General features: G+C 68.2%; 60 protein-coding genes, 1 tRNA gene and 1 riboswitch (2 of these 62 cut by a window edge). Of the genes, 18 read left to right on the top strand and 43 right to left on the bottom strand.

The window, feature by feature from the left end; genetic code table 11:
- The 14 genes from ACFVWL_RS13555 to ACFVWL_RS13490 form a co-directional block, all read right to left on the bottom strand.
- A protein-coding gene (locus tag ACFVWL_RS13555; protein ID WP_387183538.1) for a bifunctional hydroxymethylpyrimidine kinase/phosphomethylpyrimidine kinase crosses the window boundary here: on the bottom strand, positions 1-615 show its start. The gene continues 1536 nt to the left of window position 1, outside the view; the window shows 615 of its 2151 coding nt (coding positions 1-615); it begins with the start codon at positions 613-615; its stop codon lies off the left edge, out of view.
- Entirely contained in the window at positions 612-1460 is an 849-nt protein-coding gene (gene thiM / locus ACFVWL_RS13550; RefSeq protein WP_387183536.1) for a hydroxyethylthiazole kinase, read from the bottom strand. The genes ACFVWL_RS13555 and thiM overlap by 4 nt, the downstream gene beginning before the upstream one ends.
- Positions 1451-1545: riboswitch (TPP riboswitch) on the bottom strand. Its footprint overlaps the gene before it by 10 nt.
- A 6-nt stretch (positions 1546-1551) precedes the next feature.
- Positions 1552-2514 carry an NAD-dependent epimerase/dehydratase family protein gene (locus ACFVWL_RS13545; RefSeq protein WP_387183533.1) on the bottom strand — a complete coding sequence of 321 codons (963 nt, stop codon included), beginning with the start codon at positions 2512-2514 and terminating at the stop codon, positions 1552-1554.
- The gene (locus ACFVWL_RS13540; RefSeq protein WP_387183530.1) at positions 2511-3224 is read right to left on the bottom strand and encodes a DUF402 domain-containing protein; all 714 of its coding nucleotides are present in this window, start codon (positions 3222-3224) and stop codon (positions 2511-2513) included. The genes ACFVWL_RS13545 and ACFVWL_RS13540 overlap by 4 nt, the downstream gene beginning before the upstream one ends.
- An 89-nt stretch (positions 3225-3313) precedes the next feature.
- Positions 3314-5824, bottom strand: coding sequence for a phenylalanine--tRNA ligase subunit beta (gene pheT / locus ACFVWL_RS13535; RefSeq protein WP_387183527.1), 2511 nt, complete (start codon positions 5822-5824; stop codon positions 3314-3316).
- Positions 5824-6864, bottom strand: a complete 1041-nt coding sequence (gene pheS / locus ACFVWL_RS13530; RefSeq protein ID WP_387183524.1) for a phenylalanine--tRNA ligase subunit alpha — start codon at positions 6862-6864, stop codon at positions 5824-5826. Before pheS ends, pheT begins: the two co-directional genes overlap by 1 nt.
- Before the next feature lie 42 nt (positions 6865-6906).
- Positions 6907-7809 carry an amino acid ABC transporter permease gene (locus ACFVWL_RS13525; RefSeq protein ID WP_387183521.1) on the bottom strand — a complete coding sequence of 301 codons (903 nt, stop codon included), beginning with the start codon at positions 7807-7809 and terminating at the stop codon, positions 6907-6909.
- Positions 7806-8453: an amino acid ABC transporter permease gene (locus tag ACFVWL_RS13520; RefSeq protein WP_387183518.1), complete on the bottom strand. Its 648-nt coding sequence runs from the start codon at positions 8451-8453 to the stop codon at positions 7806-7808. The genes ACFVWL_RS13525 and ACFVWL_RS13520 overlap by 4 nt, the downstream gene beginning before the upstream one ends.
- Positions 8454-8534: 81 nt before the next feature.
- A complete protein-coding gene (locus ACFVWL_RS13515) occupies positions 8535-9452 on the bottom strand; it encodes a glutamate ABC transporter substrate-binding protein (protein WP_387183515.1) in 918 nt (305 codons plus the stop codon).
- Between the two features lie 55 nt (positions 9453-9507).
- Positions 9508-10254, bottom strand: coding sequence for an amino acid ABC transporter ATP-binding protein (locus ACFVWL_RS13510; protein WP_387183512.1), 747 nt, complete (start codon positions 10252-10254; stop codon positions 9508-9510).
- A 254-nt stretch (positions 10255-10508) separates the two neighbouring features.
- Positions 10509-11471 carry a TAXI family TRAP transporter solute-binding subunit gene (locus ACFVWL_RS13505; protein WP_387183509.1) on the bottom strand — a complete coding sequence of 321 codons (963 nt, stop codon included), beginning with the start codon at positions 11469-11471 and terminating at the stop codon, positions 10509-10511.
- Positions 11468-12844 (bottom strand): sensor histidine kinase, encoded by a 1377-nt coding sequence (locus ACFVWL_RS13500; protein ID WP_387183507.1) that lies wholly within the window; start codon positions 12842-12844, stop codon positions 11468-11470. Before ACFVWL_RS13500 ends, ACFVWL_RS13505 begins: the two co-directional genes overlap by 4 nt.
- Before the next feature lie 3 nt (positions 12845-12847).
- Entirely contained in the window at positions 12848-13519 is a 672-nt protein-coding gene (locus ACFVWL_RS13495; RefSeq protein WP_387183504.1) for a response regulator transcription factor, read from the bottom strand.
- A gap of 36 nt (positions 13520-13555) precedes the next feature.
- A complete protein-coding gene (locus ACFVWL_RS13490) occupies positions 13556-14368 on the bottom strand; it encodes a TrmH family RNA methyltransferase (protein ID WP_387183501.1) in 813 nt (270 codons plus the stop codon).
- A gap of 57 nt (positions 14369-14425) precedes the next feature.
- Here ACFVWL_RS13490 and ACFVWL_RS13485 point away from each other — a divergent pair, with 57 nt between their 5' ends.
- The gene (locus ACFVWL_RS13485; RefSeq protein WP_387183499.1) at positions 14426-14878 is read left to right on the top strand and encodes a DUF2809 domain-containing protein; all 453 of its coding nucleotides are present in this window, start codon (positions 14426-14428) and stop codon (positions 14876-14878) included.
- An 8-nt stretch (positions 14879-14886) separates the two neighbouring features.
- Here ACFVWL_RS13485 and rplT read toward each other — a convergent pair whose 3' ends face one another.
- From rplT to infC, 3 genes are all read right to left on the bottom strand, one after another.
- Positions 14887-15273 (bottom strand): 50S ribosomal protein L20, encoded by a 387-nt coding sequence (gene rplT, locus ACFVWL_RS13480; protein ID WP_021199772.1) that lies wholly within the window; start codon positions 15271-15273, stop codon positions 14887-14889.
- A 34-nt stretch (positions 15274-15307) separates the two neighbouring features.
- Positions 15308-15502 (bottom strand): 50S ribosomal protein L35, encoded by a 195-nt coding sequence (rpmI, locus tag ACFVWL_RS13475; protein ID WP_017828564.1) that lies wholly within the window; start codon positions 15500-15502, stop codon positions 15308-15310.
- A 73-nt stretch (positions 15503-15575) separates the two neighbouring features.
- Positions 15576-16202, bottom strand: a complete 627-nt coding sequence (gene infC, locus ACFVWL_RS13470) for a translation initiation factor IF-3 (RefSeq protein WP_387183640.1) — start codon at positions 16200-16202, stop codon at positions 15576-15578.
- A 255-nt stretch (positions 16203-16457) separates the two neighbouring features.
- Here infC and ACFVWL_RS13465 point away from each other — a divergent pair, with 255 nt between their 5' ends.
- Positions 16458-16856 (top strand): DUF1844 domain-containing protein, encoded by a 399-nt coding sequence (locus tag ACFVWL_RS13465; protein WP_387183496.1) that lies wholly within the window; start codon positions 16458-16460, stop codon positions 16854-16856.
- Between the two features lie 144 nt (positions 16857-17000).
- On the opposite strand, the gene ACFVWL_RS13460 is transcribed toward ACFVWL_RS13465, so the two are convergent.
- The 7 genes from ACFVWL_RS13460 to ACFVWL_RS13430 all read right to left on the bottom strand — a co-directional run bounded on the left by ACFVWL_RS13460 (position 17001) and on the right by ACFVWL_RS13430 (position 21850).
- Positions 17001-17414: a hypothetical protein gene (locus ACFVWL_RS13460; protein WP_387183494.1), complete on the bottom strand. Its 414-nt coding sequence runs from the start codon at positions 17412-17414 to the stop codon at positions 17001-17003.
- A gap of 22 nt (positions 17415-17436) precedes the next feature.
- On the bottom strand, positions 17437-18234 hold the full coding sequence (locus ACFVWL_RS13455) for an SseB family protein (RefSeq protein WP_387183491.1): 798 nt from the start codon (positions 18232-18234) through the stop codon (positions 17437-17439).
- Positions 18218-18964, bottom strand: a complete 747-nt coding sequence (priA, locus tag ACFVWL_RS13450; protein ID WP_387183489.1) for a bifunctional 1-(5-phosphoribosyl)-5-((5-phosphoribosylamino)methylideneamino)imidazole-4-carboxamide isomerase/phosphoribosylanthranilate isomerase PriA — start codon at positions 18962-18964, stop codon at positions 18218-18220. Before priA ends, ACFVWL_RS13455 begins: the two co-directional genes overlap by 17 nt.
- A 103-nt stretch (positions 18965-19067) precedes the next feature.
- A complete protein-coding gene (gene hisH, locus ACFVWL_RS13445; RefSeq protein ID WP_387183486.1) occupies positions 19068-19703 on the bottom strand; it encodes an imidazole glycerol phosphate synthase subunit HisH in 636 nt (211 codons plus the stop codon).
- Positions 19700-20317, bottom strand: coding sequence for an imidazoleglycerol-phosphate dehydratase HisB (gene hisB / locus ACFVWL_RS13440; protein ID WP_387183483.1), 618 nt, complete (start codon positions 20315-20317; stop codon positions 19700-19702). Before hisB ends, hisH begins: the two co-directional genes overlap by 4 nt.
- Positions 20314-21399 (bottom strand): histidinol-phosphate transaminase, encoded by a 1086-nt coding sequence (locus ACFVWL_RS13435; protein WP_387183481.1) that lies wholly within the window; start codon positions 21397-21399, stop codon positions 20314-20316. Before ACFVWL_RS13435 ends, hisB begins: the two co-directional genes overlap by 4 nt.
- Before the next feature lie 82 nt (positions 21400-21481).
- The gene (locus ACFVWL_RS13430) at positions 21482-21850 is read right to left on the bottom strand and encodes a LysM peptidoglycan-binding domain-containing protein (protein WP_387183478.1); all 369 of its coding nucleotides are present in this window, start codon (positions 21848-21850) and stop codon (positions 21482-21484) included.
- 289 nt (positions 21851-22139) lie between these two features.
- On the opposite strand from ACFVWL_RS13430, the gene lexA reads away from it, so the two are divergent.
- Together lexA and ACFVWL_RS13420 are read left to right on the top strand one after the other, a co-directional pair.
- Positions 22140-22826: a transcriptional repressor LexA gene (gene lexA / locus ACFVWL_RS13425; protein ID WP_387183475.1), complete on the top strand. Its 687-nt coding sequence runs from the start codon at positions 22140-22142 to the stop codon at positions 22824-22826.
- A gap of 89 nt (positions 22827-22915) precedes the next feature.
- Positions 22916-24781, top strand: a complete 1866-nt coding sequence (locus tag ACFVWL_RS13420; RefSeq protein WP_387183473.1) for a S9 family peptidase — start codon at positions 22916-22918, stop codon at positions 24779-24781.
- A gap of 55 nt (positions 24782-24836) precedes the next feature.
- Here ACFVWL_RS13420 and smpB read toward each other — a convergent pair whose 3' ends face one another.
- From smpB to ftsE, 3 genes are all read right to left on the bottom strand, one after another.
- Complete coding sequence (smpB, locus tag ACFVWL_RS13415; RefSeq protein ID WP_021199784.1) at positions 24837-25313, bottom strand: SsrA-binding protein SmpB; 477 nt, start codon at positions 25311-25313, stop codon at positions 24837-24839.
- A 63-nt stretch (positions 25314-25376) separates the two neighbouring features.
- Positions 25377-26291 (bottom strand): permease-like cell division protein FtsX, encoded by a 915-nt coding sequence (gene ftsX, locus ACFVWL_RS13410; protein WP_017828551.1) that lies wholly within the window; start codon positions 26289-26291, stop codon positions 25377-25379.
- Positions 26288-27382, bottom strand: a complete 1095-nt coding sequence (ftsE, locus tag ACFVWL_RS13405) for a cell division ATP-binding protein FtsE (protein ID WP_387183469.1) — start codon at positions 27380-27382, stop codon at positions 26288-26290. Before ftsE ends, ftsX begins: the two co-directional genes overlap by 4 nt.
- Positions 27383-27564: 182 nt before the next feature.
- On the opposite strand from ftsE, the gene ACFVWL_RS13400 reads away from it, so the two are divergent.
- On the top strand, positions 27565-28674 hold the full coding sequence (locus ACFVWL_RS13400; protein ID WP_387183466.1) for a DUF2510 domain-containing protein: 1110 nt from the start codon (positions 27565-27567) through the stop codon (positions 28672-28674).
- A 199-nt stretch (positions 28675-28873) separates the two neighbouring features.
- Positions 28874-30004 (top strand): DUF2510 domain-containing protein, encoded by a 1131-nt coding sequence (locus ACFVWL_RS13395; protein ID WP_387183463.1) that lies wholly within the window; start codon positions 28874-28876, stop codon positions 30002-30004.
- A 54-nt stretch (positions 30005-30058) separates the two neighbouring features.
- Here the strand turns inward: ACFVWL_RS13395 and prfB are convergent, their stop codons facing one another.
- Positions 30059-31168 (bottom strand): peptide chain release factor 2, encoded by a 1110-nt coding sequence (gene prfB / locus ACFVWL_RS13390; protein ID WP_029260598.1) that lies wholly within the window; start codon positions 31166-31168, stop codon positions 30059-30061.
- Between the two features lie 133 nt (positions 31169-31301).
- Here prfB and ACFVWL_RS13385 point away from each other — a divergent pair, with 133 nt between their 5' ends.
- From ACFVWL_RS13385 to ACFVWL_RS13370, 4 genes are all read left to right on the top strand, one after another.
- A complete protein-coding gene (locus tag ACFVWL_RS13385; protein WP_387183638.1) occupies positions 31302-32561 on the top strand; it encodes an MFS transporter in 1260 nt (419 codons plus the stop codon).
- Entirely contained in the window at positions 32558-33118 is a 561-nt protein-coding gene (locus ACFVWL_RS13380) for an NUDIX hydrolase (RefSeq protein ID WP_387183460.1), read from the top strand. The genes ACFVWL_RS13385 and ACFVWL_RS13380 overlap by 4 nt, the downstream gene beginning before the upstream one ends.
- A 51-nt stretch (positions 33119-33169) precedes the next feature.
- Positions 33170-33505, top strand: a complete 336-nt coding sequence (locus ACFVWL_RS13375; RefSeq protein WP_387183457.1) for an ArsR/SmtB family transcription factor — start codon at positions 33170-33172, stop codon at positions 33503-33505.
- A 72-nt stretch (positions 33506-33577) separates the two neighbouring features.
- Positions 33578-34756: an MFS transporter gene (locus ACFVWL_RS13370; RefSeq protein WP_387183454.1), complete on the top strand. Its 1179-nt coding sequence runs from the start codon at positions 33578-33580 to the stop codon at positions 34754-34756.
- A gap of 248 nt (positions 34757-35004) precedes the next feature.
- Here the strand turns inward: ACFVWL_RS13370 and ACFVWL_RS13365 are convergent, their stop codons facing one another.
- Genes ACFVWL_RS13365 through ACFVWL_RS13335 form a run of 7 tightly spaced genes read right to left on the bottom strand, consistent with a single transcriptional unit; the run spans position 35005 to position 39506 of the window.
- Entirely contained in the window at positions 35005-35445 is a 441-nt protein-coding gene (locus tag ACFVWL_RS13365; protein ID WP_387183451.1) for a pilus assembly protein TadG-related protein, read from the bottom strand.
- 14 nt (positions 35446-35459) lie between these two features.
- On the bottom strand, positions 35460-35915 hold the full coding sequence (locus ACFVWL_RS13360) for a TadE family protein (protein WP_387183448.1): 456 nt from the start codon (positions 35913-35915) through the stop codon (positions 35460-35462).
- On the bottom strand, positions 35884-36240 hold the full coding sequence (locus ACFVWL_RS13355) for a TadE/TadG family type IV pilus assembly protein (RefSeq protein WP_387183445.1): 357 nt from the start codon (positions 36238-36240) through the stop codon (positions 35884-35886). Before ACFVWL_RS13355 ends, ACFVWL_RS13360 begins: the two co-directional genes overlap by 32 nt.
- Positions 36241-36286: 46 nt before the next feature.
- Positions 36287-36499, bottom strand: a complete 213-nt coding sequence (locus ACFVWL_RS13350) for a hypothetical protein (protein ID WP_387183442.1) — start codon at positions 36497-36499, stop codon at positions 36287-36289.
- A gap of 21 nt (positions 36500-36520) precedes the next feature.
- The gene (locus ACFVWL_RS13345) at positions 36521-37459 is read right to left on the bottom strand and encodes a type II secretion system F family protein (RefSeq protein ID WP_387183439.1); all 939 of its coding nucleotides are present in this window, start codon (positions 37457-37459) and stop codon (positions 36521-36523) included.
- A complete protein-coding gene (locus ACFVWL_RS13340; RefSeq protein ID WP_387183436.1) occupies positions 37456-38313 on the bottom strand; it encodes a type II secretion system F family protein in 858 nt (285 codons plus the stop codon). The genes ACFVWL_RS13345 and ACFVWL_RS13340 overlap by 4 nt, the downstream gene beginning before the upstream one ends.
- Complete coding sequence (locus ACFVWL_RS13335) at positions 38310-39506, bottom strand: CpaF family protein (RefSeq protein ID WP_387183434.1); 1197 nt, start codon at positions 39504-39506, stop codon at positions 38310-38312. The genes ACFVWL_RS13340 and ACFVWL_RS13335 overlap by 4 nt, the downstream gene beginning before the upstream one ends.
- 176 nt (positions 39507-39682) lie before the next feature.
- Between ACFVWL_RS13335 and ACFVWL_RS13330 the strand changes: the two genes are divergently transcribed.
- From ACFVWL_RS13330 to ACFVWL_RS13320, 3 genes are all read left to right on the top strand, one after another.
- Entirely contained in the window at positions 39683-39967 is a 285-nt protein-coding gene (locus ACFVWL_RS13330) for a hypothetical protein (RefSeq protein WP_387183432.1), read from the top strand.
- 45 nt (positions 39968-40012) lie between these two features.
- Positions 40013-40094: transfer RNA gene (locus ACFVWL_RS13325), tRNA-Leu, on the top strand.
- Between the two features lie 96 nt (positions 40095-40190).
- Positions 40191-40970, top strand: a complete 780-nt coding sequence (locus ACFVWL_RS13320; RefSeq protein ID WP_387183635.1) for a DedA family protein — start codon at positions 40191-40193, stop codon at positions 40968-40970.
- Positions 40971-41023: 53 nt separating this feature from the next.
- On the opposite strand, the gene ACFVWL_RS13315 is transcribed toward ACFVWL_RS13320, so the two are convergent.
- Positions 41024-41833 (bottom strand): Ku protein, encoded by an 810-nt coding sequence (locus ACFVWL_RS13315; RefSeq protein WP_028503543.1) that lies wholly within the window; start codon positions 41831-41833, stop codon positions 41024-41026.
- 74 nt (positions 41834-41907) lie between these two features.
- Between ACFVWL_RS13315 and ligD the strand changes: the two genes are divergently transcribed.
- Positions 41908-43860, top strand: coding sequence for a non-homologous end-joining DNA ligase (gene ligD, locus ACFVWL_RS13310; protein ID WP_387183428.1), 1953 nt, complete (start codon positions 41908-41910; stop codon positions 43858-43860).
- A gap of 29 nt (positions 43861-43889) precedes the next feature.
- Here ligD and ACFVWL_RS13305 read toward each other — a convergent pair whose 3' ends face one another.
- The 4 genes from ACFVWL_RS13305 to murI all read right to left on the bottom strand — a co-directional run bounded on the left by ACFVWL_RS13305 (position 43890) and on the right by murI (position 47131).
- The gene (locus tag ACFVWL_RS13305; RefSeq protein WP_387183425.1) at positions 43890-44810 is read right to left on the bottom strand and encodes a cation diffusion facilitator family transporter; all 921 of its coding nucleotides are present in this window, start codon (positions 44808-44810) and stop codon (positions 43890-43892) included.
- Between the two features lie 104 nt (positions 44811-44914).
- A complete protein-coding gene (gene rdgB / locus ACFVWL_RS13300) occupies positions 44915-45508 on the bottom strand; it encodes an RdgB/HAM1 family non-canonical purine NTP pyrophosphatase (RefSeq protein ID WP_387183422.1) in 594 nt (197 codons plus the stop codon).
- Positions 45509-45510: 2 nt separating this feature from the next.
- Positions 45511-46248, bottom strand: a complete 738-nt coding sequence (rph, locus tag ACFVWL_RS13295; RefSeq protein ID WP_387183419.1) for a ribonuclease PH — start codon at positions 46246-46248, stop codon at positions 45511-45513.
- Between the two features lie 52 nt (positions 46249-46300).
- Positions 46301-47131 (bottom strand): glutamate racemase, encoded by an 831-nt coding sequence (gene murI, locus ACFVWL_RS13290; protein ID WP_387183416.1) that lies wholly within the window; start codon positions 47129-47131, stop codon positions 46301-46303.
- Positions 47132-47194: 63 nt separating this feature from the next.
- Here murI and ACFVWL_RS13285 point away from each other — a divergent pair, with 63 nt between their 5' ends.
- Positions 47195-48520 (top strand): nicotinate phosphoribosyltransferase, encoded by a 1326-nt coding sequence (locus ACFVWL_RS13285; RefSeq protein ID WP_387183413.1) that lies wholly within the window; start codon positions 47195-47197, stop codon positions 48518-48520.
- A gap of 2 nt (positions 48521-48522) precedes the next feature.
- Here the strand turns inward: ACFVWL_RS13285 and ACFVWL_RS13280 are convergent, their stop codons facing one another.
- From ACFVWL_RS13280 to ACFVWL_RS13270, 3 genes are read right to left on the bottom strand one after another with little or no spacing between them, the layout of a single operon-like run.
- Entirely contained in the window at positions 48523-48789 is a 267-nt protein-coding gene (locus ACFVWL_RS13280; protein ID WP_026049764.1) for a DUF3039 domain-containing protein, read from the bottom strand.
- Between the two features lie 40 nt (positions 48790-48829).
- The gene (locus tag ACFVWL_RS13275) at positions 48830-50395 is read right to left on the bottom strand and encodes a hypothetical protein (RefSeq protein WP_387183410.1); all 1566 of its coding nucleotides are present in this window, start codon (positions 50393-50395) and stop codon (positions 48830-48832) included.
- On the bottom strand, positions 50371-52200 hold the full coding sequence (locus ACFVWL_RS13270) for an ATP-binding cassette domain-containing protein (RefSeq protein ID WP_387183407.1): 1830 nt from the start codon (positions 52198-52200) through the stop codon (positions 50371-50373). Before ACFVWL_RS13270 ends, ACFVWL_RS13275 begins: the two co-directional genes overlap by 25 nt.
- Positions 52201-52449: 249 nt before the next feature.
- Here ACFVWL_RS13270 and ACFVWL_RS13265 point away from each other — a divergent pair, with 249 nt between their 5' ends.
- The 3 genes from ACFVWL_RS13265 to ACFVWL_RS13255 form a co-directional block, all read left to right on the top strand.
- Positions 52450-53142, top strand: a complete 693-nt coding sequence (locus ACFVWL_RS13265; protein WP_017828502.1) for an NTP transferase domain-containing protein — start codon at positions 52450-52452, stop codon at positions 53140-53142.
- A gap of 78 nt (positions 53143-53220) precedes the next feature.
- Complete coding sequence (locus ACFVWL_RS13260; RefSeq protein WP_387183404.1) at positions 53221-54159, top strand: hypothetical protein; 939 nt, start codon at positions 53221-53223, stop codon at positions 54157-54159.
- An 81-nt stretch (positions 54160-54240) separates the two neighbouring features.
- Positions 54241-54839 carry the 5' end (the start) of an acyl-CoA carboxylase subunit beta gene (locus ACFVWL_RS13255; protein WP_387183403.1) on the top strand. Its footprint extends 991 nt past the window's final position, so 599 of the gene's 1590 nt are visible here — the first part of the coding sequence; it begins with the start codon at positions 54241-54243; the stop codon falls past the right edge of the window.

Below are 54839 nucleotides of genomic sequence, written 5' to 3'. Positions count from 1 at the left end.
GGCGGCGGCGGTGGGGTCTTCGGCGGCACACAGCGCCGAGACCACGGCGAGTCCCGCCGCGCCGGCATCGCGGAGGGACTCGGTGTCGTCGATGCCCACGCCGCCGATCGCCACGCACGGCAGCGGGCTGCTCGCCGCGAAGTCACGGAAGCCGTCAACGCCGAGAGGAGCTGGGTGATCCGGCTTGGTGGCGGTGGGGCGGATCACCCCCACGCCCAGGTAATCGACCGTGCCGGCGGGCAATGCGCTGACCGCATCGAGGTGCGCGGCGCTGTTCGCGGTGAGGCCGATGAGCGCATCGGGTCCGAGAGCCTCACGTGCGCGCAGCACCGAAGCGTCACCCTGTCCGAGATGTACCCCGTCGACCCGTGCGCCGCGTTCGCGAGCAGCCAGGGCGGCATCCAGCCGGTCGTTGACCACGAGCAGCGCCCGTCCGTCGATCGCCTGCGACAGCGCCAGCAGCTGGTCGACCGTCTCGGCATCGGTCGCGTCCTTGTCGCGCAGCTGCACGATGCGCACACCGCCGTCGACCGCGCGCCGGACGGTCTCGACGACGCCGAGGTCTCCGCACAGTGCCGCGTCGGTGACGAGATAGAGCGAGAGATCGGCGTTCACATCGCACCGCCTTCGACACGGGCCTGGGCACCGATGTCGTCGGCACCCACCGCGGCGAGCGCATCCAGCAGGGCGACGGCGAAGCTGCCCGGACCTCCGGATGTCGCAGCGGCCTGCTCCGCCGCGATCGTGTAGACGAGGCTGGCGGAGGCGACGGCGGTGAGCGTGTCGTATTCCGTCGCCCTGGCAGCCCCGAGGAAGGCGGCCATCACCGCCCCGAGGGCACAGCCACCACCGGTCACACGGGTCAGCAGCTCGTGACCGTTGGCCAGGCGCAACACCCGCTCCCCGTCGGTGATGAGGTCGATAGGCCCCGAGACCGCGACCACACCGCCCGTGGCCCGCGCGAGCGCCGAGGCCGCATCGGCCGCGGCGTCCGTGCTGTCCGTGGAATCCACACCGCGGCCGCCCGCACTGAGCCCCGCGAGGGCGAGGATCTCGGAGGCGTTGCCGCGGATCGCGGTCGGTCGCTGCTCGACGAGCTGGTGGGCGAGCGCCGTGCGCACCGGGAGCATGCCGATCGCCACGGGATCGAGCACCCAAGGCGTGCCGGACGCGGTGGCACCCACGACGGCCTCGAGCGTCGCCGCACGTTGCTCGGGCGTCGGAGTTCCCAGATTGATCAGCATGCCGGAGGCGACTCCGGCGAACATCCCCGCCTCGTCGACGATGTCGACCATCGCGGGAGCGGCCCCGAGAGCCAGAAGCACGTTGGCGGTGAAGCCGGTGACGACCGCGTTGGTGATGCAGTGCGTCAGCGGAGGCGTCGCGCGCAGCACCTCCAGCAGGGTCGCGGCGGAACCCGCGAGGTCATGGGTGGAATCAGGACGCAGAAGATCGCTCATCGCGACATCCCTTCGCTAGTACGAACTAGATCAGGTTCGACGGGTCTGTTCTCAGCCGCGGATCGCGGCACCCCGTGTCACTGCTCGAAGTCTAGCGATCGGCCAGCAGCGCCTCTTCCTCCGCCCGTGTGAGTCCGGCGCGACGTTCGCGGTCGACGCCGCGCTCTCGCTCGTCGGCGATGACGCGCTCGATCGTGTCCGCGAGCGGACGGAGCTGTCCGCCGCTCGCGTGGAATGCGCTGTTCGAGCGGGTCATGAAGCCCGTCATCGTGGGCGGAAGCCACAGCGGCAGGGATCGCGGCCCGGCCCAGTGCTCGACATCGTGCGCCAGAAGCCATTCCTCCTCCGCGACGACCGTTGCACCGGCGTGCCCCGCCGCGGCGCGCACCGCATCCAGCACATCGGCGAGCGGATGTTCATCGCCGACCGCGTTGACGGCGCCGCTGCACGTGGCCCCGACGATGAAGGCCGCAAGATCGTCGACGTCGATGACTTGAACGTGCTTCCCCTCGACGGGCGGCAGCAGCACGGGCTCAGCGCCGGCGCGCGCGAACGCCGCTCCCCAGTAGCCGAAACGGTCGCTCGGGTCGCCGTCGCCAACGATGAGTCCTGGACGCACGATGAGAGCCCGCTTCCCCAGGAGCCCGACAGCATCTTCGGCGGCAGCCTTGTGCGCCCCGTACTCGTACTCGTCGCCGGGCCGGGCGGACGGATGACGCGGAGCCGACTCGTCGACGCCGACCGTCGCGTCATCGGAGTACACCGATACGGAGGAGACGTAGGTCCAGCGTCCGGCCCGATCTCCGAGGGCGTCGATCGCGCGCTCGACGTGCTCCGCCTGGGAAGAGATGTCCACGATGTGATCCCAGTCCTGCCGCGCGAGGTCGGCGTAGGCATCGGGAGCGTCGCGATCACCGTGCACCAGGGCGGTGCCCTCCGGTGCGGGACGTGTGCCGCGGGCGAGGCAGGTCACCGTGGCGCCCTCGTCGAGCCATCGCTGGGCGATCCGCCCGGAGAGCCAGCCGGTGCCTCCGAGGATCAGAACATCCGTCATGACTCCAGCTGATCCAGTCCCGCGAGCACCGGGACGGTCCATGCGGGGTCGGGCCGCCAGCGCACCCACTCCGAGTCGAACGGCCAGTCGTCGGCCTCGAACGAGGCGATCGCCGCGTCCGCGTGCCGCTCGATCTGCGCGGCCTGCTCGGGGCTGAGCCGTCCCTGTTCGATCGCGGCGACGACCTCGTCTTCGTCCTTGAGGTGGACGCCGCCCTCCGGATCGATCTCGACGTCGAGGATGTGGTCGGACGAGAAGGTGTCATGGTCGGTGCGCAGATGCGCGTTCTCGAGGTTCACATACCACCCGGCGAACGCCCGCTCCTCCCCCGTGGTGTCGCTCCAGAACAGCCAGACCGACCACGGCAGCCCTGCGGGGGCGATGCACAGCACCCCGTTCCCTCGCCACGGCTCGACGATGCGCGTCCGGGGTTCGAGCCAACGCCGGGCGAGCGGTACCTCGCGCACACGCTGTCCGTCGAGAGCCCCCGGGGCCTCCTGGAGCGTTCCGGGGGCGAGCCATGCCACGAGCCCTCGTTCATCGTCGCGCACGACGCGCATCGGGGAGATCCTGGAGGGCTCACCCGGCTGCCACCCCGGCTTCCGGTAGTGCCAGTCGATCTGTGCACCCGACTCGAGGAACGGCCCCTCACCGAGCGGGCGTGCTCCGTCCGGGACGGCGGCCGGAGTGCCCTGGGGGAGGATTCTCATCCCGCCACGGTACTCCGGCGTCCACCCGAATCATCTGAGCGACCGCACGCGTCGTCTGATGCCGCGCTCACCGCTCCGTCGCTCGGTACTCAGTCCCGCAGTGCGGCTCCGAAGCGCTGCCCGGCGACCTCGACACCGGCGAGCTTGGCCGCGGTGGCCTCGGCAGCCGTGAGCGTGCGATCGTCGGCGCGGAAGCGCAGGGCGAAAGTCAGGCTCTTGGAACCCTCCGGCACACCTTCTCCGCGGTAGTCGTCCACGAGGCGCACAGACTCCAGCAGCGCCCCGGCACCCTCGGCGAGGGCCGCCTGCACGTCTGCGGCGGGAACCTCTGCCGGCAGAGTGAGCGAGACATCCTGCGTGGCCGCGGGGAACGTCGACAGCGAGGCCGCGACGACCCTCCCACCGGCGAGCGTCAGAATGCGGTCGAGATCGAGCTCGAACACGGTCGCACGACCGGGAAGATCGGCCCCTTCGGCAACGGCGGGGTGCAACTCGCCGACGTAGCCGACCTCTTCACCGGCGACCAGGAGCGATCCGGTGCGTCCGGGGTGCAGGGCCGCACGCTCGGCCTGGACCACGTCGATGTCGACGCCGGCCGCTGCCGCGATGACACGGACGGCATCCAGCGCCTCGACGAGACCCGCGGCTTCAGCAGGACGACCGGGCTGACGTGGTGCCACGTGGCCGGTCAGCAGCGCCGAGATGAACCGCTGCTGCGGGGGGATCGAGGCGTTCAGCGCCGCGAGCGTCTCGTCCGACGGTCGCTCGCCCAGCGGCGGTACCTCATCCGTTCCGTACTCGACGCCGGGCTCCGGCAGGAAGACCGCGCCGGTCTCGAAGATCGCGAGATCGGTGAGCCCCCGCGAGATGTTGCGGTGCGCGGTCTGCAGGAGGCCAGGGATGAGCGATCGCCGCAGGTACGGAGCCTGTCCGTCGAGCGGGTTCACCAGGCGGATGCTCGGCAGGTGCTCGCCCGATGCCGAGCCGTGGAGGTCGTTCTGCACGTCCGTCGTGAACGGGAACGACGGCGTCTCGACGAGTCCCGCAGCGGCCAGTGCGTCGGCCACGCGGCGGCGCCCCTGCTGGTGCGCGGTGAGTCCTCGGCCGGACGGAGGCGTCGGCAGCACCGAGGGGATGCGGTCGAGTCCGTGGATGCGGGCGACCTCCTCGGCGAGCGTCCACTTGTCGGTGAGATCGGGGCGCCAGGTCGGCGGGATCACAGTCCAGCCGGAACCCTCATCGGACGCGGTGACATCGGCGCCGATGGTGGTCAGAGCGCCGGTGATCTCGTCGTCGGTGTAGTCGACGCCGATGAGCCCCTGCACGAAGCCGGCCGGCAGCTCGATCTCGCCGACGAAGACCTCGGCGAACAGCGCGCCGCCCTCCTCCGTGAGCGTGCCGCCCGCGAGCTCGACCATGAGGTCGGCAGCGCGACGGGCGGCCACGAACGGGACCAGGGGGTCGACGCCGCGCTCGAAGCGCTTGGACGCCTCGCTGGGCAACTTGTGTCGGCGAGCCGAACGGGCGATGGTCGTCGGATCGAAGCTCGCGGCCTCGATCAGCACGTTCCGCGTGGTGTCGCTCATCTCGGTCGTGCCGCCGCCCATGACGCCGGCGAGGCCGATCGGACCGGACTCGTCGGTGATGAGGAGGTCTTCCACGTGCAGCGAGCGCTCGACACCATCGAGGGTGGTCATCTTCTCGCCGGGGGTGGCCCGACGCACCGTGATGCCACCCGTGAGCTTGTCGAGGTCGTAGCCGTGCAGCGGCTGGCCGAGCTCGAGCATCACGTAGTTGGTGATGTCGATGAGCACGCCCAGCGAGCGCATGCCCGCGAGGCTGAGTCGGGCGACCATCCACGGCGGCGTCGGACGCGAGGGGTCGACACCGCGGACGACGCGGGTCACGAACTCCCTCGCACCGACGTTGCCGCGCACCGGGGCGACGTCGTCGACCACCGTCGTGTGCCCCGTGCCCGGCTGCAGCTCGGCGAAGTCGCGCTCGGCGGGGTCGCGGAACTCCGCCCCCGTGGCGTGTGCGTACTCGCGGGCCACCCCTCGCAAGGAGAAGGCGTAGCCGCGGTCGGGTGTGACGTTGATCTCCACCGCGACGTCGTCGAGGCCGAGCAGCGCGATCGCATCGGTGCCGACGGGCGCATCGATGCCGAGATCCGACAGCACGACGATGCCGTTGTGCTCGTCGCCCAGCCCCAGCTCGCGTGCCGAGGCGATCATGCCGTCCGAGACGTGACCGTAGGTCTTGCGGGCGGCGATCGGGAACGGACCGGGCAGCACGGCGCCGGGCAACGTCACGACGACCTTGTCGCCGACGACGAAGTTGTGCGCACCACAGACGATCCCGCGGATGCCACCGTTCGCCTCGCCGACGTCGACCTGGCACCAGTTGATGGTCTTGCCGTTGGACTGCGGCTCGGCCTCGAGCGAGACGACCTGCCCGACGACCACGGGACCCGTGATGTCGAAGCGGTGCACGTCCTCCTCTTCGAAGCCGACGGTCACCAGTGCCGCGAGGACGTCCTCGGGCGTGGCATCCGCTGCCAGATCGACGTACTCACGCAGCCACGAAAGCGGGACGCGCATCACACCACCATCCCGTACTGCTCGCTGAATCGGACATCGCCCTCGGCCATGTCGCGCATGTCCTGGACGTCGCTGCGGAACATCAGTCCCCGTTCGATGCCCATGCCGAACGCGAAGCCGCTGTACACCTCGGGGTCGATCCCGGCCGCGCGCAGCACGTTCGGGTTGACCATGCCGCAGCCGCCCCACTCGATCCAGCGCGCGCCGCCCTTGAAGGTCGGGTGCCACAGGTCGAGCTCGGCGGAGGGCTCGGTGAAGGGGAAGTAGTTGGTGCGGAAGCGCGTCTTGGCCTCGGGGCCGAAGAGCTGCTTGGCGAAGTGATCCAGTGTGCCCTTGAGGTGCGCCATCGTGATGCCCTTGTCGATCACGAGGCCCTCGAACTGGGTGAACACCGGAAGGTGCGTGGCATCGAACTCGTCGGTGCGGTACACGCGACCCGGGCACAGCACGTAGATCGGCACCTCGCGGTCGAGCATCGAGCGCACCTGCACCGGGCTCGTGTGCGTGCGCATCACGAGATGGCGCGAGGTCGGATCGACGTAGAACGTGTCCTGCTCCTGGCGGGCGGGATGGTCGACGTCGAAGTTCAGGGCGTCGAAGTTGAACCACTCGTGCTCGAGCTCCGGGCCCTCCGCGATCTCCCAGCCCATGCCGACGAAGATGTCGCAGACCTGGTCCTGCAGGAGGGTGAGGGGATGCCGGGCGCCGACACGCGTGCGCGACGGCACGGCGGTGATGTCCACCCGCTCGGACTCGAGGCGCGCGGCGACCTCGGCCTCAGCCAGCTCGACTTCCTTCGCGGCGAGTGCCTTGGTCACCTGCCCCCGGCCCTGCCCCACGAGCTTGCCGAACGCGGCCTTGTTCTCGGGGGCGACCTGTCGCATCGAGGCGTTCAGGACCGCGAGCGGCGATCCGTCGGCGACGTGGGCGGCACGGGCCGCTTTCAGCTCGGCGGTGTCGGCGGCTGCGGCGATCGCCGCGAGGGCGTCGGCGACAGCGGCTTCGACCGCTTCCGGGGTGATTTCAGGAGACTCTGACACGAGAATCGAGTCTACCGGGGGCACGTGGGTCGCTTTCGCGGATCAGCGCTGCGCCTCGGATCCGTCTCCCTGCAGGACGATGAGCGAGGTGTTCGTCTCGCCTCCGTGCTGACGGGGATCCGGCACCGCGGGTCCTGCCTTCGGCGAGCGCTTGGCCCGACGCTGCAGGCGGTACGCGATGTAGGAGAGGAGGAGACACACGGCCACGTACATCGAACCGCCGACGATCGCCGCGGGGATCAGCGGGGAGCCGTAGGGCGCCTGGTTGCCGATCTGATTGATGACGTAGAGAAGCTCCTGGTACGTGATGATGAACCCGAGCGCAGTGTCCTTCAACGCGACGACGAGCTGCGCGATGATCACCGGCATCATGGCCCGCACGGCCTGCGGGATCAGGATGAAGTACATCACCCCGGTCTTTCGCAGTCCGATCGCGTAGCCGGCTTCCTGCTGCCCGCGGGGCAGCGACTCGATGCCGGCGCGCAGCACCTCGGCGAGCACGGAGCCGTTGTAGACGATCAGTGCGATCACGACGGCCCAGTACGGCGGCATCTTCACGCCGATCACGGGAAGGCCGTAGTACAGGAGCATCATCAGGATGAGCACGGGGACCGCTCGCAGCACCTCGATGATCCACCGGACGGGCTCACGCACCCAGGCGTGCTCCGACAGGCGGCCGATGCCGAGCAGGAAGCCGAGGACGATGGAACCGACGCCGGCGGCGGCGAACGCGGCCAGCGTGGCCATCAGGCCTTCGCCGAAACGGACCCAGACGGCGGAGAACGTGAAGATGTTCCACTTCTCCGCAGAGAACTGCCCGGTGGCGAACAGCCTCCACACGACCCAGCCGAGGACGGCGAGGACGACGAGGACCGTGGCGGCTCCGATGAGCCGGTTGCGGGCGATGGCACGGGGGCCGGGGACGTCGAAAAGGACGGAACTCATCGCGCGATCCTCCACTTGTTCTCGAGAACGCGCTGCACCCAGGCGAGCAGCAGCACCAGCACCACGAAGATGACCATGACCCACAGCAGAACGACCAACGCGTTCTCACCGCGCTCGCTCAGCGCAGCCCGGATCGTGCCGAGGTTGACGACGGAGAAGCCCGCAGCCACCGTGGTGTTCTTCATGAGGGCGATGAGGACGCTCATCATCGGCGGGACGACCGAGCGCGTCGCCTGCGGCAGCACCACGTAGCGCATGACCTGACCGAAGTTCAGACCGATCGCACGGGCGGCCTCTGCCTGCCCGACCGGCACGGTGTTGATGCCGGCCCGCAGCGCCTCGGCGACGTAGGTCGCCGTGTAGAGCCCGAGGGCGATGACCGCCAGCAGCAGCGAGTTCACCCGCTCCCCCAGCAGGATCGGCAAGCAGAACGCAAAGAAGAACATGACCAGGGTCAGCGGGGTGTTGCGGATCCAGTTCACATAGATGCCGCCGACGGCGCGGGCGATCGGAACCGGGGACACTCTCGCTGCCCCGACGATGAGTCCGAGGACGAGCGCGATGATGCCACCGCCCAGGAACAGCACGATGGTTCCCCACAGTGCCTCTCCCCAGAGGTCGACGTGGTCGGTGATGACTCCCACTGCTGCTCCTGTCGATTCGAGTTCTCGGATGGTGTCTGCCGATGAGCGGGGCGGTCGTCGGTGCCGACCGCCCCGCGGGAATCAACCGATCGGGTCGACCTCGGGCTGAGTCGCCTTGACGCCGGAGGCGCCGAGGTTGTTGTCGAAGATCTGCTGCCAGATCTTGCCGCCGTCGGTCAGCTGCGTGTTGAAGTACTCGGCCAGCGCGTCATCGCCCTTGGCGAGTCCGATGCCGTACCGCTCCTCGCTGAACGGCTCCCCGACGACCTTCAGATTGTCCGGGTCCTGAGCCGCGTAGCCGATGAGGATCGCCTCGTCGGTCGTGACGGCGTCGACCTGGCCGTTCTTCAGGTCCTCGACGCACTTGGAGTACGTGTCGTACTCCTTGGTCGGCACCTCGGGGTAGTTCGTCTTGATGTTCTGGATCGGCGTCGAGCCGGTCGCGGAACAGACCGTCGTCTCAGCGCTCAGGTCGTCCACGCTCTTGATGTCGCTGTCGGCGCCGACGAGAAGGCCCTGCCCCGTGAGGAAGTAGGGACCTGCGAAGGAGATCTGCTCCTTGCGCTTGTCGGTGATCGAGTAGGTGCCGACGTAGTAGTCGATGTCGCCGTTCACGATGGCCTGCTCGCGGTTCGCGGAGGCGATCGCCTGGAACTCGATCTTCTCCGGGTCGACGCCGAGCGATGCCGCCATCCAGCGAGCGATGTCGACGTCGAATCCGGTGCGGTCGCCCGTCACCGGATCGAGGTAACCCAGACCGGGCTGGTCCTCCTTGACGCCGACCTTGATCGTGCCTGCCGACTCGATCCGGTCGAAAGTCGGGCTGCCCTCGATGCTGACATCCTCCAGCACCGTCCACGGCGTGCTGCTCGAGGAGTCGCCCTCGTCGCCGCCCTCCGGGGCTCCCGTGCTGGACGGCGTGCCGCTGTTGCAGGCGGTGAGTGCCAGCAGCGCGGCCGCTGCGATTCCGATGCCTGCCAGTGTCCGTGTGCGTCGCATGTGCGTCTCCTTCGTGTGCTGTGTGTGCAGGGTCTGTGTGGTCGGTGCGTGGGCGTCAGTGCGTGAGGAGCTTCGAGAGGAAGTCCTTGGCGCGGTCGCTCTTCGGGTGCGTGAAGAACTCCTCAGGAGTCGCCTCCTCCACGATCTTTCCGTCGGCCATGAAGACGACTCGGTCGGCGGCCTTCCGCGCGAAACCCATCTCGTGGGTGACGACGATCATGGTCATCCCCTCGTGAGCGAGCCCGACCATCACGTCGAGGACCTCGTTGATCATCTCGGGGTCGAGGGCGCTGGTCGGCTCGTCGAACAGCATCACCTTGGGCTGCATCGCGAGAGCACGGGCGATCGCCACGCGCTGCTGCTGTCCGCCCGAGAGCTGCGCCGGGAGCTTCGATGCCTGCTGCGCCACGCCTACGCGCTCGAGCAGCACCATCGCCTCCTTCTCGGCGTCGGCCTTCTTGAGGCCGCGGACCTTGATCGGGCCGAGGGTGACGTTCTCGAGGATCGTGAGGTGGGCGAAGAGGTTGAACGACTGGAAGACCATGCCGACGTCGGCGCGGAGGTGGGCGAGGCCCTTCCCCTCGGCCGGCAGTTCCTTGCCGTCGATGCGGATGGTGCCGCTCGTGATCGTCTCGAGGCGGTTGATCGTGCGGCACAGGGTCGACTTGCCGGAACCGGACGGGCCGATCACGACGACGACCTCTCCCGAGTTGACGGTCAGGTCGATATCGGTGAGCGCCTGGAAGTCGCCGTAGTGCTTCTGGACGTTCTCGACCACGACGAGCGGGGTATCAGAGGTCATCATTTCTCCAAACTAGCCACGTCGGACGCGGGTCTCCAGGCACCTCGGTGAGATTTACACGTTCGTAATCACCTGATCGCGGCACCAATGCTCCTGTGCATGGGTACCCCGCGGCCCGCCCCCACGGGCCGCGGAATCGTCCTGCTGCAACGCCCCAACGACAGTTGAGCAGCAGGCGACGATCGTGCGCGATCGACCTCACAATGGCAGAGCGGCGACCCCGGTGTCAGACTTCTTGAGGATTTCTTGAGCAGTCAGCCGCGCAGATCCCGGTAGTAGTCGACTGCCCCGGGGTGCAGCGGCACAGGACCGGTGAAGATCGCCGAACGACGGTCCAGCAGCGCAGCGGTCGGCACCTCCCCCGCGATGCGCAGGCGCGCATCGAACAGCCCGGAGAGGATGTCACGCACGACGGCATCCGGGGTGGACGCTGCGGTGACGAGATAGTTCGGGACGGCCATCGTCGGCGCGGAGTCCACCAGTCCGTAGGTGCCGGCGGGAACATCGGCCGGTCGGTAGGCATACGAGTACCGCTCGTTCACCTCGTTCACCCACTCCTGCCTGATAGGGAGGAGGCGCACCGGTGATCGCTCGGAGAGCTCGGCCACGCCCGGGGTGGGGAGTCCGCCGACCCAGAAGAAGCCGTCGATCTCGCCGCGCTCCATCGCGCCGATCGACTCGCTGAGGTCGAGCTGCGGGTTGCGAACAGAGCCGAGGTCCACGCCGGCTGCATCCAGCACGCGCGCCGCGATCACGTTCACGCCGGAGTTCTCGGCACCGAGCGAGATCGTGCGACCGGCCAGATCGCCGATGTCGTCGATCTCCGAGTCGCCCCGCACCACGACCTGCACGTACTCGTCGTACAGACGGGCGAGGGCCTGCACCTCCAGGGGCTCGTCGAAGGCACCGGCGCCTGACACCGCGTCCGCGGCGGCATCCCCTTGCGCGAAACCGATCAGCGCCTCCCCCGAGCTCACCCGCAGCAGGTTGTCGACCGATCCTGCCGTCTCCTGCGCCACCATCCGGATGTCCAGCGAGTCCGAGAGCTCTGCGGCCAGGTGACTCCCGTAGTCGTAGTAGACGCCGGTGGACCCGCCGCTGGCGATGGCGTACTCCGCGTCCGTCCACTCGCTCGCGCGCGGGCTGCATGCGGTCAGACCGCCCAGCAGCGTGAGGGCGATCGCGCCGGCGACGAGCCGCCGCACGGCGGCCTTCACGGTGTCGTCCCGTCATGGAGCACCAGCGCGACCGCAAGTCCGCCGCCGTCTGCGGAGGCCACGGCCAGTTCCCCGCCGACCGTCGCGAGCAGGTCGCTCGCGATCGCGAGCCCCAGCCCGGAACCCGGAGTGTCTCCGCTCTCGGCGCTGCGCCAGAATCGGTCGGTGGCCGCCGCGGCCTGTTCCGCGGTCAGCCCCGGACCATGATCGCGAACGGTGATCCGGCATACACCTCCATCGCGTTCTGCTCCGATCTCGATGTGCGCGCCCTCGGGCGAGAACTTCACCGCGTTGTCGATCACGGCGTCCAGCGCGCTCTCCACGATCGTCCGGTCCGTCACGCTCATGACCGACGATGCCCCCGTGGGACGCAACCCCACCCCGCGCTGTGCGGCGACGTCGCGCCACGCCTCGAGTCGACGGGCGGCGAGGGTGGCGAGATCGACCGCGGAAATGGTCGAGTCCCCTCGCCCGCCGCGCGCGAGGCCGAGCAGGGTCTCGAGGATGCGGGTCATCCGTCTCCCCTCCTCCCTCGTCTCCTCGACATCTGCCTTCCAGTCCGCGCCGAGCCCCGTCGCCAGATGTTCGACGCGCAGGAGCAGCGCGTTGAGGGGGTTGCGCAGCTCGTGGGAGGCGTTCAGCGCGAACTCCTGCTGCCGCGTCATGACGCGCTCGATCTCGTCGGCCATTCCATTGAACACCTGCGCCATGCGGCGGAGCTCCGGCGGACCGTCGTCCGCGACGACGCGCGCGTCCATCTCGCCGCGCTCGATCGCGACCATCGCCTCGTCGAGACGTCGCACCGGCGACAGCACCCATCGGGCGAGGCGGAACACGAGCAGCACGCCCAGGGCGACGAGCACCAGGGCGATCGCGGAGATGAGCAAGAACTGCTGCAGGATCGCAGCGCGCGGCGCCTCGACGTCGCCCGCGACCAGCACGGCGCCGATCACGTCTCCATCGTCGAACACCGGTTCGGCCAGCGCGGCGTCAACGACCGTCCAGGGGAACACGACCGTGGGCTGCTCGGCGCGACGTCCGGACAGCGCCAGTCTGACCCGCTCGGCGTCTTCTTCCGGAAGCACCGCCGGGTCCTGCTCCCCCGCCGCCCACACGCTGCCGCCGAGGTCGAAGACCGTGACCTCGATCCCGTAGACCTCGCGGAAGCGCATCACCTCGGCGTCGATCACGGCGGCGCTGCCGGACCGAAGCGCCTGACGCGCGCTCGTGGCGAAGTACCCGAGGTCACCGAGCTGCTGCGTGTAGAACGCCTGCTGCACGCTGTGCGCGGCGCTCCATCCCGCGGCGCCGCCGAGCGCGGCCAGGATCGCGATGAGCGGCACCAGGAAGACGACGATCAGACGGCGGCGCATGGATCAGGACCCCGCGAGCCGGTAGCCGACTCCGCGCACGGTCTCGACGACCCCGCGGAACCCGGTCTTCTTCCGGATCGCCCCGACGTGCACCTCCAGCGAATGCCCGAATCCGCGCCAGTCGGTGTTCCACACCTCTCGGATCAGGCGCTCCTTCGGCACCGCCACACCGGGGTATCGGGCCAGCACGGCGACGATGTCGAACTCCTTGCGCGTGAGCTCGATTGGGGCGCCACGCACCAGGACCTGACGGGCGACGAGGTCGATCTCGACATCGCCGTCATGCAGCAGCACGCGCGCGTCGGCCTCCGGGCGCATCGGCCGCGACCTTCGCGTCACCGCCTCGATCCTGGCCAGGAGCTCGTGCACGTCATACGGTTTCACCACGAAATCATCGGCACCGGCGCGAAGCCCCTTGATACGCTCGGCGACCTGGTTGCGCGCGGTCACGATCACGATCGGAACCTCCGAGCGGCCCCTGATACGGCGACACAGGTCGACGCCATCGATGTCCGGGAGCCCGAGATCGAGCAGCACGACCTCGGTGTCCGCTCCCAACAGGTCGAGCGCCGCAGCCCCATCCGCCGCGCGCACGGTCGCGTACCCCGACCGGGCGAGGAAGGCCTCGAGCGCGCCGGCGACCCGGTCGTCGTCCTCGACGATCAGAATCCTCATCGACTCCGCTTCCTGCTTCCTTCGGTGTCCGAGAGCTCAGTCGACAGACGTCGCCCGCTGTGCGAAGGCGCTCTCGTACAGGCACACGCTGGCGGCCGTCGCCAGGTTGAGAGATTCGGCGCGCCCGAAGATCGGAAGCTTGAGCACCCGGTCCGCGAGGGCGAGCGCATCGTCTTCGAGTCCGCGCGCCTCGTTGCCGAAGAGCCATCCGGTCGGCTCGGCGAGCACACCCTCGGCACGCGCCTTCAACAGGTCGTCGCCCTTCACATCGGCAGCGAGGATGCGGAGACCCGCCGCGTGCGCACGCTTCACGACGTCGGCCAGGTCTCCCCCGACCGAGACGGGCAGGTGGAAGAGAGACCCCGTGGTGGCGCGAACGACTTTCGGATTGTAGGGATCGACCGTGCGGCCCGTGAGCACCACCGCATCCGCACCCGCGGCGTCCGCGGCCCGGATGATCGTGCCGAGGTTCCCGGGGTCGCGCACCTCTTCGCAGATCGCCACCAGTCGTGGCGAGGCATCGAAGATGTCGCGGACGGAGGTCGGCGTCTGCTGGACCACCGCGACGAGCCCCTGCGGGGTGACCGTGTCGGCCATCGCGTTGAGGACGTACTCGGTGACGTACTCGACGTCGATGTCGGCGTCGGCGGCCTTCGCACGGATGTCGGGGTGCCGCTCCCAGCCGTTGGGCGTCGCGAACAGCTCGACGATCGCCTCGGGACGATACGTGAGCGCTTCACGGACAGACTGCGGGCCTTCGAGAAGGAACAGGCCCGTCTCGGTTCTCGCGCTGCGTTTGGTCAGCTTCGCGACGGCTCGGACTCGGGGCGAACGGGGGTTCTCCAGCACGATCACAGTCTAGGGAACGCACGGCGGGTTCCCGCACCATCGGGATAGGGTGCCTGAATGACCCACAGCGCTGCGGCGAAGACCTCTCGCCGGCGGGTTACCCTCGCCGCTCTCGCCGTCGCGACGGTCGGGATCGGCCTCCTCGTCCATCGCAGTGTGAGCGGTGCGGTCGGCGACGTGGCGGGCGATGCCCTGTACGCCGTGCTCATCTACCTGCTCGCGGCCCTCGTCGCCCCGCGATGGCCTCGTCCCGCGGTGGCGATCGTGGCATTCGTGTTCTGCGCCGGTGTCGAGCTGCTCCAGCTCACCGGCCTCCCTCACGAGTGGGCATCGGTGTTCCCGCCGATCCGCCTCGTCCTCGGCTCCGGCTTCGACGTGCGCGACCTCGCGGTGTACGCGGGTGCGGCCGCCGTGGCCGCCGTCATCGATGTCGTGGTCACCCGTGCATTCGCCGACACGATGTCGAGAAACGCCACAGGGCGCCCTCCCGAAGGAGAGCGCCCTGTGTGAAGAGGTGCTTACGCAGCCGACTTCGGTGCGTTGACGTCGGAGGGCAGAGCCTTCTTCGCCGTCTCGACGAGCGTCGTGAACGTCGCCGCGTCGTTGACCGCGAGGTCGGCGAGCATACGACGGTCGACCGTGACACCCGCGATGCCGAGGCCCTGGATGAAGCGGTTGTATGTCATGCCGTTCTGGCGAGCCGCAGCGTTGATGCGCTGGATCCAGAGGCGACGGAAGTCGCCCTTGCGCTTGCGACGGTCACGGTACGAGTAGACCAGCGAGTGGATGACCTGCTCTTTGGCCTTCCGGTAGAGGCGCGAACGCTGTCCGCGGTAACCGGAGGCGCGCTCGAGGATGACCCGGCGCTTCTTGTGGGCGTTTACTGCCCGCTTGACTCTTGCCATTTTCCTGTGTTCCTATTCGTGCGTTCGGCGCGCGTCAGCGACCGAGAAGCTTCTTCGCGACCTTGGTGTCAGCCTTCGACAGCACCTGGTCCTGGTTCAGACGACGGGTACGACGGCTCGACTTGTGCTCGAGGTTGTGGCGCATCCCGGCCTGCTGCTTCTTCAGCTTTCCGCTTCCGGTGATCTTGAAGCGCTTCTTAGCACCCGAGTGGGTCTTCTGCTTCGGCATCTTCTCTTCCTTCGTATGGCGCCTTCTCAGGCGACGGTGTCAACCCGCGGTGCGGGAGTTCTGGGGGCGGGAGTCACTCCGCCGGAGCTGCGGCCGGTGCGTCGGTGTCGCTCTTGGCGTCGCGGGAAGCCTGCTTGTTCGCCGCGCGCTGCGCGTCGCGAACCGCGTTCTGCTCCTGCTTGGCCTCGGACTTGCTCTTGAGCGGAGCCACGATCATGACCATGTTGCGACCGTCGATGGTCGGGTTCGACTCGACCGTTCCGAGCTCGGCCACGTCTTCGGCGAACTTGCGCAGCAGACGCACACCCTGCTCGGGACGGGACTGCTCACGACCGCGGAACAGGATCATGGCCTTGACCTTGTCGCCGGCCTTGAGGAAGCCCTCGGCGCGCTTGAGCTTGGTCGTGTAGTCGTGGGCCTCGATCTTCAGACGGAAACGGACTTCCTTGAGGATCGTGTTCGCCTGGTTGCGGCGAGCTTCCTTTTCCTTCTGGGCGGCCTCGTACTTGAACTTGCCGTAGTCCATGATCTTGACGACGGGCGGCTTCGAGTTGGGGGCGACCTCGACGAGGTCGAGATCGGCTTCCTGCGCGAGGCGCAGCGCGGCCTCGATGCGGACGACGCCGATCTGCTCACCCGCGGGGCCGACGAGGCGGACCTCGGGGACGCGGATGCGCTCATTGGTACGGGGATCGCTGATGCGGAACTCCTTAGACGATGTGATTCGGCCACCGCGATGCTGTCTGCATCACGGGCGAAATCGGAATCGTCCCCGCCCACCGGCATTCAGACGCCGGCTCCGCACCCTGTCTGCCGGGTCCGTCTTGCGAACGGAGCCGGTGGAGTGCAAGACCCGGTAGCCTTGAACGGCAAGCGCGGGTGGGAAGTGAATCCTCTTTCGACCCGGAGCATGACGCTCCGGAGCCCGCCAAAGTCTAACAGAAAGCAAGGCGAAGTGACGAACCAGGCATCGGACGAGGCTGCACGCGAGCGCGAAGAGCGCTGGGCACGTCAGGAGGAGGCCGCGTCGTCGGCCACTCGAGACATCGCCGATGTACCTGCTGTCGAGGTGATCACCACCGCCGCCGTGCACCTCATGAGCGCCGCGGCCGTCAAGCTCGGCCTCGCCGACGATCCGGACGCCGCGGCGCAGATCGACCTCGACGAGGCACGCAAGCTCATCAACGCGCTGGCCGGCCTCATCACCGCGGGCGCCCCGGAGATCAGCGACATGCATGCCCGCTCGCTGCGCGACGGCCTCCGGTCGCTGCAGCTCGCCTTCCGCGAGGCCTCCACGATCCCCGACCCGATCGGCAAGGGGCCTGGCGAGAAGTGGACCGGTCCGGTCAACTAGTTCGCTTGTGGCGGGTGCCGCGGTTCCCGCCTTCGCTCGCAGAGCGGGGACCCTCCCGCTTCGCGGGCCCCTCCCGATGCTCGCGCCGGCGGGAACCGCGGCGCCCTTCGCACCCCGTCGACGACGGAGCATGAGGTATGGGGATCAGGGTTGCAGGATCAGAGGGTCGGCGGTGGAGGGACCGCCGCACGGCTCATTCGAATGCGTCCACGAGATCGACTGCTCGGACTCGTGGATGAGAGTTCCCTGCGCGTCGAAGACGCGGATGTCGACGTCTTCCGGGGTGGACATGTCGAACATGAGGCTCCACGTCCCGTCTTCCTGACGGACCGCGGCGAACAGGTTGGTCGACGACGTCTCGTTCTCCCCCGGCGCCGGTGAGCACCCCGCGCCCACGCAGAACTGGATGGCTGTGACGTCAGGGAATGCGCTCACGTCGACGACCACCCCGTTGATGTAGCCGATCGCCGGGCACGCGGTATAGCAGCCCGTGATGCCGGTCGCGGCGCCGCCGAGAACGGCGACAACGGCGAGAACTCGCATCAGACCGCGGGACATGCCCCGATCGTAGCGAAGGCGATCAGGCGCTGCGGCGGAGCTTCACCGTGAGCGAATCCGCGAGCACAGCGATGCGGTCGTCGGATGCCCAGCGCTGAGCGAGACGTGAGAGCACGGCGTCCAGCACCTCGCGTTCGAGCCCGTCGACGAGTTCGAGGACGACGATCAGCTCGGGGCCGCGCAGACGCGCATCGGGGTCGCCTGAGGCGACCGCCACGTCGATGACGGCGAGCTCGTGGGCCACGCTCTCCTGAAGGGCGGCGAAGACCTCGGGCGACAGGAAGCTCGGTTCCCAGCGCTGCTCCTGAGCGATCGCCCAGACGGCGGGACGACGGATCACGAACTCGGTGTCGGACGTCGGGTCGAGCACGATGAGATCGGTGTCATCAGCCGACGCCGCCAGTGCCGCCCGAAGAGCCTCGACGGGAATCGGTCGAGCGGTGGGGTCCCACCTCTGCATGGCCTGGACCGACGAGAACACCGGTTGCACGCGACGACCGTCCGGAGCCGCGACCGTCACGATGGACAGCTCCTGGGTCTTGTCGACCGCGAGACCGCTCGGCGCGATTCCCTCCTCGCCCTTCTCGGCGATGAGGGGGATCAGGACGCGCGCGGCGCGGAAGGCGTCGACGACCTCGGCCTGGCTGCCCTCCCCGGATCGGAAGCGCAGCAGCGCGGCGAGCAGAGCGGGATCGGCGGAACCGTCGTCCCCCGCGTGCGGGTTCGACTCGAAGCTGCGACCCTCCCACGGGACACCGGCCGAATCGCCGTGGTTGTGCGACTCGGGCCCGCAGGCGTGCGCGTCAGTCCCCTGCGACATCCAGTGCCTCAGCCAGCGTGAACGCGCCGGCGTAGAGTGCCTTGCCGACGATCGCTCCCTCGACGCCCAGGGGCACGAGGTCGCGGAGCGCGGCGATGTCGTCCAGGCTCGAGATCCCACCCGACGCGACGACCGGCTTCGGGGTGCGCGAGGTCACCTCGCGAAGCAGTTCGATGTTCGGGCCGCGAAGAGTTCCGTCCTTCGTGACGTCGGTGACGACGTAGCGGCTGCAACCTGCGTCCTCGAGGCGCTCGAGCACCTCCCAGAGGTCACCGCCCTCCTTGGTCCACCCACGGGCGGCGAGAGTCGTGCCGCGCACATCGAGGCCGACGGCGATCGCCTCGCCATAACGTCCGATCACGTCAGCGGCCCACTCCGGGTTCTCGAGTGCAGCCGTGCCCAGATTGATCCGGGTGGCGCCGCTCTCCAGAGCAGCCTCCAACGTCGCGTCGTCGCGGATGCCGCCGGAGAGCTCGACGCTCACGCCCTTGAACTGCTTGATGACCTTGCGCAGGATCGGAGCGTTGCTGCCACGACCGAATGCAGCATCCAGGTCGACGAGGTGGATCCATTTCGCCCCCTGGGCCACCCACTCCCCTGCGGCGTCCAACGGGTCGCCGTAGCTGGTCTCGGTTCCGGCCTCGCCCTGAGTCAGGCGGACGGCCTTGCCCCCGGCGACATCGACCGCGGGAAGGAGCGTGAGCGAGGGGGACTGCGCGAAGTCGTTCATGGGTTCCTTGGATCGGGAAGCTCTTCGGCCCGGTGCGGGCACGAGAACCGAGGGTAGTCCGCCGGACGGCGGGGAACAAAACGGATGACGCCTGCCGGCGTCTTCAGAGGCTCTCGACCCAGTTGCGCAGCAGCTGGATGCCTGCTTCGCCGGACTTCTCCGGGTGGAACTGCGTCGCCGAGAGCGGCCCGTTCTCGACGGCGGCGAGGAAGGGATCGCCGTAGGTCGTCCAGGTGAGAACCGGTTCGGGGAACGGCGGGATGACGTCGAGCTCCCACGACTGCGCCGCGTAGGAGTGCACGAAATAGAAGCGCTCCTGCTCGATGCCTCGGAAGAGCACGCTGTCGGTACCCGGCTCGACCGTGTTCCAGCCCATGTGCGGGAGGACAGGGGCGTTGAGCTCGGTGACGGCGCCCGGCCATTCCCCCAGGCCCTCGGTGTCGTGTCCGCGCTCGACGCCGTGTTCGAACAGCACCTGCATCCCGACGCAGATGCCGAGAACCGGGCGACCCCCGGCCAGTCGGCGGTCGATGATCTCGTCTCCTCCGTGCGCGCGCAGAGCGTCACGGACGGCCTGGAACGCGCCGACACCGGGCACGACGAGACCGTCGGCCTCGAGAGCCTCCTTGCGGTCCCGCGTGAGAACGGCATCGGCACCGGCGGCGACGAGCGCCTTGACCGCAGAGTGGACGTTGCCCGACTCGTAGTCGAATACCGCCACCCGGGGTGCTGCGCTCACAGCGCGCCCTTGGTGGAGGGGATGCCGTCGACGAGCGAGTCCAGCGCCTTGGCCTGACGGAAAGCACGGGCGAACGCCTTGTACTCCGCCTCGGCGATGTGGTGCGGGTCACGTCCGCCGAGCACGCGCACGTGCACGGTCAGAGCCGCGTTGAAGGTGATGGCTTCGAACGAGTGACGCACCAACGAGCCGGTGAAGTGCCCACCGATGAGGTGGTGCTCGAAACCTGCCGGCTCCCCCGTGTGCACGAGGTAGGGACGACCGGAGATGTCGACGACGGCCTGCGCGAGAGCCTCGTCGAGGGGAACGAGCGCATCGCCGTAGCGGGAGATCCCGGACTTGTCGCCGAGAGCCTCGAGAATCGCCTGGCCGAGCACGATCGAGACGTCTTCGACGGTGTGGTGCGCGTCGATCTGGGTGTCGCCGGATGCCCGCACGGTCAGGTCCGTCAGGGAGTGCTTCGCGAAGGCGGTGAGCATGTGGTCGAAGAACGGCACCGACGTGTCGATGCGGCTCGCCCCCGTGCCGTCGAGGTTCAGCTCGAGCTCGACGGTGGACTCCGACGTGCTGCGTACACGGCTCGCGGTGCGCGGGGTCAGTGCGGGGGTGCTCATGAAGCCGATCCTATCGAGGCCAGGGCATCGAGGAATGCGGTGGTCTCGGCCTCGGTCCCCGCACTCACCCTCAGGTGTCCGGGGATTCCGACGTCGCGCACCAGCACGCCGCGGTCATACAGCTGCTGCCAGGTGGACTTCGGGTCTGAGACGCCGCCGAACAGCACGAAGTTCGACCACGACTCATGGGGGTGGTACCCGAGCGCTTCGAGTGTCGCCGTGATGCGGTCGCGCTGTTCGACGATCTCCTCGACCATCCCGAGCATCACGTCTGCGTTGCGCAGCGCTGCGACGGCCGCCGCCTGGGTGAGGGCGCTCAGGTGATAGGGCAGCCGCACCAGTCGCAGCGCGTCGATGAACGCCGGGTCGGCCGCGAGATAGCCGACGCGCGCCCCGGCGAAGGCGAAGGCCTTGCTCATCGTGCGCGACACTGCGAGCCGCGGTCGTCCTTCGAGCAGCGTCAGGGCGGAGACCGCGTCGCGCGGCGCGAACTCCTGATATGCCTCGTCGACGATCACGATACCCCTGGCCGCGTCGTACACGGCGTCGATCACGTCGAGACCGAGCGGGGTGCCGGTCGGGTTATTGGGAGAGCAGAGGATCACCACGTCAGGATCGGCCGCCCGCACCTGCTCGGCTGCCTCCTCAGGAGTGATCGTGTAGTCAGACTGACGGGTGCCGGCGACCCAGCGTGCCCCGGTCCCCTGCGCGATCAGCGGGTACATCGAGTACGTCGGCGCGAATCCGAACGCGGTACGCCCTGGCCCGCCGAACGCCTGGAGGATGTGCTGGAGCACCTCGTTGGACCCGTTGCCGGCCCAGATCTGCTCGGGCGTGAGCCCGTGCCCCAGGTACTCGGCGAAAGACTCGCGGAGGGTGGTGAACTCTCGGTCGGGATACCGATTGACATCACGGATCGCGACGGCGATATCGTCGAGGATGTCGCTCGCCACCGCATCGGGGATCGGATGCGTGTTCTCGTTCACGTTGAGCGCGATGGGAAGCGGCGCCTGCGGAGCGCCGTACGGCGTCAGTCCGCGAAGATCGTCACGTAGCGGAAGATCGTTGAGGGAGAGGGTCACCCTTCCCATGTTAAGCGGCACCCCGACTCGATGACGCAAAGTTGCTGCGGTGACGCCACGGCCGGATCAGTTCACATCCGGATCAGTTCACATACTGAGCCGGGATGGCCAGCGTCTGGCCGACCTGGAGCTCACCGCCGCGCAGCAGGTTCATGCGGCTGATCTCCCCGATGACGTCGCGAGGATCGGCTTCGGGGGCGACACCGGTGGCGATCGACCAAAGAGTGTCTCCGGGCATGACCGTCACGGTCTCGACACTGACGGCGGCCGTGTCTGCGCCCGAGGCGATCGCACTGCCGCCGCTGAGAGCGGCGAAGGCGATGCCGATCGCGAGGGGCACGGAAGCGAAGGCGAGCAGCACGGCGCGACCACGCGTCGTCAGTCGGAGTCGCGTCGAAGGACGGGGCGACGCCGGGATGACTGCTGCGGTGCTGAAGCCGATGCTGCTCATGTGGTGCTCCTTAGCCTGTCCCGGAACGGTGAGGCTGCCGGGGAAGTTGGCGTAGCGTTCGCATTCCCGTCTCGGCCGGGAGCCGTGAATGCGAAGCTACGTACCGAATATATCTTCGAGTTCGAACATCTGTCAAGTATTCTTCGAAACCACACCGGGAAATAGGCCGACACGCTCGAACAGATCTTCCAGATCGGCCCGATTCTCGGATACGGTTTCGATAAGGACACCCCACCACGGGCCTCCGACATTCGAAGAGGGACGTCGGAACACGCACCTAAGGAGCACCATGAGCGAGAACTCCGCACCCGAGTCGGAGGCACCGCGCACGCGTCGCCGGAAGAGCCTCAGCCCGAAGCAGATGGCGATCCTCGAGGTCATCCAGAACTCGATCGCGCACCACGGCTACCCGCCGAGCATGCGCGAGATCGGCGACGCGGTAGGCCTCAAGTCCCTCTCCAGCGTCACCCACCAGCTCGGGCAGCTCGAACTCAGCGGCTACCTGCGTCGCGACCCCGGGAAGACGAGGGCGATGGAAGTGCTCATCGACCTGCCCGGCGCCAGCACCGAGAACCCCGCAGACGTGGCGACCCCCGTCGGCGACGCCGCGCTCGTCCCTCTCGTCGGACGCATCGCGGCCGGCGTGCCGATCACCGCCGATCAGCAGGTCGAGGAGATCTTCCCGCTCCCCCGCCAGCTGGTGGGCAAGGGTGATCTGTTCATGCTCAAAGTCTCCGGCGAGTCGATGATCGACGCCGCGATCTGCGACGGCGACTGGGTCGTCGTGCGCTCCCAGAACAGCGCGGAGAACGGCGAGATCGTCGCCGCGATGCTCGACGGCGAGGCCACGGTGAAGGTGCTGCGCCGACGCGACGGCCACACCTGGCTGCTTCCCCGCAACTCCGCGTTCGAGCCCATCCTCGGCGATGAGTCCGTGATCCTTGGCAAGATCGTGGCCGTGCTCCGCGCGGTCTGACGCTCGACAACACGACGAAGGCCCTCCCGGGATACCGGGAGGGCCTTCGATGTATGCGCACGCGGCACCTGGGCCCATAGGCTCGAAGCATGTCGTCGCCCTACGGTTCATGGCCCTCACCCTTCTCCGCGGCCTCTGTCGCCGCTTCCTCTCCGCGCATCGACGGTGCCCGCTTCGTCGGCACCGAGATCTGGTGGGGCGAGTCGGTGCCGGCCGAGAAGGGTCGGGTGACGGTACGGAGCTCCTCCGGTGCCGAGATCCTCCCCGCCCCCTGGAATGCGCGCTCGCGCGTGCACGAGTACGGCGGAGGGTCCTGGACGGCCGATGACCGCGGCACCCTGTACTTCGTCGACGCAGGAGACCAGCGGGTCCGTCGTCTGACCCGCGGAGGCGACCTGACCGCCCTCACGGCGCCGGGTCCCTCCCATGGAGGTCTGCGTGTGCAGAACGGTCGACTGCTGGCCGTGCGCGAAGACCTCTCGACCACGCCGCATCTCCGCGCGATCGTCGAGATCCCGCTCGACGGGTCCGCCGCCGAGGACGCCTCCGCGATCAAGGTGGTCGTCCAAGGGGACGGGTTCTTCGCCCATCCCGCCCTCTCCCCCGACGGGACGCGTGTCTCATGGGTCGCCTGGGACCGGGGACGGATGCCGTGGGAGGGCGCGCGGGTGCAGGTCGTCCGCGTCGACGGCGGGACGCCGCACACGATTCCCTCCCGGGCGGCTCTGCAGCCGGAGTGGCTCAGTGACACGGAACTGGTCTTCGCCGACGACCCCGAAGGTCGGTGGGCCCTGCACCTCGTCGCCCTCGACGGAGTGGTCGCCGCCGGCCCGGCGCGGCCACACGCCCCTTCCGAGGCCGACACGGGCTACGGGCTCTGGGTGCTCGGGAACCGCTGGTATCAGCCGCTCGAAGACGGCCGTATCGTCGCCGTCCGCACCAACGGACGCGACGAGGTCGTCATGATCGACGCCGACGGCGGTGTGAGCGTGATCGACCTCCCGGGTGATGGCCACGTGAGCATCGACGCCGTCGACGGCACCCGCGTGCTCGTCTCCGGGAACGGCTCACGCGCGGCGGCCGGCCTGTGGTGCGTCGACGTCGGCTCGGGAGAGGTCGTCGCGGTGCGCGGCGGCGATCCGGTCGACCCGCTGTGGATGCCCGCCGCGATGCCGATCGAGATCGACGGCCCCCATGGCGCGGTGCACGCGTTCGCCTATCCACCCGCCAACCCGGAGACGACGGTGTCCGACGACGAGCTCCCGCCCTACATCGTGCTGGTGCACGGTGGACCGACGGCACACGTGACCGGCGCGGCATCAGCGGCGATCGCGTTCTACACGAGCCGGGGAATCGGCGTGCTCGACGTGAACTACGGCGGATCCACCGGCTACGGCCGCGAGTACCGCGAACGTCTCGACGGACAGTGGGGCGTGGTCGACGTCGACGATGTGATCGCCGCAGCCCGGGGCCTCGCGGACGCCGGACTCGCCGACCCCGACCGCATCGCGATCCGCGGCGGATCGGCCGGCGGGTGGACGGTGCTGTCGGCGCTGGTCCGCGGGGGCACCTTCGCGGCAGGGATCAGCCGCTACGGGGTGGCCGACCTGCGAATGCTGGCAGCAGAGACCCACGACTTCGAGGCGTCGTACATCGACGGTCTGGTCGGCCCGCTCCCCGAGTACGAGCAGCTGTACATCGAGCGTTCGCCGCTCACGCACACCGACCGCATCGCGGTCCCCGTGCTGCTCCTGCAGGGCGGGGAGGACCGGGTCGTCCCTCCGTCGCAGTCCGAGGCGATCCGCGACGCACTCGCGGCACGTGGCATCGACCACGAGTACGTGCTGTATCCCGCCGAGGGACACGGTTTCCGAAGCGGGGACACCATCGTCGACGCCCTCGAGCGCGAGCTGACCTTCCTCGGCCGCGTCTTCGGCTTCGAACCGCGCCTGTGAGGGGCCGCGTCGCGAGGGGCGGCGTCGCGAGGGGTCGCCTCGTGACGGGCGGAGGCTACTCCCCCACGCGGTTGCGCAGCCTCATGGCGCGATCGGCCTCGCGAGTATCCTGACGCTCGCGCAGGGTCTGCCGCTTGTCGTATTCGCGCTTGCCCTTCGCCAGGGCGATCTCGACCTTGGCGCGACCGTCGGAGAAGTAGAGCTTCAGCGGGATCAGGGTGTATCCCCCGGCCGAGACCGCGTGTGCGATCTTCGCGATCTCCTCGCGGTGCAGCAGCAGCTTGCGGATGCGCTTGGCCGAGTGGTTCGTCCAGTGCCCCTGCGAGTACTCGGGGATGTGCACCGAGTCGAGGAACACCTCGTTGCCCTTGACGAACGCGTAGCCGTCACTGAGGTTGGCTCGACCCTGGCGCAGCGACTTGACCTCGGTGCCGGTGAGCACCATCCCCGCTTCGTACGACTTCTCGATCGTGTAGTCGTGACGTGCGCGACGATTGGTCGCGACGACCTTCTCTCCGCGTTCCCTGGGCATGATGCTCTCCTGTTGCCGTGATGAGCCCGATCGATCGTTCCGACCGAGCAGCCTTTCAGGCTATCAGGTACGCAGCCAGCGTCGGATCGCGAACCCGGCGGAGAGCGCGGCGAGGATCACGCCGATGCCGATCAGGACGGGGACCACCAGGGCCGCGTCCTGCATCGTCACCCAGGTCGTGATGAACGGAACCCTCCCGCGCAGGTAGCCGTTCACTCCGAAGTGCACACCGGCGACGACCGCAGCGCTGGCCAGAGCCGAGCCGAGGAAGGCGGCGAAGACGCCCTCCAGGACGAACGGCGTCTGGATGAAGCGGTTGGACGCTCCGACCAGGCGCATGATGCCGATCTCCTTGCGCCTCGCATACGCCGACAGCCGGATGGTCGTGCCGATCAGCAGAGTGGCCGCGATGAGCATGAGCACGGCGATTCCCACCGCGATGTAGGTCGCCACGGTCAACGCGGAGAACAGCGGCTCCAGGTACTGCAGCTGGTCCTTGACCTGCTCGACGCCGGCTTGTCCGCTGAAGGCCTCGGCGAGCACCTGAGACTGACCCGGGTCCTTCATGGTGACGAAGAACACCTCGAAGGCCTGGTCGGGCGTGAGCACGCTCGCCTGGTCCGCGCCGAGCTGATCGACGAGCTTGGCGTACGTCTCTTCCTTGGTGTCGAACGTCATCGAGCTGATGAGCGGCTTGAGCGCGTCGCCCTCGAGTTGTGCGCGGACGGCGGCGACCTGCTCCTCGCTCGCCGCGCCGTCGAGACACGTCTCGGATTCCGAGACCGCGGAGCACATGTACACCGCCACCTGGGCGCGCTCGGCCCAGTAGCCGCGCATGACGCCGATCTGCCCCTGCATGAGGATCGCGGCGCCTACGAATGTCAAGGAGACGAAGGTGACGAGCACGACGGAGATCACCATCGAGATGTTCCGCCGCAGCCCACCCAGGGCCTCGGTCAGGATGAGTCCGATTCTCATGAGGTCGGGCCCACTTCCTCGTCGTCTTCGTCGGAGAGTCCGAGACGATCGGCGACACCGAGCTCGGCGACATCGACCGTCGGCAGAGTGATCGGGTGAGTTCGCGGACGGATCACCGCCGGCGGTTCCACGACCGCGGGAGGCTCCACGGTGTTCGAGGCGGCGTCGATTTCCGGCGCACGTGCGGGCTCCGGCGGCTCGACCGTGCGCGGGGCCGGAGGAACCACGGTCTCCCCGTCGCGGTCGACGGAGGCGGCGGCTGCCTTGCGCTGAGTGAGCTCCTCGGCGAGGGCCGCGCGCACCACCGAGAGATCGGCCGTCTGACGCTGCACCTCCTGCACGGCGGTGAGCGCAGCCGCTGCTGCCGCACCACGCACCTCCTCCGGGACGAGACGTGGGATGTTCGAGGTGTCGCCGTAGCCGCCGTGCACCTCATCGCGGACCATCTCTCCGTCGCGGAGTTCGATCACCCGGCGCTGCATCTGGTCGACGAAGCCGGCTTCGTGCGTGGCCATCAACACGGTGGTGCCGCCCGCGTTGATCCGGGCGAGCAGCTGCATGATGTCGACCGATGTCGCAGGATCGAGGTTTCCGGTCGGCTCATCGGCGAGCAGGACCTGAGGACGGTTGACGAGAGCGCGCGCGATGGCCACGCGCTGCTGCTCACCGCCCGAGAGCTCGTGGGGCATCCGCTTCTGCTTGCCGTCGAGACCCACGAGCGCGAGGGCCTCCGGCACGGCCTGCTGGATGAAGCCGCGCGACGAACCCGTCACCTGAAGCGTGAACGCGACGTTCTGGTACACGGTCTTCGACGGCAGCAGCCGGAAGTCCTGGAAGACCGATCCGATATGGCGGCGGAAGTACGGCACCTTGCGGTTCGCGAGCGCGCGCAGATCCCTCCCGAGCACCGCGACCCGCCCCGATGTGGGGACGTCTTCGCGCAGAATCAGGCGCAGACAGGAGGACTTGCCGGAACCCGAGGCTCCGACGAGGAAGACGAACTCCCCGCGTTGCACTTCGAAGTCGACACCGGAGAGGGCGGGCTTCGACGTCCCGCGGTAGCGTTTCGTGACGTTCTCGAACCGAATCATGGCGCTACGAGCCTAAGCGCGGGCCCTCGCCTGGCCGCGAGCGACACCCCGCACGACGCTTCCGTCCTGCGGACCGGCGGTGATCGCTCCCGTCCGCCGGCCACTGCCGCGTCGCACGCCACTGCTATACATGAAGATGTCGGCTGCAGGAAGCGGCCGCCGAATACTTTCAAGGGGGAGCCATGACAACGCCCGCAGGTTGGTACGACGACGGATCCGGTCGACAGCGCTGGTGGGACGGCCAGCAGTGGACCGAGCACTTCGCTCCCGAAGCCACGGACACGCCGGCCATCCCCGAAGAGCAGGCCATCCCCGAAGAGCAGGCCGTCTCCGAAGAGCAGGTCGTCTCGGAGGAACAGGTCGGCTCGGAGGGGCAGGTCGGCTCGGAGGAGCAGGTCGTCTCGGAGGGTTCGGTGATCGATGACACGGTGATCCGTGCGTCCGACGAGGCCGCCGTCTCCCCCGAGGCGCAGGAGCCTTCCACTTCGACCCCTGCCGATCAGAGCGCGTTCGACGCTCCGGGGGCGACGGCAGCGACGACTCCGCTCGGCGACGACCTCGCCGCCTACGCTGCGCCGGCAGCGCCCGTCTACCCTGCCGCCGCGTCGGCACCGTCTGCAGGTGCCTACCCCGGCACCGCGCCGGCGTACCCCGGCAGCGCGACGGGCTACCCCGCCGCTGCCCCCTACGGGCAGCCGGGCACCGAGGAGCCGAAGAAGCTGTCGGTCCTGGGACTGGTCGGCCTCGGACTCGCCGCGATCGGCACGATCCTGGTCTTCATCCCGGTCATCGGGTTCATCGGCTTCATCCTGCTCGCGGCCGCCTTCGTCGTCTCGCTCATCTCGCTCTTCCTCAAGGGAAAGAAGTGGCCGGGCATCACGGGCCTCATCCTCGCGGTCGTCGGGACGATCATCGGAATCGTGATGTCGTTCGTGTACCTCTTCGCTTTCGCGCAGGGAGTGAGCGAAGAGATCGACAAGCTCCCGACCTCGTCTCCGTCGATCGAGGCGACCGCGCCGAGCGAAACCGAAGGGACTGATGTCGGCGTCCGCCCGACCTCCCCCGAAGTGGCTCAAGGCCTGACGGCAATCCTCGCCCTCACCGAAGCCGAGGGGTACACGGAGGCACAGATCTCCTGCCTCGCCGACCTGTTCGTCGCCTCCGATCTCGACAACGCCACGCTGCGCACGATCGCAGAAAGCGAAGGCGCACTCACCGACACCGACGCCCTGTACGGCTTCGCTGAGGTACTCGGAGACACTGACGCGGTCGCCGCGTGCTTCACACCCTGACCAATCGCAGAGTGATGTCGAGGGCCCCATGAGCAACGTGCTCCTGGGGCCTTCTTCACGTGGTCGTCCTGTCATTCGACACAGAGCCCTCAGCGCCGCTAGCGTCATCTTTGACGGCCAAACCCCTGTGGATCGGCCGGCGTAGCGAGAATGACCTCACCACGCATTCGCCGACCGAGAAAGACACACGGAACGACTGATGACGACACCTGCCGGCTGGTATGACGACGGCTCCGGGAACCGACGGTGGTGGGACGGAGTGCAGTGGACCGAGCATGTCGTCACCGGGCAGCCGGCTCCCGGCAACGAGTCGACAGCAGCTGAGAAGATGACAGCGGAGACGACGGTCTCTGAACCGACGCCGGTGCCGGAGGCTCCTGTCGCGACCAACGAGCCGGAGGCGCCCATCGCACCGGTCGCGCCGGTCGCGCCGGCGGCGGCCGCGACCGCGCCCGTAAATGCTGAGCCGGCCCCCTTCGTCCCGCCCTACACGCTCCCGGGCCACATGCCCTCCGCGCCCGCCGCGGCCGCGTACCCGGACGGTGCGGCGGCCTACCCGCCCCACACCGGGTATCCGGCGGCCTCGTGGCCGGTCGCTCCCAGCCCACAGCCCGCGGGCGGAGTGCCGGTGGTGGGCATCTTCGGCCTGGGCGCCGTCATCGTCGGGGTCGTCAGCGCCTGCATCCCCGCGATCGCGATCGCCGGTTGGGTGCTCATCGCGGTCGGATTCGTGATGTCGCTCATCTCCCTGTTCCTCCGCGGACGGAAGTGGCCGGGGATCACCGGTCTCGCCGTCGCCGTGGTCGGCGCCATCCTCGCTGCCGCCGTGTCGTTCCTGGTGCTCGCAACGACCTCGTCGTCGTCGGGCAACGAGGGCGTCCCGTTCGCCATCCCCAGCGAATCACCGTCAGATGGAGGCACCACGGCCGAGGGCCAGGACCCCTCGTCGATCGAGGGCGCCGAGATGGTTCCCTTCTCCGACCTCGAAGTGGGCGACTGCCTGCCTCTGGTCGAGTACGGCGAAGACGAACTGGTCTACGAGCTGCCCGTCGTCCCCTGCGAGCAGCCGCACACCGACGAGGTGTTCTTCATCTACGACGTCGAAGACGGTGAGTTCCCCGGCGACGATGCGCTGACCGAAACCTCGTGGAACGGATGCTACGAGGCATTCGAGGCATACGTCGGAACCTCCTACGAGGCTTCCGAACTCGACTTCTACAACTACCAGCCGACGAAGGGAACCTGGATCCGGGAGAAGGATCGCACGGTCCAGTGCATCCTCTTCAGCTACGAGGATGTGACCGGGACCCTGCGCGACTCCGGGCGTTGAACGCGCCCACGCAGCAAGAAGGCCCCGGATGACTCCGGGGCCTTCTTCGTGGACTCAGTCCTCGATCTTGCGCTTGCGCCAGCGGATGCCCGCGGAGATGAAGTCGTCGAGGTCGCCGTCGAAGACCGCCGCAGGGTTGCCGGATTCCTGGCCCGTGCGAAGGTCTTTCACCAGCTGCTGACCGTAGAGGAAGTACGAGCGCATCTGGTCGCCCCAGCTCGCGGTGATGTTGCCCGCGAGCTCCTTCTTCTTCGCCGCCTCCTGCTCCTTCTGCAGCAGCAGGAGTCGGGTCTGCAGCACGCGCATCGCGGCCGCGCGGTTCTGGATCTGCGACTTCTCGTTCTGCATCGATACGACGATGCCGGTCGGGAGGTGGGTGAGGCGCACGGCCGAGTCGGTCGTGTTGACCGACTGCCCGCCGGGGCCGGAGGAGCGGAAGACGTCGACGCGGATGTCGCTCTCCGGGATGTCGACCTCGGTCGCCTCTTCCATCAGCGGGATGACCTCGACGGCGGCGAACGACGTCTGGCGCTTGTCGGCCGAGCCGAACGGGCTGATGCGGGCGAGACGGTGCGTTCCGGCCTCGACCGAGATGGTGCCGAAGGCGTAGGGGGCGTCGATCTCGAAGGTGGCTGACTTGATGCCCGCGCCCTCCGCGTACGAGGTGTCCATGACCTTCACGGGGTACTTGTGCCGCTCGGCCCAGCGCAGGTACATGCGCATCAGCATCTCGGCGAAGTCGGTGGCGTCGTCGCCGCCTGCGCCGGAGCGGATCGTGATGATCGCGGACCGCTCGTCGTACTCGCCGTCGAGGAGCGTCTGCACCTCGAGCTGGTTGATCAGGTCGGTGAGGGCGGCGAGTTCGGCGCGGGCCTCCTGCGCGGAGTCCTCATCCCCCATCTCGTTCGCGAGCCCGACGAGCACTTCGAGGTCATCGAGACGCTGGGCGATGCCGGTGATGCGGGCGAGCTCGGACTGACGGTGGCTGAGTGCGCTGGTCACCTTCTGCGCGTTCTCGGTGTCGTCCCAGAGGTCGGGGGCGCCGGCCTCCTCGCTGAGACGCGCGATGTCGTCGCGGAGACGGGAGACATCGACGACCTCGCTGATGTCGCCGAAGGTGTGCCTGAGCGCCTGGATTTCGGCGGAGAGATCTAGTTCGAGCATGACACCTCAGCCTAACGTGCCGCCTGCCCGTGCGGGGACCCGTCGTCTGGGCCCGTCGTCTGGGACCTCGGATCAACGGGAGTAGCGTGAAGCTGTGAGCAGTGCATCGACGGTCCTTCGGCAGTTCGGACCCATGGTGTACCTGCCGACGATCCTCTTCGCGCTCGGCGAAGGCGCCGTGATCCCGCTCATCCCGGTGCTCGCCGCATCCATGGGAGCCGACGTGGCGTTCGCCGCGCTCGTGGCCTCCGCGCTCGTGATCGGCCAGCTGTGCGGGAATCTCCCCGCCGGATGGGCGGTGGGCAAGATCGGCGAGCGATACACGATGGTGATCGCCGGCGTGATCGCGATCATCGCCGGGGTCGGGATGGTGTTCGCGCCGTCGCTCGGTGTGCTCGCAGCCTCGGTCTTCCTCCTCGGGATCTGCGCGGCGGCCTTCGGTCTCGCCCGGCACGCGTTCATGACCACTCGCGTACCGGTCGCCTTCCGTGCGCGTTCCCTCTCTCTGCTCGGTGGCAGCTTCCGCCTCGGCATCTTCATCGGACCGTTCGTGGCCGCAGGGCTGCTGCAGCTGTTCGGCAGCGAGAGCGCGGCGATCTGGTTCTTCCTGGGCTGCCTCGTGGTGATGGTCGTGCTGGTCCTCTTCGGTCCTGATCCGGAGAAGATGATCCCGCCGGTCCCGGCAACCACTCAGGAACGCTATCTCGAGGATTCCGGCGAGGCCGTGAGCGGGTCGATCCCGACGATCGAGCGCATGGGCATCTTCCAGACGATGTGGCGTCAGCGTGCGGTGCTCGGACGCCTCGGGCTCGCCGCCGCGTCACTCTCCGCCGTCCGCTCGGCCCGACAGGTCGTGCTCCCCCTGTGGGGACTGTCGCTGGGATTGGATGCCTCGACCATCGCCCTCGTCGTCGGCGTCTCCGGCGCGATCGACTTCGCGCTGTTCTATGCGAGCGGACAGGTGATGGACCGCTTCGGCAGGCTCTGGGCGGCTATGCCCGCGATGGTACTCATGGGCGCGGGCTTCCTGGCTTTGTCCTTCACGCACGATGTCGATGCGGCGGTTCTCTGGTTCGGCATGTTCGCCGCGGTCCTCGGCGTCGGGAACGGCCTGTCGAGCGGCATCCTCCTGACCCTGGGCGCAGACGTCGCTCCGAAGCGGGAACCGGCGGCCTTCCTCGGCTCCTGGCGCACGCTCACCGACGCGGGCGGGGCGATCGCCCCGCTGCTCGTCTCGGCCATCACGGCCGTCGCGGCACTCCCCTTCGCAGCAGCCGCCATGGGCGTGATCGGACTTGTCGGCGCTCTCGGCTTCCTGCGCTGGATCCCGCAGTTCGTCCCGAGGGAACGGCCGGATTCCGGCGACGACTCCTCCGAGGGAGAACAGGAATGATCCCGCGTCTCGAGGCGGATGCGCACCGCCTCGTCTCGACCTTCGCGCCCCGATCGGAGCGAGACCGCGCCGCGCAGGCCGACTTCGCCTCGTTCTTCGGGGCCGACGGCGGTCCGGTACATCGCGAGGCCGGCCCGGATCACCTCACCGCGTCGTGCGTGGTGTTCGACGCCGCTCTCCGGCACACGCTGCTCGTCTTCCATCGCAAGGGCAAGTTCTGGGTGCAGCCGGGAGGGCACGTCGAGGACGGCGACGATTCGATCGTTGCGGGGGCGCTGCGAGAGCTGCGGGAGGAGACCGGCATCCTGGTGGACCCGACCGACGCACCACTCGCCTACGACCTCGACCACCACGGCCTGTCCTCGCGCTTCGGGGCCTGCTCCTCGCACCTCGACATCGGGATCGCCGTCGTCGTCGACCGCGATGCCGCACTGACCGTGAGCGAGGAGTCGGAGGACGTGCGCTGGTGGCCGGTCGACGCCCTGCCCGACGAGGTGCCACCGCAACTCGTCCCCCGGCTTGACGGGTTGCTCGTGCAGCTGCGCGACCCGCGCTGAGCCGAGATTCCCATTGCCAGGTTCGAGACATACATCTGTTATTCTCGATATATGAATGGCGCGTCTGCGAGGGAAATCCCATTGGGTGTCGTGTACCGAGCCCTCGCCAACGATACGCGGCGCCTCATCCTCGACCTCCTCCGGGAGCCCCACGCGCACTTCGACGACAAGCAGTACCGAGGCTTGGGCCTGAGCATCGAGGACGGCGTCTGCGTTCAGGACATTCAGAAGGCGACCAAGATCTCGCAGTCGGTGACCTCGACGTACTTGAAGTCTCTTCAATCCGCCGGGCTCTTGACCTCGTACCGCGAGGGGCGCTGGACCTATTACCGGCGCGATGAGGATGCGATCCGCACCATCGCCGACCGCATCGGTCAGTCCCTCTAGCCTCATCCCCCGTCACCACAGGGCGGGAAGCCTCTTGGTCTGACATATCTAATTATCTAAATATGGAGATACATGAAAAACGGCATTCTGGCCAGCACCATGCTCGCGCTCGGCGTCTTCAGCATCATCACCACCGAGATCGGGATCGTCGGCGTGCTTCCTGAGCTGGCCGACCGCGCGGACGTGTCCATCTCGCAGGCCGGGCTGCTGGTGAGCGTCTTCGCCCTGGTCGTCGCGGTGAGCGGACCCTTCGGCGTGCTCGCGGCATCTCGCTTCAATCGCAAGACGGTCCTCCTGCTCACCATGGCGGTCTTCGCGCTCGCGAACATCGTCTACGCCTTCTCGGAGAGCTTCCCGGTGCTGGTGGTGTTCCGCATCGTTCCGGCCCTCCTGCATCCCATCTACTTCGCGGTGGCTCTCACCGCCGCGAGCGCGCTGGCCCAACCGGGCAAGGAGACGAGCGCGGCCGCTCGCGTGTTCACCGGAGTCACCGTCGGCTTTGCTTTCGGGGTTCCCGCCATGGCGTTCCTGGCCAGCAGCGCCTCGGTGCCCGCGGCGTTCTGCATCGCCGCCCTGGTGAATGTGCTCGCTTTCATCGGAATCGCTCTCTGGGTGCCGACGATGCCGTCCGAGGAACACCTCAGCTACGGAAGACAGGTGCAGATCCTGCGTCGCCCTCAGCTCTGGCTTCAGCTGACTGTCGTCACGCTCGTGTTCGCGGTCATGTTCTCGACCTACAGCTACTTCGCCGACTATCTGGGCGGTGTGAGCGGCATCCCCTCGCTCACGATCGGCGGGCTGCTCATGCTCTTCGGTCTCGTGATGGTCGCCGGCAACCTCGCCTTCGCGCAACTGATCAAGCGCGGCCTGCTCGCGACTCTGCTGTGGTTCTTGGGTGGCTACCTGCTGCTGTATCTCGTGATGTATGCGGCAGCGCCGTCCGCGTGGGCCATGTCGCTTCTCGTGATTCCGTGGAGCCTGCTGCACTCTGGCGGGCTCTTGCTCGGCCAGTCGCTCATCGCCCGCGAGTCCACGGACGCGCCCACTTTCGGCAACAGCCTCTTCGTCTCCTCATCCAACATCGGCATCACTCTCGGCTCCGCGCTGGGCGCGCTTCAGATCGCCGTCGCCGGAACTCGGTCGCTGGTCTTCGTCGGCATCGGCGCAGTGTTGCTCGCACTGCTGACGGTCGGAGTCAGCCAAACGATCCGCAGGAGAACACCGCCACGCCAGCTGGCCGAACACGAATAGACGGACGTCGCCGCGAGCGTGGATTCCGATGGTCACGGCTTTTCGGCGAAGCCGGTGCCACTCCCGTCGTCGATTCCTACCGCTGGCGCGCGACGCAGCCCCTATCCGTCAGCGTCTGCCAGGCCCGCACGTCGTCTCGAGGCCACGAACCCCGGAAAGTCGGCAGGGCCGATCCCGTCAGGGGAGAAGAAGGAGCACACAAATGCCCTGGCCTGCTCTTCGAGATCTGCGAGCGAGAACCCACCTCATCAGCGCAGGGCCGTGCGGCTGGTGGCGGTCGACTCCAGCGGAACGCCGTCGGGCACGAACACGGACACCAACGGCGGATGCCACTCCGTGGCGACGGTGACTCGCGCCGTGACGCCATCGGGCGTGCCCGCGGCAGTGATCGATGCCTCCCCGGGCAGAGCAACCAGCAGAGCCTCGGCCTGATCCTGGACGCCGGCATCGGTCAGCTCGGCGCGCACCTTGCCGTCGCGGGCAGCCAGCGTGAAGCCGTCCGCCCCGGCAAGCGCCGCCGAGTCGGCCAGTGCGTCCAACCGCTTCTGAGCGACGTAGAGGTCGGTGGCGCAGACGCAGACGAAGATCACGGCCAGAGCGAGCAACACGTAACCGAGGGTGAGGAGCAGCACGCTCCCCTCGTCCCGTTCACCCGAAGGGCTACTCGTCGTTCGGATCTCTCCTGCCATCCCCCCTCGCTCCGTCATTCCGCGCCCCACCGCCGCGACACCTTCTGCACCGCTTCGGCCTGCACCGGGACGGCCGTCGACCGGTCGAGCCCGAACACCTCCGGCACCAGGGGAAGCCCCACGCGCGTGGTGACGGTGACGATGATCGTCGCCCCGGCCGACGGGCATTCGACCACGAGAGGCCTGCAAGAGAGACTGAGGTCGACCGCATCCTCGTCGAGACCGTACTCACCCACGATCCCGGCGAGCACAGCGTCACTCCGCTCCGCGGCTGTCGTGGGGTCGGGTGCGCGCGCGACGACACGAGCGATGTGCCGCGCTGCTGCCTCGGCTCCGAAAGTCTGCTCCTGGATCGCGCCGAGCGCGATCACGAGATAGATCAGGGGAACCAGGAGAATCACCCCCACTGCGATGAACTCCAGCGCGGCCGATCCCTCGTCATCCTTCCCCGAAAGTCTCGGCAGGTGCATGAGCCTCCACCTCCATCGCAAAGGGAAGGCCGATCAGCCCGAGCAGAGGAAAAGTCGTGCGGACCCGGACGTCGACCGTCTCGTACGGTGGGGCGCCGGAGACGCCGATCCGGATGTCTTCGGCATAGGCTGGGCCGACCGCACGCGAGATCACGTCACGGGTGAGTTCGATGCCTTCCTCCGGGGTCGTATCGGCGAGAGCCGCGTGATACGCGCCTTCGACGGCGGCGTCGTGCACCACGTTGCGCACGTACACCGCGAACGCCAGCTGCAGCACAGCGAGTGTGAGCGCGGTGAGGAGAGTGCCCACCAGTACGAACTCCACAGGGCTGGAGCCGCGATCATCCGCGAATCGACGCCGGCCGTTCACCTCAGAGTCCCGAGACCCGCTGGATCGCCTGTTCGAACAGCGACGTCAACGCGGGACCGGCGACGGCCCAGATGAGCACCACCAAACCCGCGGTCATCAATGTGACGAGCACCCAGCCCGGCACGTCGCCCGCTTCGTCGTCGAGCAAAGCGCGGAACCGAGTCGCGATGCCACTCCACGGGAGTCGCCTGCTACCACGGGTTCGTGCGGTCATGGTGGTCCTTTCGTTGGCGGGTCAGCCGATGCCGAGCCGGAGGATGAACAGTCCCGGATACACGGCGAAGAGCACCGAGAGCGGAAGGATCAGGAAGACGAGAGGGAGGAGCATCAGGATCTCTTTGCGCCCTGCCTGCTCGATCAGCACACGTTTCGCGTCTTCTCGCGCATCGCCGGCTTGGGCGTGCAATACCGCGGCAAGCGGTGCGCCGTGCTCGAGAGCGGCGATCACCTGATCGACGACGCGCGACAGTCCGGGCAGTTGGAGGCGTCGGGCCATCTCGTTCAATGCGTCGGCCAGCGGCGAGCCGGTGCCGACCGCGAGAACCACCTGGCGCAACTCGGCGGTGAGTTCACCGGACCCCACGTCAGCCACACGACGCAGCGAGTCGAGGAATCCTTCCCCGGCGGAGAGACACAGCGCCAGAAACTCGAGCGTCGTCGGAAGCTCGTCGGTGAGGCGAACTCGTCTGGACTTGGCGCGCGCGGAGAGTTGCAGGTCGTACGCGGCGGCGGCCGCCGCGCCGCAGAGCAACGGCATCGCACTCGTCGGTGCCGTCAGGCGTCCGGTCAGCGCGAGCACGGTCAGCACGACCGCCCCCATACCGATTCCGGCGAGGCCCCATCCCAGCTGCCGACCACGGAATGACGCCGCGCTCGTCCGCATCCCGGCCTGAGCGAGGCGCTGCCGGAGAGCTTCTCCCCCGCCGAGCATCCGCTCGAAGCCGCCACGCGCGCGCTCCCACAGGGTCCGACCACTCGCGGGGAGTGCTCCCACGGCGGGGAGGACTCCCCGGGGCAGGTTCTCATCCGTGACCACGTCGCGCACATAGGGGCCGATCCGCACAGCCAGCGCGGCCGCCCTCCACCGCGGAAGCGCCGAGAGGACGCTCAACACCCCTGCCGCGAAGCCCCCACCGATCAGGACGGCGCTCGCGAGCACCGAGAGTTCGCTCATCCGAACCACCGCCGAGGTTCGGGGAGCCGGCCGATGCGGACCATGATGTGGAAGGCCACGACCGACACCGCCGCTCCCAGGCAGATCACGAGCACGCCCTCGGGAGTGCCGTACGCCGCTGCGCCCTCCGGCCGAAGCACGAGCAGGCCGAGGATCACCCAGGGTGCGACGGCGCCGAGAACGGCAGCACCTCGGATCCATGACTGTCGTGCCTCGACTTCCCCTCGGAGGGCCGCATCCGCCCGCACAGAGCTCGAGAGTGCACGCAACACGCTGATCAGTTCGGTGCCGCCGACCTGCCGCGCCATCCGCAGGGTCTCCGCGATGCGATCGCCGATGGGGTCAGCCAGGGTGGACTTGAGCCGATCGAGACTCGTCTCAAACCGGCCGCTCGCCCGCAGATCTCGTGCGAACACGACGAACGCCGGTCTCAGCATCTTCGGCGCGGACTCCGCCAGACTCGCCACCGCATCGGGCAGCGACAAGCCCACTCGGATCGATGCGATCAGAAGATCGCAGACGTCCGGCCAGAGCTGTCGCCGCAATCGTCGCAGGCGCACTCGGCGCCCCCGCAGGAACACGATGGGCGCGGCGGCCCCCGCGACGCCCGCGAGCAGGGCGAGCACGGAGATTCCGGTCAGAAGCCAGGCAACCGACGCGGCGATCAGCCCGGCTGCGGTGAGGACCGCAAGCAGTGTGCGCCGAGAGAGCCCTTCGAAGCCTGCCTCCTCGATCAGGCGGACGAGTCTCCCTCCTCTGGTGGTCGCCTCAGCCTCATTCGATTGCGGCCACATCCAGGGCGACAAGCACAGGAGCACCCCCGCCGCGAGGACGGCGCCGACGAACACCGTCACGACGCGACCCCGATCGGGTCCAGGTCTCTGCGGTCGGTGCCGATATCGACGCTCGCCCGCGTCCCGGCCCGATAGACGCTCCTGGTCTGCACCCTTCCTCCGTCGAAGCCGCCGGTCGGAGCAATGATCTCCTCCACTTGTCGGCGCCCCGCACGATCCCGGACGCAGTGCACGACCAGGTCGACCGACGCGGCGAGCGCCGGCGCGATGAAGGCACGGTCGATGTTGCGCCCGGCGAGGAGAGGGAGGATGGTCAGCTTCTCGATCGCCTCGGCCGCAGAGTTCGCGTGCACGGTACACGCTCCCGGCACCCCGGTGTTGAGCGCGAGGACCAGGTCGAGAGCTTCCGCATCGCGGACCTCGCCGACCACGAGACGGTCCGGTCGCATGCGCAGCGCCTCCTTCACCAACCGGCGCAACGTGATCTCCCCCGTCCCCTCCAGGCTCGCCTGCCGCCCCTGCAGGGAGACGAGGTCGGGCCCCTCCACGGCCAGTTCGAACGTCTCCTCCACCGTGACGATGCGCTGAGTGCCGACACAAGAGGCCAGCAACGCACCGAGCATCGTGGTCTTGCCCGCGTGCGTCGCGCCGGAGACGATCACGCTCCTGCCGTCGTTCATGGCTGTCCGCAGCAGCTCGGCGACATCGGTCGGCATCATCCCCTGAGCGGCGAGCGCTCCGAGCGACCGATACTTCGGCAGGAATTTCCGGATGTTGACGGCCCAGGAGCCCCGCACCACGTCGGCGATCGCCACGTGCAGACGGGACCCGTCCGGCAGCGAGGCATCCACGAAAGGCTGGCTGATGTCGACACGCCGGCCGGTCGACTGCAGCATCCGCTCGACGAGGTCGCGCACCGCCACGTCGTCGAGGCGAAGGCCCGTCCGCTCGGCCGTGCCCTCTCGTGCGACGTGCACGTGGCCGGTCCCGTTGAGCCAGATCTCCTCGATCTCCGGGTCGTCGAGCAGGGGCTGCAGCGCCCCGAAGCCGCTGAGCGACGCCAGGACCTCTCGCACGCACGACGCTTCATCGTCGATCAAGGCCTCGCCGCGGGCGAGGGCGAGATCGTCGTGACGGCGGACCTCGGCGTGGGTGATGCGCCAGGCGGCTTGCGGATCGACGGACGGGTCGATGCCCTCGGCACGCAGACGCGACCGCACGCGCTCGGCGACAAGGGCGGACGGATGACTCACCCAGGCATCCTCGCAACAATCCGCTTCGGGCCTCCGAAGTTATCCACAGCCGTTCCGGCATCGTCGTCGCGGCGTCGAGTCACCACATAGTGCGACGAAACGCAAGGGAGCAGACACCGTGCCCTCCCGCTGTTCAACTCGGGCGTACACACCGTGATCCCGCAGGGAACACCCACATGAAGGACACCGACATGAAGGACACCGACATGACCGACAGCTCCCCCTCCCCGTCGACTCCCGACGAGCCGTCGCCGCTCTTCCCCGACGAGCCCCTCGCGCCGAACCCGGAGGAGCCTCTCGCGCCGAACCCGGACGAACCCCTCGCACCCCACCCGCAGGAGCCTCTCGCCCCCCCACCCCGCGGAGCCCCTCGCACCCCATCCGTCGGAGCCCGGCATCCCACCCTCGACCCCTCAGGCGTGACGAGCGCCGCCGGTCGGCGGGCACCGACTGCGGGCTGATCCCCAGACACGCGGTTTCGGTGATCAGTAGACTGTTTCCACCGCGCGGGAGTGGTGGAATTGGCAGACACGCAGGATTTAGGTTCCTGTGCCCCAGGGCGTGTGGGTTCAAGTCCCACCTTCCGCACGAGAGACGACGGCAGCCTTCTCAGGCCGCCACGACATCGCTCTGTTCTACCGCCGACCATTCACGACCGACGGGACTCCCCCTGTGCTCGAATCCATGCTGCACGCGCCGACCGCCCTCATCCCCTGGCTCGACCCCGCCACGATCATCGGGACCGCCGGGCCGTGGGCACTCCTCGTCGTGTGCTTCATCATCTTCGCGGAGACCGGTCTGCTCGTCGGATTCCTGCTGCCAGGGGACACCCTTCTCGTGATCGCCGGTCTTCTCTCGCACCCGATCGCGGGTTCGGAGCACGGCGTCTTCGGCATCAGCGTCTGGTGGGTCGCCCTGCTCATCGGCCTCGCGGCCTTCGTCGGTGGTGAGGTCGGATACGTCATCGGCCACAAGGGCGGACCGGCGGTTTTCGAACGCAAGGAGTCGGGCCTCTTCAGCAAGAAGAACGTCGAGCGCACGAACGCGTTCTTCGAGCGCTTCGGCGGCATCACCGTGATCCTCGCGCGCTTCGTGCCGATCGTGCGCACCTTCGCCCCGGTCGCTGCCGGCGTCGGCCACATGCCGTGGCGCAAGTACACGCTCTACAACCTGATCGGTGCGGTCCTGTGGGGCTTCGGTCTCACGATGTTCGGCTATCTCATCGGGTTCATCCCCCCGGTCGCCGAGTTCGTCGAGAGCTACATCGACCTCATCCTCCTCGCCGCGGTCGGCGGCACAGCGCTCGTGACGCTGTGGCACTACCTGTCCGAGCGTCACAAGGCGAAGAAGGCGGCGGCGGCCGGAGAAGACGTGGTCACCGACGCCGAGGAGGCACAGGACCTCGTGCTCGATGCGGATGTCTTCGACCGCGCGCCCGACCTGGACGGCGACGGAAAGCACTGAACTCCCGCACTCGTTGACCGTCCATCCAGCGACGGACCGTCAACGCCCGGCGGTCACCCCGCGTTCTTGGCGCGCTCTTCCTTCGAACGCGCCACGCTCGCCCGCAGGGCCTCCATGAGATCGATGACCTCGCCGCCCTCGGCCGCTTTCTCGGCTTCGCCGAAGGTCTCGGCGACGTCGAACGTGTCGCCCGCCTCGATCTTCGCGTCGATGAGCGTACGGAGCTCCTTCTGGTACTCGTCGACGAATGCCTCGGGGTCGAAGTCCGCCGAATAGCTGTCGACGAGTGACGCCGAGAGCTCGAGCTCCTTCTTCGAGATCCGTACGTCCTCATCCAGCGCAGGGAACGCGGCTTCGCGCACCTCATCGGCCCAGAGCAGGGTCTGCAGCACCAGCACCTTCCCCCGCACACGGAGCGCGGCGAGGCGCGTCTTCTGCCGCAGCGTGAATCGCACGATCGCCGTGCGATCGGTCTGCTCGAGCGTCTTCCGCAGCAGCACGTAGGCTTTCGGCGACTTGGAGTCGGGCTCGAGGTAGTACGGCTTGTCGAGTGTGAGCAGGTCGACCTGGTCGGACGGCACGAACTCGACGACGTCGATCTCCCGGCTCTTCTCCGCCGGGAGCGCCGCGAGGTCATCCTTCGTCAGCACGACCGTCTGACCTTCATCCACGTAGGCGCGGTCGATGTCGGCGTATGCCACTGTCTCGCCACAGACCTCGCAGGTGCGCTGGTAGCGGATGCGTCCGCCGTCCTTCTCATGCACCTGATGCAGCGGTACGTCGTGGTCCTCGGTCGCGGAATACACCTTGACCGGCACGTTCACGAGCCCGAACGTCAGTGCGCCCTTCCAGATCGTCCTCATCACACCAGTAGACACCAGCCACAGCCACCGCGACCAGTCCCTTGACGACGCCGGCTCTTGACTACGCTGGCCCCATGGTCGCAGAAGCGCAGATCGTGCAGGTCGACGGTCGGCGTCTGCGCGTGACGAATCTCGACAAGATCGTCTACCCGTCCACCGGCACCACCAAGGGCGAGGTCATCGCGTACTACACGGCCATCGCTCCGCTCCTCCTCCCCCTCCTCGCCGGTCGCCCCGTCACCCGCAAGCGCTGGGTGGAGGGCGTCGGTACGGCGGATGCTCCCGCTGACGCGTTCTTCACGAAACAGCTCGAACCGGGCGCCCCGTCATGGATTCCCCGCCAGGCGATCCAGCACTCGGACGGCCCCAAGGAATACCCCCTCGTGCAGGACATCCCGACCCTCGTCTGGCTCGCGCAGGTCGCCGCCATCGAGCTGCACGTGCCGCAGTGGCGCTTCTCCCCCGAAGGCCTCCCCGGCAATCCTGATCGGCTCGTGCTCGACCTCGACCCCGGCGACGGCGTGGGCCTGGGGCAGTGCGCCGAGGTCGCCCGCATCGCCCGCGTCATCCTCTCCGACATGGGGCTCGACCCCTTGCCGGTCACCAGCGGCAGCAAGGGCATCCACCTCTACGCCTCCCTGCCCGGCGAGCAGACGAGCGACGAGGTCTCCGCCGTCGTCAAGGAGCTCGCACGCATGATCGAGAACGACCATCCCGATCTCGCCACCAGCGTCATGGCGAAGGCGGTCAGGGGCGGCAAGGTGTTCCTCGATTGGAGCCAGAACAACGGCAAGAAGACCACTATCTCGCCGTACTCGCTCCGTGGTCGCGCGCAGCCGTGGGTCGCTGCTCCTCGCACCTGGGAGGAACTCGACGCCCCGGACCTCGCCCAGCTCACCCTCGACGATGTTCTCGCCCGCGTGGCCGCCGGCATAGACCCCCTCTCGATGCTCCGCCCGCCCGCCACGGCTCCGGTTCCACAACCCGCGAAGACCCACCGCCCCCGCCGACACCCGCAGAGCGCTCCGGCGGCGACATCCGTCCCGATCGCGGCGACGATGGCGCCGATGCTCGCGGAGAACGGCACGCCCGGCGTCGCGCGCGCTTTGAGCGCCCCCTCCTGGGTCGAGGTCAAGTGGGACGGCATCCGCGCGATGGGCACGTGGACGGAAGGACGGATGCTTCTCCACGCGCGCCGCGGCACCGACATCACGGCCCGCTACCCTGAGCTCGCTGCAGACGGCGCGCCCTTCCTCCCTGTCGCGGACGCAGTCCTCGATGGGGAGATCGTGGCCTTCGACTCTCACGGTCGCCCGAGCTTCTCCCTCCTGCAGAACCGCATGCACCTCACCCGTCCCCGGGACATCGAGCGCGAGGTGGTCCGCACGCCTATCGTCTACATGCTGTTCGACCTGCTGCGTCTCGACGGGCACGACCTCACCGGCATGCCTCTGCGGGAGCGCCGAACTCTGCTGGAGGATGTGATCGCCGATCTCGATGCGCCGGTGCAGATCCCTCCCGTGTTCGACGACGTGGACGCGGCACTCGCCGCGAGCCGGGAGTTCGGGCTCGAGGGCGTCGTCGTCAAGGATCCGGAGTCGCGATACCGCCCGGGGCAGCGCTCCCCCTCCTGGCTGAAATTGAAGCACACCAGAATGCAGGAGGCCGTGATCGTCGGGATCCGTCCGGGCAAGGGCGACAGGGAGAGCACGCTCGGATCTCTGCTGCTCGCCGTGCCAGATCCGACCCGAAGCGGGGGCGGCCTGCGCTACGTGGGGCGGGTGGGTACCGGATTCACCGACCGCATCCTGCGCGACCTCCTCGCGCGGCTCGAGCCTCTGCGGGTGGATGCGCCGCCGCTCGACGGAGTCCCCCCTCCCGATGCGTCCGACGCCCTCTGGGTGCGTCCGGAGGTCGTGGGCGAGGTCGAGTTCGCGAACTGGACACCGGACGGCGTGCTCCGTCATGCCCGTTGGCGTGGGCTCCGCCCGGACAAGAGCGCGGACGAGATCTCCGTCGAGGCCTGAGGCGCTGACCTGTCCGCGGTCCGCACAGATCAGGCGTGGTGCGGTTCGCAGTCCGACTGTTCTGCCGGCTCGATCTGGAAGGTCGAATGCTCGACGTCGAAGTGGTCGGCGAGGCAGGCCTGCATCTCGGTCAGCAGCTGTGATGAGCGCCCGTCGGCGAACAACGCCGGCTCGATGCTCACATGGGCTGTGAAAACGGGAGCGCCGCGGGTCAGCTGCCAGACGTGCACGTCATGCACGCCGACGACGCCGTCGTATCCGAGCAGGTGCGTGCGGATCTCGCTGACCGCTGTGCCCTTCGGCGCCGACTCGGCGAGGACCGAGAACACCTCCCGGAGCAGCGCGATGGCCCGAGGAATGATCATGGCCGCGATGAACAACGACGCGATGGCATCCGCAGGCATCCATCCGGTGAAAAGGATGATCACGGCGGCGACGATCACCGCAGCCGACCCGATCAGGTCACCCATCACCTCGAGGTAGGCACCCCGCACGTTGATGCTTGTGCGCTGCGCACGGCTCAGCAGCCACATCGATATCGCGTTCGCGAGGAGTCCCGCCACCGCGACGACCAGCATGAGTCCGCCGGCGACCTCCACCTCTCCCGGGTTGACGAGTCTCCCGATGCCTTCGATCGCCACCCAGGTCGCGAGGGCGATCAGGATGACGGCGTTGATGAGTGCTCCGAACACCTCTGCGCGCTGATAGCCGAAGGTGCGCCGATCATCCGCCGGCCGCGCGGCGACGGTCGCGGCGATCAGAGCGATCACGAGGGCGGAGGCATCCGTGAACATGTGCGCCGCATCGGCGAGGAGTGCCAGAGAACCGGAGAGCAGCGCCCCGATCACCTGCACGATCATGACCGTCGCGGTCAGGGACAGAGAGATGGCAAGCAGGCGTCTGCTGCTCGCCGAACGGATGCCGCCGGGGGCGGGTGCGTGATCGTGCATGCCCCCAGGCTAGACCGGGATACGGGGCCAGCAGGCGTGTTCCGGCTAGTCGGGAAGGGTAACGATTCTCAGCTTCAGCAGCGGTTTATCGCGGCCGACGTCACTCACAGCTCGGCGAGCAGCGGAACCAGTTCGGCGAAGGCCCGCGCACGGTGCGACTGCGCCTGCTTCTCGTCGGAGGTGAACTCGCCCACCGACCGCTCCTGCCCTGCAGGTTGGCCGTCCGGGACGAAGATGGGGTCGTACCCGAAGCCACCTGCTCCCGCGACCGCGTGGGCCAACCGTCCGGGCCAGCGTCCCTCCACCACATGCTCCCGGCCGTCCGGCATCACCAGGGCGATCGTCGAGGTGAAGTGGGCGGCGCGGTGCGGATCGGCGATGTCGTGCAGCTGGTCGAGCAGCAGCTCCAGGTTGGCCGCCGCATCCTTCTTCTGTCCTGCCCAGTACGCGGAGAACACACCGGGTGAGCCGCCGAGCACGTCGACGCAGATGCCGGAGTCGTCGGCGAGGGCCGCAAGACCCGTGTGAGCGGCAGCCGCCCGCGCCTTGATGAGCGCGTTCTCGGCGAATGTCACACCGTCTTCCACCGGCTCCGGACCGTCGTAGCCGATGACCTCGAGATCAGGCCGCGCCTGCGCCACGATCTGCTGGAACTCGGCGACCTTGTGCGGATTGTGTGTCGCGAGGACGACCTGCATCGTCACTCCCCCGCCAGCGCGGCGAGCTGCATGCCCTTCAGGTCGGAGCATCCGGCCAGACCAAGCTCGAGCAGAGCATCCAGTTCCCGCTTGTCGAAGGGTGCGCCCTCGGCAGTGCCCTGCACCTCGACGAAGAGTCCGCGACCGGTGACCACGACGTTCATGTCGGTCTCGGCGCGCACGTCCTCGACATATGCCAGGTCGAGCATGGGCTCGCCATCGATGATCCCGACCGACACCGCGGCCACCGAGTCGAGCAGCGGCGTGGAGTTCTTGCCGATGAACTTCTTCTCCCGGCCCCACTCGATCGCGTCGGCGAGCGCCACGTACGCGCCCGTGATGGCCGCCGTACGCGTTCCGCCATCGGCCTGCAGCACATCACAGTCGATGACGATCGTGTTCTCGCCGAGCGCCTTCGTGTCGACGACGGCGCGCAGTGCGCGACCGATCAGGCGCGAGATCTCATGGGTGCGACCGCCAATGCGGCCCTTGACGCTCTCGCGGTCGTTCCGACTGTTCGTGGCGCGAGGGAGCATCGAGTACTCGGCGGTGACCCAGCCCTTTCCCTTGCCGGTCAGCCAACGCGGGACCCCGTTCGTGAAAGACGCGGTGCACAGCACCTTGGTGCCGCCGAAACTGATCAGCGCCGATCCCTCGGCGTGCGCACTCCAGCCGCGCTCGATGGTGATCTCACGAAGCTGATCGGTGGAGCGGCCGTCGACGCGGACGATTTCAGACATGTGCTTCTCTCAGGTCAGAGTGGCGGATCGAGTCGGGTCGGCTCGGTCCGGATTATTCGAAAACGTTCTCGGGGAGCGTGATCACGCCCGTCTGGACGAGCTGCACGTCGCGGACCTCACGCCCCATCAGGCGGTTGGCCAGCGCGGTGAAGTCATCGGTCGAAGCGCCGGTGGCCTCATAGACGTAGCTGGCCGTGGCGTCCGGCGTGGCGAGGAGGTCGCCCCGGACGAGCTGGCGGTAGACGTCGCCTGCCGTCTCATCATCGCTGGAGACGAGAGTGACGCCCTCGCCCATGACGTAGCTGATGGCGCCGCGCAGGAACGGATAGTGCGTGCAGCCGAGCACGAGCGTGTCGACGTCGGCGTCTCGAAGAGGGGCGAGATACTCCTCGGCGACCGCGAGCACCTCAGGGGTGCCGGTGATCCCGGCTTCGACGAACTCGACGAAGCGCGGGCAGGCGGCGGTGTAGACCTGAAGCCGCTCGTTCACCTCGAGCATGTCCTGATAGGCGCGGGAGCCGATGGTGCCGACCGTGCCGATCACGCCGACGCGCCCGTTGCGCGTCGTGGAGACCGCACGACGCACCGCGGGGCCGATCACCTCGACCACCGGGACGTCGTAGCGCTCCCGGGCGTCTCTGAGCATGGCAGCGGATGCCGTGTTGCACGCGATCACCAGCATCTTCACGCCCTGCTCGACGAGCGTGTCGAGCACCTCGAGAGAATAGCGGCGCACGTCCGCGATGGGCTTCGGCCCGTACGGCGAGTGCGCGGTGTCGCCGATGTAGACGAACGACTCTCGGGGCAGCTGGGCGCGGATGGCTCGCGCCACCGTGAGCCCGCCGACACCGGAGTCGAAGATCCCGATCGGCGCGTCGTTCATGACTACCCAGCCTACCCGCGCGGGACCCGCCGCGCGCATCAGCGCGCTCACTAAACTGAGCGCATGACCACGTCGACGGCGCTGCTCACCGACCGCTACGAGCTCACGATGCTCGCCGCTTCCCTTCGGGATGGGACGGCATTCCGCCCCAGCGTGTTCGAGCTGTTCTCCCGACGGCTGTCAGGCGGCCGCCGTTTCGGTGTCGTCGCCGGCACCGGTCGTCTTCTCGGACTCCTGCGCGACTTCCGCTTCGGCGAAGACGAGCTGCGGTTCCTGAGAGACGAGAACGTCGTCGATGCCGCCTCCGTCAAGCACCTCGAGGAGTACCGCTTCACCGGATCGATCCGGGGCTATCGCGAGGGCGAGCTGTACTTCCCGGGCTCGCCCATCCTGACCGTCGAGGGGACGTTCGCGGACGCCGTCGTGCTCGAGACGCTCGCTCTGAGCGTGCTCAACCACGACTCCGCCGTCGCCACCGCCGCCTCGCGCATGAGCATCGCCGCCGGTGAACGCCCGCTGGCCGAGATGGGCTCCCGCCGTGCCGCCGAGCGCTCGGCAGTCGCGGCCGCCAGGGCGGCCTACATCGCCGGGTTCGGCGCCACGAGCAACCTCGAAGCCGGACGAAGCTGGGGCATCCCCACGATGGGTACTGCCGCCCATTCCTGGACGCTGCTGCACGACACCGAGGAGGAGGCGTTCCGGTCCCAGGTCGAGAGCATGGGCACGGGCACGACGCTGCTCGTCGACACCTACGACATCCGTACGGGTGTCGAGACGGCGATTCGTGTCGCCGGCACGGAACTCGGCGGCGTGCGCATCGACTCGGGTGACCTCCCCATCGTCGCCGGCGACGTCCGCGCACAGCTCGACGCACTCGGTGCGACGTCCACGCGGATCACGGTGACCAGTGATCTCGACGAGTACGCGATCGCCGCGCTCGCCGCCTCCCCGGTCGACGCCTACGGGGTCGGAACATCGGTCGTCACCGGATCCGGCTATCCGACCGCGAGCATGGTGTACAAGCTCGTGGCGCGCCAGGATGCCGAGGGATCGTGGATCGGCGTCGCGAAGGCATCGGCCGACAAGGCGTCGTACGGCGGGCGCAAGGCGGCTTTCCGCACTCTGGTCGACGGCGTGGCCTCCGCGGAGACCGTCGTCGTCTCGGACGGCTTCGAGGAACTCGACACCGCGGCCCAGCACCCTGACGGCCGACCGCTGCAGGTGACGTTCGTCGAGGCAGGCGACATCGACTCTTCGTACGAAGGAGTCGAAGGCACGGCAGCGGCGCGAACCCATCACCTGCGGGTGCGGGAAGAGCTCCCGGTGCGCGCTCTCGCACTCAGCAAGTCGGACCCGGCGATTCCCACCGTGTACGTCGAAGCCGACTGAGGTCAGCCGATCATCGACTCGTAGATCTCCTTGCACGTGGGGCAGATCGGAAATTTCTCCGGGTCGCGACCCGGGGTCCACTTCTTGCCGCACAGCGCGCGCACCGGCTTGCCGGTGATCGCGGACTCGAGGATCTTGTCCTTCTTCACATAATGCGAGAAGCGCTCATGGTCGCCCGGTTCGAGATTCTCCTCGCGGAGGAGCTCTTCCAGTTCGCGATCAAGCGTTGCCACGCCGCCCTGATCGGGGCTGTCCAGCGGAGTACTCATCCCGTGAGTCTAGCGGCGTCGAACGCCTCACGGGCGGGCATCACGCGGTCTCGACGAACTCCATCAGGCGCTCTCCGCTGCGTTCGAAGATGCGACCGCCGATGACCGCACCTGCCGCCAGCACCACGAGACCGCCGAGGAGTCCGACCCAGAACGTCGCCGGAGCATAGGCGGAGCCCTCGAGGATCGTGGCAGCGAACAGCCAGACGGTGGGTACGCTCAGCACGATCGCGCCGAGGAACGCGGCCGCCGGACCGTATGCGCCTCGCGAGGTCGGCCGCTGTGGCTGCTGGAACGGGCTGTCACCGGGTCGTGACACCGCGTACGGGGCCACGACCGAGACGATGCTGGAGATGCCGAGGGCAGAGAACAGCAGGCTTGCCGCCAGGCCACCCAGGGGGAGCAGCAGACTCCAATTCCCGACGAGGACCAGGGACAGCGGAACCGCGATCGCGAGCACGGGGATCGCGACGAGCAGCACCGGGACGAGACGCCCGAGGCGATCAGGGAGTCCTCGGACCCCACTCGCGACATGGGTCCACAGCGCCGTCGAGTCGTAGGCGACGTCGTTGTGCGGCAACCAGCCGAAGAAGAGCGCCATCACGGGCACGGGGACCAGCGCGGCGATCTCCACGGGGACCCCGGCGACGATGAGCGGCAGCACAGTGAGCACACCCGCCACCGGCACCACGATGATGTTCATGATGTAGCGGCGGTCGCGAAGCCAGTACACGAGGCTTCGCGCCGCGATCGCACCGAAGGCGTTCGACGGCAGCAGACCGAACCAGCCGAGACCCGTGCGCTCCCGCAAGGTGACCGGACGCTCCGTCGTCGTGAGGAGGCGCCGGACCAGCCAGGTCCAGGCGATCCCGAGCAGCACGACGGTGGCGAACGCGATGGCACCGCTGATCCACGCCGAGGCGGTCCCGCCGGCTGCGGAGTCGAAGAGGAACGCGGGTGCCGCGGCGAACGGACTGTAGCCGAACACGCCCGACAGGGTCGCCAGTGATGGCGGCACGAGTCCGTCCCAGCGGAGCGACCCGAAGAAGACCGCGACAGGGAAGGCGATCACGATCAACGCGAGCGCGAACAGTGCGGTGAGTTCGCGGGAGCGACGTTCGGGTAGGAGCAGCGCGTTGAGCGCCATGCCGATCCGTGACACCAGCATCGTCGTGAGGACGCCGATGATCGTCATCAGCACAGCCAGAGGCCAGGGAGTCCCTGCCCCAATGGCGACGATGCAGACGCTGATGTAGACGGCGAGGAGCGCGAGGCTGGGCACGCTGACGAATGCGGCGAGCGTGAGCACCCAGGGCATCCGGCGCTCATCGACGCCGAAGACCGCGAACCGGCGAGGATCGAGCTGGTCGACCGCGCCGACGAGGAGCGGGCCGACGAGGAACCCGACGAGAAGGGCAGCACCGCCGAGCACGGTGACCGCACGGGCGACCGGCACCGGAGCTGCCGCGAGGCTGAACACGGCGATGCACACCACGACGGTGACCGCGACGACCGCGACGAACGAGATGATCGACCGGACCCGACGATCGCCGCGCAACGAGCCGAGCAGCAGCGCGAGCCTCAGCCGGAGAACGTGTGCAGCCACTCGAGCCCCTCCACCTCTCCGCTGGAGCCGGCGAGTTCCACGAAGCGCGCTTCGAGCGTCTGGCCCGCCCGCACCTCGTCGATCGTTCCCTCTGCGAGCACTTCTCCTCCGACGATGATCGCGACCCGCGAGCAGACCCGCTCGACGAGGTCCATACCGTGGCTGGAGAGGATCACGGTGCCGCCGTGCGAGACGTATGCGCGGAGGATGTCGAGGATGACCGCCGACGAGACGGGATCCACGGATTCGAACGGCTCGTCGAGCACGAGCACGCGCGGCGAGTGGATCATGGCCCCTGCGAGCATGATCTTCTTCGTCATTCCCGCCGAGTAATCCGAGACGACGCGGCTGAGCGCATCCCCGAGGTCGAAGGCTCGAGCCAGGTCAGCTGCGCGCTTCTCGATCACATCCGCGGCGAGGCCGCGCAACAACCCGTAGTAGTAGAGCAACTGACGACCGGTGAGGCGATCGAAGGTGCGCAGACGATCGGGAAGCACGCCCATCAGACGCTTCGCCGCCAGGGGCTGTTTCGCCTGGTCGATGCCGCAGATGACCACGCTGCCCGCGTCGGCGCGAAGAAGTCCGGCGACGATCGAGAGGGTCGTGGTCTTTCCGGCGCCGTTGGGTCCCACGACTCCGTAGAAGGATCCGGCCGGCACGGTCAGGTCGATGCCGTCGACGGCACGGTTGTCGCCGAACTGCTTCACGAGACCGCGGATGCTGATCGCCTCGCCGGCCCCGAGTGCCTCGTCGGGGTCGGCGACGCCGGAAACCGCATCGTCGGACTCCCCCACCGCCTCGACGATCTCGATCGACTCGACGACCGATTCCGCTGCGGCGGACTCGACCGGTGCCGCGACGGCCGGTTCTGCCTCGACCTGTTCTGCCTCGACCTGTTCTGCCTCGACCGACTCCGCGGCGACGGGCTCCGCCGCGACCGAGGATTCCGTGACGGGCTCGGGCTCCGCAACGGCGGCTGGTGCAAGAACCACGTCGGCCCTCGGAATCGTCTCCGCCACAGCCTCGGCAGCGGGTGCGGAGTCAACGGGAACCGCCTCGACCACCGGCGTCTCAGATGCGGTCTCCGCTGCGGCCTTCGCCGCTTCGTCGGCAGCCTTCTTCGCCGCGGCCTTCTTCGCCGCCGCCGCCTTCGCCGCCGTGGTCTTCGCGGCGGTGGTCTTGGCTGCGGCTGTGCGCGCCGTGGACTTCGTTGCCGCCGCCTGGGACGCGGCCGCCTTCGCCGCCGCTGTCTTCGCCGCCGCTGTCTTCGCGGCCGCTGTCTTCGCGGCCGTGGACTTCGTGGCCGCGGACTTCGTGGCCGTGGACTTCGCGGCCGCTGTCGTCGTCGACGAGACCCCCGCCCGCGCACTCGCCGTGCGGGCTGCCGCCGTCTTCGCGGCGGTGGACTTCGTCGCCGCAGAGCGGGCCGCCGTGTTCTTCGCCGCGGCGGTGCGTGCCGCTGCCGTGCTCCGAGCGGCGCTCGCGGTGGACGATGACTTTCCCGCCTGGACGGGGATCGCCTTGACCAGCGGCTCCACCACGATGTCCGCAGTCGGCGCCGCCTTCTCGGCAGCTGCCTTCGCCGCCCCCGCCTTCGCGGCGGATGCCTTCGCCGCGGCCGGCTTCTTGGCTGCCGGTTTCTTCGCAGCGGGCTTCTTCGCGGCAGGCGTGCGCGTGGCGTTCTCGGCGGTCGATGCCGCGTCGGGACTCGACTTCTTCGCCGGCGCGCGCTTCGCCGACGTCTTCTCTTGCGCGATCTCGGTTTGGTCCACCTGGGCGGTGCGGTCGTCAGGGGAGGCAGTCACCGTCCTACGGTATCAACGGGTGGCTGTTCCCCAAGGCCGCCGCGCAATAAACTGCCCTCGGATCGCGCATATCCGCCGGGATCGCGCGGCGGTCGGAAGCCTGTGCATCCGGTGTGTAGTCGATCACGAAATGACAACGGGGGCCTCCTGAACCCGAGCTTCCCAGGCGGAATCGATACCATGAACGCGGCACGACGAAGTGTCTGGTCGGTTAATCGACCGTGAACACAACTTCCTTTAGGAGCACTCGTGACTCTTCAGACCGTCATCCTCGCCGCCGGAATGGGCTCGCGCCTCGGCCGCGCGCTGCCGAAGCCGCTCACCGAACTGAGCGACGGCCGCACGATCATGGGCCAGCAGCACGACAACATCCGCGCCGCCTTCGGTTCGGACGCACGCATCACCACAGTGGTCGGCTACCGCGCCGAGACCATCATCGACGCGTTCCCCCAGGTGAACTACGTCCACAACGAACGCTACGACGAGACCAACACCTCCAAGAGCCTGCTGCGCGCCCTCGGAGCGACCGGGCGTGGCGGAGTTCTCTGGATGAACGGCGACGTCGTCTTCGATCCGATGATCCTCGGCCGCGCGCTCGAGTACATCGAGCGCGACCAGTCCTTCGTCACGGTGAACACCTCCAAGGTCAGCGATGAAGAGGTGAAGTACACGGTCACGGCCGAGGGCTTCATCAACGAGCTGTCCAAGACCGTCAAGGGCGGACTCGGCGAGGCCGTGGGCATCAACTACATCTCCTCTGCGCACAAGAAGGCGTTCATGCGCCAGCTGCAGCGGGTCGAGGATCAGGACTACTTCGAGCGCGGCCTCGAGCTCGCGATCGCCGAGGACGGCCTGCTGCTCGAGCCGATGGACGTCTCCGACCTGTACGCGGTCGAGGTCGACTTCGCAGAAGACCTCGAGCGGGCGAACCTCTTCGTCTGACCTCCGCACGAAAGCCCGGTCCCTTCCGCGGGGCCGGGCTTTCGGCGTTTTCGCGGACTCGCTCCATAGGATCGCAGCATGGCCCCCAAGGTGCACAAGATCCACTCGCTCCCGGACGACGCTCCGTGGGACAAAGGCGTGCCGCCTGCCGGATCGCCGGAGCACCCGATGATGGTGCGGGGTCTCGACCGCGTGCTGTCGATCCAGCGCCCACTCGTCCTGGCACACATCCGCAGCATCCGCCTGCGCAATCCCCAGGCTTCTCCTGCCGAGATCATCCGCATCCTCGAACGCCGTTACCTCGCGGCCGTGACCACGGGCGGGGCGGCAGTCGGCGCGACCGCCGTCGTCCCCGGCATCGGCACGGGGATCACACTCGCGCTGTCCGGTGTGGAGACGGTGGGCTTCGTGGAATCGACCGCTCTGTTCGCACAGTCGGTCGCCGAGGTGCACGGCATCGCGGTCGCCAACCCGGATCGCGCCCGTGCCCTCGTGATGACACTGATGCTCGGCAAGGAGGGCGTCGACCTGGTCGGACAACTCGCCGGCCAGGTGGCAGGACGCGGCGGAAGCAGATCGTCGTACTGGGGCGAGCTGGTCACGAAGTCGCTCCCCCGCGCCGCGGTCGGACCGCTGGTCGACCAGCTCAAGAGCATGTTCGTGAAGCAGTTCGCTGCGAAGGGCGGCGCCTCGGTCATCGGCAAGGCCCTCCCGTTCGGGATCGGCGCCGCGATCGGAGGTGCGGGGAACAACATCCTCGGCCGCCGCGTGCTCACCACGTCCCACAAGGCCTTCGGCGCCGCCCCGATCGATCTGCCCCTCGAGCTCGAGCCCGTGCCCGGCGCTGAGAAGGTGGAGATGCGGATGCTGCGTGGCGCCCGTTACGCCGGCAACGCCGTCGCGGGGGCGGCCGGCACGACCGTTCGCGGTGTGGAATGGGCCGGACGCAAGGCCCTCTCGATCGGCCGCCGACCCAAGACCGATCCTGCGCTGGAGCAGGGCGACGCCGACGACTGAGTGCAGGCCACCAAAGGATCGGCCGACCCGTTGTGGCGAGCATCCAACAGCCGGAGGCGAGCCGACGATAGGGTGGAATCCGTGACGGACAAGCCCGACCTCTTTACCACCGCCGGCAAGATCGCGGATCTGCGCGCTCGCTACACAGAAGCCGTCGTCGACGCAGAAGCGAAGGCGAAGGAGAAGCAGCACGCAAAGGGCAAGATGACAGCCCGCGAACGCATCGTGCTGCTCGTCGACCCGGGGAGCTTCGTCGAGTTCGACGAGTACGTGCGCCACCGCACCACCGCCTTCGGCATGGATCGCTCGCGGCCCTACGGCGATTCGGTCGTCACCGGCGTCGGCACGATCAACGGCCGCACGGTCGCGGTGTACTCGCAGGACTTCTCCACCTTCGGCGGCTCGCTCGGCGAGGTCGCCGGCGAGAAGATCATCAAGATCATGGAGTTCGCCCTCGCCGGGGGGATGCCCTGCATCGGAATCCTCGACTCGGGTGGTGCCCGCATCCAGGAGGGCGTCGTGGCCCTCGGTAAGTACGGCGAGATCTTCCGCCTGAACACTCGTGCATCCGGCGTGATCCCGCAGATCTCCATCATCATGGGCCCGGCCGCGGGCGGCGCGGTGTACTCCCCTGCGCTCACCGATTTCGTGATCATGGTCGACAAGACCAGTCAGATGTT

This window comes from Microbacterium sp. NPDC058269 (genome assembly GCF_042881445.1).
Classification (GTDB): domain Bacteria; phylum Actinomycetota; class Actinomycetes; order Actinomycetales; family Microbacteriaceae; genus Microbacterium.
The sequence above is the reverse complement of the archived record's forward strand: the minus strand, read 5'-3'. Positions and strand labels throughout refer to the sequence as shown.

Coding starts and splice junctions, on each gene's coding strand:
- murI (WP_387183416.1), bottom strand. CDS start 47,131: ATGAACGACGCGCCGATCGGGATCTTCGACTCCGGTGTCGGCGGGCTC.
- ACFVWL_RS13460 (WP_387183494.1), bottom strand. CDS start 17,414: ATGTCCCGCGGTCTGATGCGAGTTCTCGCCGTTGTCGCCGTTCTCGGC.
- priA (WP_387183489.1), bottom strand. CDS start 18,964: ATGAACGACTTCGCGCAGTCCCCCTCGCTCACGCTCCTTCCCGCGGTC.
- rph (WP_387183419.1), bottom strand. CDS start 46,248: ATGTCTGAAATCGTCCGCGTCGACGGCCGCTCCACCGATCAGCTTCGT.
- ACFVWL_RS13285 (WP_387183413.1), top strand. CDS start 47,195: ATGACCACGTCGACGGCGCTGCTCACCGACCGCTACGAGCTCACGATG.
- ACFVWL_RS13495 (WP_387183504.1), bottom strand. CDS start 13,519: ATGAGGATTCTGATCGTCGAGGACGACGACCGGGTCGCCGGCGCGCTC.
- ACFVWL_RS13280 (WP_026049764.1), bottom strand. CDS start 48,789: ATGAGTACTCCGCTGGACAGCCCCGATCAGGGCGGCGTGGCAACGCTT.
- ACFVWL_RS13540 (WP_387183530.1), bottom strand. CDS start 3,224: ATGAGAATCCTCCCCCAGGGCACTCCGGCCGCCGTCCCGGACGGAGCA.
- ligD (WP_387183428.1), top strand. CDS start 41,908: ATGGTCGCAGAAGCGCAGATCGTGCAGGTCGACGGTCGGCGTCTGCGC.
- ACFVWL_RS13305 (WP_387183425.1), bottom strand. CDS start 44,810: ATGCACGATCACGCACCCGCCCCCGGCGGCATCCGTTCGGCGAGCAGC.
- hisB (WP_387183483.1), bottom strand. CDS start 20,317: ATGAGCACCCCCGCACTGACCCCGCGCACCGCGAGCCGTGTACGCAGC.
- ACFVWL_RS13510 (WP_387183512.1), bottom strand. CDS start 10,254: ATGACCTCTGATACCCCGCTCGTCGTGGTCGAGAACGTCCAGAAGCAC.
- ACFVWL_RS13360 (WP_387183448.1), bottom strand. CDS start 35,915: ATGCACCTGCCGAGACTTTCGGGGAAGGATGACGAGGGATCGGCCGCG.
- ACFVWL_RS13370 (WP_387183454.1), top strand. CDS start 33,578: ATGAAAAACGGCATTCTGGCCAGCACCATGCTCGCGCTCGGCGTCTTC.
- ACFVWL_RS13320 (WP_387183635.1), top strand. CDS start 40,191: ATGCTGCACGCGCCGACCGCCCTCATCCCCTGGCTCGACCCCGCCACG.
- ACFVWL_RS13420 (WP_387183473.1), top strand. CDS start 22,916: ATGTCGTCGCCCTACGGTTCATGGCCCTCACCCTTCTCCGCGGCCTCT.
- pheT (WP_387183527.1), bottom strand. CDS start 5,824: ATGCGCGTCCCGCTTTCGTGGCTGCGTGAGTACGTCGATCTGGCAGCG.
- ACFVWL_RS13380 (WP_387183460.1), top strand. CDS start 32,558: ATGATCCCGCGTCTCGAGGCGGATGCGCACCGCCTCGTCTCGACCTTC.
- ACFVWL_RS13345 (WP_387183439.1), bottom strand. CDS start 37,459: ATGAGCGAACTCTCGGTGCTCGCGAGCGCCGTCCTGATCGGTGGGGGC.
- ACFVWL_RS13365 (WP_387183451.1), bottom strand. CDS start 35,445: ATGGCAGGAGAGATCCGAACGACGAGTAGCCCTTCGGGTGAACGGGAC.
- ACFVWL_RS13500 (WP_387183507.1), bottom strand. CDS start 12,844: ATGCGCCGCCGTCTGATCGTCGTCTTCCTGGTGCCGCTCATCGCGATC.
- ACFVWL_RS13455 (WP_387183491.1), bottom strand. CDS start 18,234: ATGTCGCAGGGGACTGACGCGCACGCCTGCGGGCCCGAGTCGCACAAC.
- ACFVWL_RS13260 (WP_387183404.1), top strand. CDS start 53,221: ATGGCCCCCAAGGTGCACAAGATCCACTCGCTCCCGGACGACGCTCCG.
- rdgB (WP_387183422.1), bottom strand. CDS start 45,508: ATGCAGGTCGTCCTCGCGACACACAATCCGCACAAGGTCGCCGAGTTC.
- ACFVWL_RS13430 (WP_387183478.1), bottom strand. CDS start 21,850: ATGAGCAGCATCGGCTTCAGCACCGCAGCAGTCATCCCGGCGTCGCCC.
- rpmI (WP_017828564.1), bottom strand. CDS start 15,502: ATGCCGAAGCAGAAGACCCACTCGGGTGCTAAGAAGCGCTTCAAGATC.
- lexA (WP_387183475.1), top strand. CDS start 22,140: ATGAGCGAGAACTCCGCACCCGAGTCGGAGGCACCGCGCACGCGTCGC.
- ACFVWL_RS13395 (WP_387183463.1), top strand. CDS start 28,874: ATGACGACACCTGCCGGCTGGTATGACGACGGCTCCGGGAACCGACGG.
- thiM (WP_387183536.1), bottom strand. CDS start 1,460: ATGAGCGATCTTCTGCGTCCTGATTCCACCCATGACCTCGCGGGTTCC.
- ACFVWL_RS13385 (WP_387183638.1), top strand. CDS start 31,302: ATGGTGTACCTGCCGACGATCCTCTTCGCGCTCGGCGAAGGCGCCGTG.
- ACFVWL_RS13330 (WP_387183432.1), top strand. CDS start 39,683: ATGAAGGACACCGACATGAAGGACACCGACATGACCGACAGCTCCCCC.
- ACFVWL_RS13545 (WP_387183533.1), bottom strand. CDS start 2,514: ATGACGGATGTTCTGATCCTCGGAGGCACCGGCTGGCTCTCCGGGCGG.
- ACFVWL_RS13315 (WP_028503543.1), bottom strand. CDS start 41,833: ATGAGGACGATCTGGAAGGGCGCACTGACGTTCGGGCTCGTGAACGTG.
- ftsX (WP_017828551.1), bottom strand. CDS start 26,291: ATGAGAATCGGACTCATCCTGACCGAGGCCCTGGGTGGGCTGCGGCGG.
- smpB (WP_021199784.1), bottom strand. CDS start 25,313: ATGCCCAGGGAACGCGGAGAGAAGGTCGTCGCGACCAATCGTCGCGCA.
- ACFVWL_RS13525 (WP_387183521.1), bottom strand. CDS start 7,809: ATGAGTTCCGTCCTTTTCGACGTCCCCGGCCCCCGTGCCATCGCCCGC.
- ACFVWL_RS13485 (WP_387183499.1), top strand. CDS start 14,426: ATGACCCACAGCGCTGCGGCGAAGACCTCTCGCCGGCGGGTTACCCTC.
- rplT (WP_021199772.1), bottom strand. CDS start 15,273: ATGGCAAGAGTCAAGCGGGCAGTAAACGCCCACAAGAAGCGCCGGGTC.
- ftsE (WP_387183469.1), bottom strand. CDS start 27,382: ATGATTCGGTTCGAGAACGTCACGAAACGCTACCGCGGGACGTCGAAG.
- ACFVWL_RS13350 (WP_387183442.1), bottom strand. CDS start 36,499: ATGACCGCACGAACCCGTGGTAGCAGGCGACTCCCGTGGAGTGGCATC.
- ACFVWL_RS13400 (WP_387183466.1), top strand. CDS start 27,565: ATGACAACGCCCGCAGGTTGGTACGACGACGGATCCGGTCGACAGCGC.
- ACFVWL_RS13515 (WP_387183515.1), bottom strand. CDS start 9,452: ATGCGACGCACACGGACACTGGCAGGCATCGGAATCGCAGCGGCCGCG.
- ACFVWL_RS13375 (WP_387183457.1), top strand. CDS start 33,170: ATGAATGGCGCGTCTGCGAGGGAAATCCCATTGGGTGTCGTGTACCGA.
- prfB (WP_029260598.1), bottom strand. CDS start 31,168: ATGCTCGAACTAGATCTCTCCGCCGAAATCCAGGCGCTCAGGCACACC.